The sequence below is a fragment of the Bacillus sp. 220_BSPC genome (assembly GCF_001054655.1).
Classification (GTDB): Bacteria; Bacillota; Bacilli; order Bacillales; family DSM-1321; genus Peribacillus; species Peribacillus frigoritolerans.
On sequence record NZ_JVPL01000148.1, the window covers coordinates 1 to 49385 of the forward strand.

The 49385-nt window shown below is 37.3% G+C and carries 56 protein-coding genes and 1 pseudogene; 43 read left to right on the plus strand and 14 right to left on the minus strand.

The annotated features are described in order from the left end of the window. From ADA55_RS09380 to ADA55_RS09420, 8 genes are all read left to right on the plus strand, one after another. Positions 1-256, plus strand: a 256-nt coding sequence (locus ADA55_RS09380) for a YitT family protein (RefSeq protein WP_048682490.1), incomplete at its 5' end; no start/stop codon positions are given. A gap of 210 nt (positions 257-466) precedes the next feature. After that, positions 467-808: a hypothetical protein gene (locus ADA55_RS09385; protein WP_181151581.1), complete on the plus strand. Its 342-nt coding sequence runs from the start codon at positions 467-469 to the stop codon at positions 806-808. Positions 809-862: 54 nt separating this feature from the next. Next, positions 863-1051 (plus strand): hypothetical protein, encoded by a 189-nt coding sequence (locus ADA55_RS09390; protein ID WP_048682493.1) that lies wholly within the window; start codon positions 863-865, stop codon positions 1049-1051. 195 nt (positions 1052-1246) lie between these two features. Then, on the plus strand, positions 1247-1447 hold the full coding sequence (locus tag ADA55_RS09395; protein WP_048682497.1) for a helix-turn-helix domain-containing protein: 201 nt from the start codon (positions 1247-1249) through the stop codon (positions 1445-1447). After that, positions 1435-1758 carry a hypothetical protein gene (locus ADA55_RS09400; RefSeq protein ID WP_048682500.1) on the plus strand — a complete coding sequence of 108 codons (324 nt, stop codon included), beginning with the start codon at positions 1435-1437 and terminating at the stop codon, positions 1756-1758. The genes ADA55_RS09395 and ADA55_RS09400 overlap by 13 nt, the downstream gene beginning before the upstream one ends. Positions 1759-2133: 375 nt before the next feature. Further along, entirely contained in the window at positions 2134-2610 is a 477-nt protein-coding gene (locus tag ADA55_RS09405; protein WP_048682504.1) for a hypothetical protein, read from the plus strand. After that, on the plus strand, positions 2576-3184 hold the full coding sequence (locus ADA55_RS09410) for a hypothetical protein (RefSeq protein WP_048682507.1): 609 nt from the start codon (positions 2576-2578) through the stop codon (positions 3182-3184). The genes ADA55_RS09405 and ADA55_RS09410 overlap by 35 nt, the downstream gene beginning before the upstream one ends. Positions 3185-4326: 1142 nt before the next feature. Further along, positions 4327-4512, plus strand: a complete 186-nt coding sequence (locus tag ADA55_RS09420) for a hypothetical protein (RefSeq protein WP_048682513.1) — start codon at positions 4327-4329, stop codon at positions 4510-4512. A gap of 12 nt (positions 4513-4524) precedes the next feature. On the opposite strand, the gene ADA55_RS09425 is transcribed toward ADA55_RS09420, so the two are convergent. Then, positions 4525-5181, minus strand: coding sequence for a MerR family transcriptional regulator (locus ADA55_RS09425; RefSeq protein ID WP_048682517.1), 657 nt, complete (start codon positions 5179-5181; stop codon positions 4525-4527). Between the two features lie 441 nt (positions 5182-5622). On the opposite strand from ADA55_RS09425, the gene ADA55_RS09430 reads away from it, so the two are divergent. The 5 genes from ADA55_RS09430 (at position 5623) to ADA55_RS09450 (ending at position 9092) form a co-directional block, all read left to right on the plus strand. Further along, positions 5623-6099, plus strand: coding sequence for a hypothetical protein (locus ADA55_RS09430; protein WP_048682521.1), 477 nt, complete (start codon positions 5623-5625; stop codon positions 6097-6099). 227 nt (positions 6100-6326) lie between these two features. Next, complete coding sequence (locus ADA55_RS09435) at positions 6327-6692, plus strand: ankyrin repeat domain-containing protein (RefSeq protein ID WP_053087381.1); 366 nt, start codon at positions 6327-6329, stop codon at positions 6690-6692. Between the two features lie 367 nt (positions 6693-7059). Then, positions 7060-7503 carry a hypothetical protein gene (locus tag ADA55_RS09440; RefSeq protein ID WP_048682525.1) on the plus strand — a complete coding sequence of 148 codons (444 nt, stop codon included), beginning with the start codon at positions 7060-7062 and terminating at the stop codon, positions 7501-7503. 240 nt (positions 7504-7743) lie between these two features. Further along, on the plus strand, positions 7744-7887 hold the full coding sequence (locus ADA55_RS29285; RefSeq protein ID WP_153246113.1) for a hypothetical protein: 144 nt from the start codon (positions 7744-7746) through the stop codon (positions 7885-7887). 686 nt (positions 7888-8573) lie between these two features. Beyond that, positions 8574-9092, plus strand: coding sequence for a DUF4367 domain-containing protein (locus tag ADA55_RS09450; protein WP_053087382.1), 519 nt, complete (start codon positions 8574-8576; stop codon positions 9090-9092). Between the two features lie 85 nt (positions 9093-9177). Here ADA55_RS09450 and ADA55_RS09455 read toward each other — a convergent pair whose 3' ends face one another. Next, positions 9178-9585 (minus strand): hypothetical protein, encoded by a 408-nt coding sequence (locus ADA55_RS09455; RefSeq protein WP_048682532.1) that lies wholly within the window; start codon positions 9583-9585, stop codon positions 9178-9180. 958 nt (positions 9586-10543) lie between these two features. Between ADA55_RS09455 and ADA55_RS09460 the strand changes: the two genes are divergently transcribed. After that, a complete protein-coding gene (locus ADA55_RS09460) occupies positions 10544-11029 on the plus strand; it encodes a hypothetical protein (protein WP_048682536.1) in 486 nt (161 codons plus the stop codon). A gap of 25 nt (positions 11030-11054) precedes the next feature. On the opposite strand, the gene ADA55_RS09465 is transcribed toward ADA55_RS09460, so the two are convergent. From ADA55_RS09465 to ADA55_RS09480, 4 genes are all read right to left on the minus strand, one after another. After that, a complete protein-coding gene (locus tag ADA55_RS09465; protein ID WP_048682538.1) occupies positions 11055-11654 on the minus strand; it encodes a hypothetical protein in 600 nt (199 codons plus the stop codon). Between the two features lie 73 nt (positions 11655-11727). Next, positions 11728-11925 (minus strand): hypothetical protein, encoded by a 198-nt coding sequence (locus ADA55_RS09470; RefSeq protein ID WP_048682545.1) that lies wholly within the window; start codon positions 11923-11925, stop codon positions 11728-11730. A 448-nt stretch (positions 11926-12373) separates the two neighbouring features. Further along, positions 12374-12649, minus strand: coding sequence for a hypothetical protein (locus ADA55_RS09475; protein WP_048682548.1), 276 nt, complete (start codon positions 12647-12649; stop codon positions 12374-12376). Between the two features lie 36 nt (positions 12650-12685). Further along, positions 12686-13009, minus strand: coding sequence for a hypothetical protein (locus ADA55_RS09480; protein WP_048682552.1), 324 nt, complete (start codon positions 13007-13009; stop codon positions 12686-12688). A gap of 503 nt (positions 13010-13512) precedes the next feature. Between ADA55_RS09480 and ADA55_RS09490 the strand changes: the two genes are divergently transcribed. After that, positions 13513-13722, plus strand: coding sequence for a hypothetical protein (locus ADA55_RS09490; protein WP_048682560.1), 210 nt, complete (start codon positions 13513-13515; stop codon positions 13720-13722). Positions 13723-13926: 204 nt separating this feature from the next. On the opposite strand, the gene ADA55_RS09495 is transcribed toward ADA55_RS09490, so the two are convergent. Together ADA55_RS09495 and ADA55_RS29290 are read right to left on the minus strand one after the other, a co-directional pair. Further along, the gene (locus ADA55_RS09495) at positions 13927-14148 is read right to left on the minus strand and encodes a hypothetical protein (RefSeq protein WP_048682563.1); all 222 of its coding nucleotides are present in this window, start codon (positions 14146-14148) and stop codon (positions 13927-13929) included. Positions 14149-14321: 173 nt separating this feature from the next. Then, positions 14322-14711: a hypothetical protein gene (locus tag ADA55_RS29290; RefSeq protein ID WP_142398518.1), complete on the minus strand. Its 390-nt coding sequence runs from the start codon at positions 14709-14711 to the stop codon at positions 14322-14324. Positions 14712-14860: 149 nt separating this feature from the next. Here ADA55_RS29290 and ADA55_RS09505 point away from each other — a divergent pair, with 149 nt between their 5' ends. Continuing rightward, entirely contained in the window at positions 14861-15397 is a 537-nt protein-coding gene (locus ADA55_RS09505; RefSeq protein WP_048682569.1) for a DUF3967 domain-containing protein, read from the plus strand. A gap of 106 nt (positions 15398-15503) precedes the next feature. Next, positions 15504-15779, plus strand: coding sequence for a DUF5839 family protein (locus ADA55_RS09510; protein ID WP_226990441.1), 276 nt, complete (start codon positions 15504-15506; stop codon positions 15777-15779). A gap of 390 nt (positions 15780-16169) precedes the next feature. Here the strand turns inward: ADA55_RS09510 and ADA55_RS09515 are convergent, their stop codons facing one another. Both ADA55_RS09515 and ADA55_RS09520 read right to left on the minus strand, forming a co-directional pair. Continuing rightward, complete coding sequence (locus ADA55_RS09515; protein ID WP_048682577.1) at positions 16170-16535, minus strand: hypothetical protein; 366 nt, start codon at positions 16533-16535, stop codon at positions 16170-16172. A gap of 6 nt (positions 16536-16541) precedes the next feature. Further along, positions 16542-17714: a membrane protein gene (locus ADA55_RS09520; RefSeq protein ID WP_048682580.1), complete on the minus strand. Its 1173-nt coding sequence runs from the start codon at positions 17712-17714 to the stop codon at positions 16542-16544. Positions 17715-17953: 239 nt separating this feature from the next. Between ADA55_RS09520 and ADA55_RS09525 the strand changes: the two genes are divergently transcribed. From ADA55_RS09525 to ADA55_RS09605, 18 genes are all read left to right on the plus strand, one after another. After that, entirely contained in the window at positions 17954-18520 is a 567-nt protein-coding gene (locus ADA55_RS09525) for a hypothetical protein (protein ID WP_048682583.1), read from the plus strand. A 407-nt stretch (positions 18521-18927) separates the two neighbouring features. Further along, positions 18928-20856, plus strand: a complete 1929-nt coding sequence (locus ADA55_RS09530) for a primase C-terminal domain-containing protein (protein WP_048682586.1) — start codon at positions 18928-18930, stop codon at positions 20854-20856. Positions 20857-21459: 603 nt separating this feature from the next. Then, positions 21460-24300 (plus strand): hypothetical protein, encoded by a 2841-nt coding sequence (locus ADA55_RS09535; RefSeq protein WP_048682589.1) that lies wholly within the window; start codon positions 21460-21462, stop codon positions 24298-24300. An 11-nt stretch (positions 24301-24311) separates the two neighbouring features. After that, positions 24312-25208 carry a replication-relaxation family protein gene (locus tag ADA55_RS09540; RefSeq protein WP_048682592.1) on the plus strand — a complete coding sequence of 299 codons (897 nt, stop codon included), beginning with the start codon at positions 24312-24314 and terminating at the stop codon, positions 25206-25208. Between the two features lie 36 nt (positions 25209-25244). Beyond that, on the plus strand, positions 25245-25403 hold the full coding sequence (locus tag ADA55_RS29295) for a hypothetical protein (RefSeq protein WP_153246114.1): 159 nt from the start codon (positions 25245-25247) through the stop codon (positions 25401-25403). A gap of 12 nt (positions 25404-25415) precedes the next feature. Beyond that, positions 25416-25631: a hypothetical protein gene (locus tag ADA55_RS09545; RefSeq protein WP_048682594.1), complete on the plus strand. Its 216-nt coding sequence runs from the start codon at positions 25416-25418 to the stop codon at positions 25629-25631. 12 nt (positions 25632-25643) lie between these two features. Then, on the plus strand, positions 25644-26807 hold the full coding sequence (locus tag ADA55_RS09550; RefSeq protein ID WP_048682597.1) for a conjugal transfer protein: 1164 nt from the start codon (positions 25644-25646) through the stop codon (positions 26805-26807). An 18-nt stretch (positions 26808-26825) separates the two neighbouring features. Further along, positions 26826-27095 (plus strand): hypothetical protein, encoded by a 270-nt coding sequence (locus ADA55_RS09555; RefSeq protein WP_048682601.1) that lies wholly within the window; start codon positions 26826-26828, stop codon positions 27093-27095. A 71-nt stretch (positions 27096-27166) separates the two neighbouring features. Then, positions 27167-27604: a PrgI family protein gene (locus tag ADA55_RS09560; protein WP_048682604.1), complete on the plus strand. Its 438-nt coding sequence runs from the start codon at positions 27167-27169 to the stop codon at positions 27602-27604. Continuing rightward, positions 27601-30147: an ATP-binding protein gene (locus tag ADA55_RS09565; protein WP_048682609.1), complete on the plus strand. Its 2547-nt coding sequence runs from the start codon at positions 27601-27603 to the stop codon at positions 30145-30147. Before ADA55_RS09560 ends, ADA55_RS09565 begins: the two co-directional genes overlap by 4 nt. Positions 30148-30195: 48 nt before the next feature. After that, positions 30196-30744 (plus strand): hypothetical protein, encoded by a 549-nt coding sequence (locus tag ADA55_RS09570; protein WP_048682612.1) that lies wholly within the window; start codon positions 30196-30198, stop codon positions 30742-30744. A 14-nt stretch (positions 30745-30758) separates the two neighbouring features. After that, complete coding sequence (locus ADA55_RS09575; RefSeq protein ID WP_048682614.1) at positions 30759-33005, plus strand: CD3337/EF1877 family mobilome membrane protein; 2247 nt, start codon at positions 30759-30761, stop codon at positions 33003-33005. Positions 33006-33011: 6 nt separating this feature from the next. Continuing rightward, positions 33012-33626, plus strand: coding sequence for a hypothetical protein (locus ADA55_RS09580; RefSeq protein WP_048682617.1), 615 nt, complete (start codon positions 33012-33014; stop codon positions 33624-33626). After that, complete coding sequence (locus tag ADA55_RS31140) at positions 33607-34731, plus strand: NlpC/P60 family protein (RefSeq protein WP_275452467.1); 1125 nt, start codon at positions 33607-33609, stop codon at positions 34729-34731. Before ADA55_RS09580 ends, ADA55_RS31140 begins: the two co-directional genes overlap by 20 nt. An 18-nt stretch (positions 34732-34749) precedes the next feature. Continuing rightward, positions 34750-35232, plus strand: coding sequence for a hypothetical protein (locus tag ADA55_RS09590; RefSeq protein ID WP_048682620.1), 483 nt, complete (start codon positions 34750-34752; stop codon positions 35230-35232). A gap of 129 nt (positions 35233-35361) precedes the next feature. Further along, positions 35362-35841, plus strand: a complete 480-nt coding sequence (locus ADA55_RS09595; RefSeq protein WP_048682623.1) for a metal-dependent hydrolase — start codon at positions 35362-35364, stop codon at positions 35839-35841. A 52-nt stretch (positions 35842-35893) separates the two neighbouring features. Continuing rightward, positions 35894-36172, plus strand: coding sequence for an AbrB/MazE/SpoVT family DNA-binding domain-containing protein (locus ADA55_RS09600; protein WP_048682626.1), 279 nt, complete (start codon positions 35894-35896; stop codon positions 36170-36172). Positions 36173-36186: 14 nt separating this feature from the next. Beyond that, positions 36187-37215, plus strand: coding sequence for a hypothetical protein (locus ADA55_RS09605; RefSeq protein WP_048682629.1), 1029 nt, complete (start codon positions 36187-36189; stop codon positions 37213-37215). Between the two features lie 239 nt (positions 37216-37454). On the opposite strand, the gene ADA55_RS09610 is transcribed toward ADA55_RS09605, so the two are convergent. Then, positions 37455-37709, minus strand: coding sequence for a hypothetical protein (locus tag ADA55_RS09610; RefSeq protein WP_048682632.1), 255 nt, complete (start codon positions 37707-37709; stop codon positions 37455-37457). Positions 37710-38008: 299 nt separating this feature from the next. Here ADA55_RS09610 and ADA55_RS09615 point away from each other — a divergent pair. From ADA55_RS09615 to ADA55_RS09635, 5 genes and pseudogenes are all read left to right on the plus strand, one after another. After that, positions 38009-38970: pseudogene (locus tag ADA55_RS09615) on the plus strand (proline dehydrogenase family protein). Between the two features lie 72 nt (positions 38971-39042). Then, positions 39043-39477 carry a GNAT family N-acetyltransferase gene (locus tag ADA55_RS09620; protein WP_048682635.1) on the plus strand — a complete coding sequence of 145 codons (435 nt, stop codon included), beginning with the start codon at positions 39043-39045 and terminating at the stop codon, positions 39475-39477. A 235-nt stretch (positions 39478-39712) separates the two neighbouring features. Continuing rightward, on the plus strand, positions 39713-41125 hold the full coding sequence (locus tag ADA55_RS27740; protein ID WP_053087383.1) for an AAA family ATPase: 1413 nt from the start codon (positions 39713-39715) through the stop codon (positions 41123-41125). 93 nt (positions 41126-41218) lie between these two features. Next, complete coding sequence (locus ADA55_RS09630) at positions 41219-44257, plus strand: Tn3 family transposase (RefSeq protein ID WP_048682638.1); 3039 nt, start codon at positions 41219-41221, stop codon at positions 44255-44257. Between the two features lie 13 nt (positions 44258-44270). Next, the gene (locus tag ADA55_RS09635; RefSeq protein WP_048682643.1) at positions 44271-44456 is read left to right on the plus strand and encodes a hypothetical protein; all 186 of its coding nucleotides are present in this window, start codon (positions 44271-44273) and stop codon (positions 44454-44456) included. A 295-nt stretch (positions 44457-44751) separates the two neighbouring features. Here ADA55_RS09635 and ADA55_RS09645 read toward each other — a convergent pair whose 3' ends face one another. Continuing rightward, positions 44752-45423 (minus strand): hypothetical protein, encoded by a 672-nt coding sequence (locus ADA55_RS09645; RefSeq protein WP_048682648.1) that lies wholly within the window; start codon positions 45421-45423, stop codon positions 44752-44754. Positions 45424-45709: 286 nt separating this feature from the next. On the opposite strand from ADA55_RS09645, the gene ADA55_RS09650 reads away from it, so the two are divergent. From ADA55_RS09650 to ADA55_RS09660, 3 genes are all read left to right on the plus strand, one after another. Further along, positions 45710-46891 carry a phosphotransferase gene (locus ADA55_RS09650; protein WP_048682651.1) on the plus strand — a complete coding sequence of 394 codons (1182 nt, stop codon included), beginning with the start codon at positions 45710-45712 and terminating at the stop codon, positions 46889-46891. 224 nt (positions 46892-47115) lie between these two features. Continuing rightward, complete coding sequence (locus ADA55_RS09655; protein WP_048682655.1) at positions 47116-47679, plus strand: recombinase family protein; 564 nt, start codon at positions 47116-47118, stop codon at positions 47677-47679. Between the two features lie 210 nt (positions 47680-47889). After that, positions 47890-48096: a hypothetical protein gene (locus ADA55_RS09660; protein ID WP_048682657.1), complete on the plus strand. Its 207-nt coding sequence runs from the start codon at positions 47890-47892 to the stop codon at positions 48094-48096. A gap of 148 nt (positions 48097-48244) precedes the next feature. Here the strand turns inward: ADA55_RS09660 and ADA55_RS30415 are convergent, their stop codons facing one another. Next, positions 48245-49105: an aKG-HExxH-type peptide beta-hydroxylase gene (locus tag ADA55_RS30415; protein WP_226990442.1), complete on the minus strand. Its 861-nt coding sequence runs from the start codon at positions 49103-49105 to the stop codon at positions 48245-48247. Between the two features lie 76 nt (positions 49106-49181). After that, on the minus strand, positions 49182-49385 hold a 204-nt coding region (locus tag ADA55_RS30420; RefSeq protein ID WP_204375326.1), incomplete at its 5' end, for a hypothetical protein.

A 49385-nucleotide genomic window follows, 5' to 3' on the forward strand; every position in this document is an offset into this window, starting at 1 on the left:
AGGAGGGGGATTGATTGGAATTGGAGTAGGGATCATGCTTCGATATGAGGTAAGTACCGGAGGAACCGATTTGTTAGCCCAATTTATATCGAAAGCTATGTCCGTAAATATAGGGGTCGTTATTTTCATAATAGATGGTCTAATTGTAACGTCGGCGTTTAAAATGTTAGAGTTAAAAGCTTTTCTTTTTTCTGGATTAACAATTTGTATGATTGGAATCATTACATCTATAATGGCAAGGCCATCGAATAGGTAAGGAATGGAACCATTTTGAATGATTTCATTTCAATACACCTTCGACCGGTTGATTTTACTATTTTAATAAATAACTTATTTCATAAGGCGATTGATAACTTGACTTGAAGTTTATGGTCCTTCAATTGGTATACAAGCTGTCTACCTTGCTAAGTATGTTTTCATGGTTTGTGGCAGAATAGGATTTGTCTTTTTATTAAGAAGCATAGAGATGAGCCTTGTAAAAATGTTTACTTTTATCGGGAAGGTAATTCTGCTTTTTGGTCTAGTGATTTTGGCCCTGCGGTGTATGGGAAAGACTGTACTGGCTCAGTTGACCCCGCCTGATTTGGCGGCTATTGTGTTTGTTGTCACGTTGTCCGTCAGTCCTATCAAGACCAACGAAATTGGACAGACTATTGCAGGAATCATTACCATTGTCTTAATGTATCTGTTGTTTTCTAAATTAAGTCTTTTTCGCTGGTTAAATCAAATGTTCATTGGCCATCCAAGCATTTTAATCAAACATGGGAAAATTTCCAAAAAAGACTTGCGAAAAACTCGCTTTTCTTAGTAAAGTCAATAGGTGGCAAGTGTTCAAAAAGGGTGTTCAATGGGGGGGATCAAAATGAAATACATAGTTAAAGCATTTGATTCAGATGGGAAAGAGCATGGATTTTTGAGTACGGGAATGGAGGAAGAAGGAAACGAGGTTTCCTTTGATAATAAAAAAGCAGCTGAAGCATTTATCGAAGGAATTAAAATTAGTTTGCCTAGTACTTTTCAATATAAAATCATTCCGGAACCTCGGCCGTAATAAAGAAGAAATTCAGGATGAATGGAAAAATATGCTTGATAAAGAAATAGACATTGTGGTCTTGAATATGCCGATTCTGGACACTCGGAAATATAAGGAGCTTGAAGGGATCGGCCAGCTTGTTTCTGACTGCCAAGTGAAGGTATTGCGCTTGCGAAACAAAAGGGAATTTATAAAGGTGGCTCAAAAAATATCATGCAGGTGCAACCGGTCAAGCAAAAAATTATCTATGATGAAGTTATCCGGCTACTAAAATCTGGTCAAAGTATCCTGGGGATTCAAGAGAAAACCAAGTTAGCAAGAAACACAATTTATTCGATTAAAAAGGATGAAAAACCAAACAAAGAAGCAAAAAGTCGAAATGATGGAAATGGAGTGATAGGATGGAATTTGTGAAAAGTACGTTTCACTGTAATCGATGCGGTCGTGTTCATGAAGAGAAAGAGGTCTCTGATTTTTTAGGGAATTTATTTCATAACATGCAAGTCTACTTTGGTTATGCGAGTCCTTTTGATGAGGATATTGTGAAGTTTAGTATTTGTGAGCTCTGTTTATTTGAATTTTTCAGGAGTTTTAAACATCGGCCAATTGTAGATGAGCAAGATCTAGTCGATTGTTTTGACGTCTGTAGAACACAAGAGAGTCCTTATGTTGGAAGAGCTCATATTGAAACTTATAAGCGATTGGAAAGTCTAGAAAAAAAATAAGAATGATCAGTGGAAAAGAGCACCCTTATTTCAGGTGCTTTTTTGAATGTTGTTATGGAATTATAGCATTCTGACTCTAAGATACTACTTCATTTTATTTGTGAGGCTTCTTATTGGGTACTGCCCCCAACTCTTTAGCAGCCTTTTTACCAGCCTTTGCAATCTTTAATGCTAGTTCTTTATCTAACTTTTGTTTGGCCATTATTCAATCTCTCCTATACATGGTTTTGTAGTACCATTATGGCCTTTATGATTTTGATTTATACGTGGTCTACTCCTCCCCCCTACCTCATACATTAAATTGAGTAGAATTATGGGATTGTGATTCTCGGAAATTACTAATTTATTTATAAAACAGAAGCGGGGGGAAGGAAGATGAAACACAAACCGATTGCTCCATTATTGATAGATCCAAACAAGGAACCCTTAAAAAAACCTTCAAATGTTCATTCTAAAAGCTCTTCTGGTGATCGAAAAACAAGATTTGATAAATCTGCTCCCATGAAATTTCCTGTGACTGAAGATGAAAATAGGCAATTCAGGCGGTTGTATCAGTCTTTAAAAAACGAATTACAAGCAGAAAGTATCACACAATTTTTCACAATGCTTGTCAGGTTTGGATTAAGACATCCTGAAATATTAGGGAAACCCTCTACATACAAGAACACGGAAACACATAAAACGGTTAAACCAAATCAAATTGAAAAAGGGTTGTTGACTAGTCTCTCTATTGAATGGAATGTATCCGAAAGGAAAACTCTTCACGGGGTCGTATTCTCTGTATTACGTTATATCGAGAAAGGGGGGCATTTAACGCGTGAGAAAGTACAGCCGTTTAGACCTAATAAATAATGGTGTTATCGATCATGCCGGTAGTCTCATACACCGATTGTTTGAGTCAAAGCATGCTCGGTTGAATATAAAGGTTCCTCTTTACGATTTAAAGCGCGCACAGGTTTTCGTAGGGACCATTAACGAGATTATTGAGGATGAAGTAGATAATATTTTTACTTTAGAGGAATTAATTTATATGTTCTATTTAGATTTCCTTCGTCAAATTGATCGAGGAATGAATCTTGACACATTGGCTAAATGGATTAGAAGTATTCAAAAAGATGAGATCGATTCAGACCTTGAAATTAACCATTACCTTCAGGAGAAAAAAGAATTAAATATAGAGGATTTAAAACAGCATTTCAAAAAAAGAAATACAAAGAAAGAGGAATATACGTATATAAGTGTAAAAATAGAAAAGCAACATGTACTTAGAGGGGAAGTACTTCTTCATGATTTGCACGAGCTTTATCCTGACCTTCATTTGGATGTGGAAGAATTTTTAACTTTACGATTCAAAGACATTATGAGTCAGATTAAATCCGGTGATTATCAAATATTAAGAAACATTGTAGAACTTCTTACTAATTGATGTGTGATGTATAGTGCAGCACAACAACCCGAATCCAAGAAGGAATTCGTACAGAATTTTCAAATTTGTACGTTTGAAAATTTTAGGTATTAGAACAGTGATGTGTTCAGAAAAGGACACTTTTGGAACAAATAATTGCGTTTATGAAATTATCAACAGGTTGGCTTTGGATAAAGTTGTTTTTAGTAGTGGGAAATGTAAGTTTATGGAACTTTGGCTATTGATTAATATGGCTTTTACAATTGATGGTTATTCAAGAAACAAACTTATAGCTCACAGTACGACTAAATCATGACATAAAAAAAGTAACTATTCTCGGAAAAATAGTTACACAATGAAAATGGAGATTTTATTAAGGTTTATGAGCAATGATTTTCTTTTGATCCAGTTGTTTTATCACCGCTGCGAGACTTCAGCGACTATTTTATCTAATCGTTCATTAAACTTTTTATCTCGTTCTTTTTCATATTTAGATTTTTTTTAAGACGCTCCATTAAAACGCGGATCAATTCGGATTGCTTTTCTATGGTTTTGTTTTGTTGGTCCATTCTATCCGTTACAGCTCGTTCAAGACGCGTTATATCAGAGGGTATAAGTGTATCGGTAGGGAATACAGAATTACTTTCATATATTACTACAATTGACTTTGCGGCAGATTCAAGGGTTATGCCAGGGCGGTTCCGTTGCTTTATAAGTTTTTTGAACATCATAATGTTTGAATCGGTATAAGTACGGTTCCCTTTTTCGTCTTTCTTGAAGTTATAGCCGTTTTGTTCCATACTTGGTTACGGTTTGTCTTTCTATACCTATATAATCTGTGACTTCCCCAGGAGAATAAAGCCTTTCTATTTGATCTATACTGTTTATACGTTATAAATACCATTTCTTTTAATTACAATTAGGATTATAACATTCTACAGCAACCGTTTTTTCCTCCTTCATTGGTTCATTAACTAATGCTCTCTATAGAAGATAATGGACAGACACAAACGCGACAAAATTCGTAAGGCAAGGGTAAAGAGTGGGGATTTTTGGAGTAATTTTCTCTGAAAAATACTACCTGGCCCTTTCCTGGAGAATAGCAATTTTTGTTTTGTAACGAGAACCGGGGGTTTCTTTAAACCATTTAAGGGAGAGTTTATATGAGTTTAGAAAAATATTGCTTGTATTGTCAGAGAAGATTCCCACAGGTTGAATGGCTAAAACCTCTTTATAGTTGGACCAATGTGGATCTTGAAGGATATTTTTGTGAGCAGCATTATTATCAAGTTAAAGCTTTCAATGACCGTCAAAAGAAAGCGTATGAGGAATATAATAAAACAAAATAAGGGCGTCATTGTTCACTTTCCGAAAAGTCGAGCAATGAAGCCTTTTTTTTCTGTTTTTTCTGCTTCTCTTTCTGCTTTAATAGTTTCTATTTCCTCCACAGCAGCAGCCACTTCTTTTTTAGTGGATTCCACTTCTTCCTTGGCCATTAATAAAAGCTGTTCGTCTTTCTGTTCCAGCTTCTTTACCACAGCAGCGGATACTTCAGCGACTATTTTGTCTAACCGTTCATTAAACCTTTTATCTCGTTCTTCTTCGTATTTAGATTTTTCGTTTAAACGTTCCACTAAAACACGGATCAATTCGGATTGTTTTTCTATGGTTTTGTCTTGCTGGTCCATTCTATCTGTAATATCTTGTTCAAAACGCGTTATGTCAGAGGTTAGGGTTGTATCGGAAGGAATTATACCTTTACTTTTATATATTGTTACAATTGACTTTGCGGCCCCTTCAAGGGTTATGCCAGGGCGGTTCCGTTGCTTTATAAGTTCTTTGAACATCATAATGTTTGAATCGGTATAATTTCTATTTCCTTTTTCGTCTTTATGGAAGGTATAGCCGTTTTGTTCCAGCAGCCGCGCATACTTGGTTACGGTTTGCCTTTCTATACCTAGATAATCCGCGACTTCTCCAGGAGAATAAAGCCTTTCTATTTGTTCCGTATCGTCCATAACGTTAAAAATCCCCCTTTCACTTTAAATTACAATTAGAATTATAACATTCTATTGAAAGAGATTCTTTTCCTTCTTCTTATTATGAAAAGAAACGTCCGAAAATGGCAAGTTACGCGGCATACATGGTAAGGTGCGCGAAAACGTTAAGTCGTTCTTATTATCTATTAGGCGTCCGAAAACAGTAATTTGTGCGACATATATGGTAGTTCGGGCGACATAATAAGTAAGGAGATGATTTGGATGTATTTCAAGTACAAACAAAAATAGGAATTAGTATTATGTTAACTAGATTTGTATAGAGTATTCATTTGATACTTGAGGATATTGGAATAAAGAGAGAGGTTAGTCAAAAAGGAATTGTATGTGAATTGGTTGAAATAATTAACAAAGGCAGAGAAAAACATCGTCTTTATAAATGGGGAAAAAGGGGGATGAATATTGAAATGGTTTACTTCTTGTATTCTTTTATTTTTGTTTGTTTTAGTGGGCTGTTCGAATGAGACAGAAACAGTAAAACAAGAGGATTGGAAAGTAAGTCCGACGTTGACCAGAGAAATCGTTGTTACTGATAAAGGAGATAAAGGTGAATTTGTTTTTAGCATAGAAAATAACGGAAAATTAGGAGTACAACAACCTGATCCTGATAATTCATTTATTGTGGGTAAACCTAATAAATACTTTTGGATGTTTTGGGGAGATAAAGAAACATTAACAAAGCCAATAATGATTGTTGGTATAAGTAAAAAATCAGGAGAATCACTAAACGTTTTTGAAATTCCTCAAGGACAATCATCATTAGCACCACTTTATGGAGCCGATCATACAATGCCCTCTTCGATAAAGCTGCCAGAAACAGGTTTGTGGCGATTAGAAGTTCATTTTGGTGAGGAATTGGAAGCATCATTGTTAACGTAAAGGAAAAATAGAGTCTGTTGAACTAACGAACAAGCAGCGAAAAGGATCTTCCAGCTGATTCTATAACGATGTTTATGTAACCTAGATTTGTATAGAGTATTCATAAGATATTTTGGGGTTTTGTTCAATTGAATATTCGAAATTTTAAATAATTGTATAAAGAAAAAGGCAATTTTGTTAGGGAAAAGAAATTGTATAAATACAAAAATTTTAATGGAGGATTTAATATGAGTGCAAATGTGAGTGAAGTATTTCAAGCTATCGAAACAAATGATGCTAATGCATTGAAAAAAGCAATTATTTCTTACCCAGCCTTAGTGAATGCTGAAAATGAGCAAGGATTAACTCCTCTTGGATTTGCGTCGCATTTTGGTAATAAGGATTGTGTACTAGTCCTATTAAATTACAATGCAGATTTTAATGCCGTTTCACATTCTAAGATAGAATATATCCCTTCAAATACAGCTCTTCATGCAGCAAGTGCAGGAAAACGGAATTTAGAAGTCATTGAACTACTTTTAAATAATAAAGCTAAAACGAATATATTTGATAGCAACGGTCACACAGCTCTACCATACTGCTGCATTTCATGACAATAACACAGAACTGATTAGTCTTCTTATTACAAATCTAATTTACACAATGATTCTTATTGGCACTGAAAAAAGGATTTTCCAATGAAGATCCTTTTAGCTACTTGTTCAATTAAAGCGTCCATTCGTGAAACAAGGGAAATTTTATTAAGGTATTAGGCTGGTTCAACATACTGTCGTAATTGTTCAGCTACTTGATTGTTTCCTTGTTCTATTGCTAATTCCATTGCAGTTTTTCCGCCATCAACCTTTGCATGAACAGAAGCTCCATGTTATAGAGTATTCATGTCTAAAGGCCATGTTTAGGATGAATTAACTTTTAAAATAAAGGAAAACTAAAATATCCAAAAAAAACGAGGTGATTCTAATGAAAAAGTTAATTATATTATCTTTTGTAACAATGATTGTGTTTTCCACTAGTGTAACTGCTAATGCAAAAGAAGCTATTCCAGAAAGAGTAGACGGGTATTTCACAACACAGGACATTTTATCGGCTATTATTGAACCGAAATTAAACAAGATTGTTAAAGATCAATACGGGAGAGAAATGCTTGTTACCCCTATGAAGGTAAACGAGGTTTATTTTATGGATAAACTTAAATCCACTAAAGGTAAGGATACATATGAAGGTTGGATAGAACTAGATATGTTTATCATGGTCGGTGAACGAAAAACGGATGAGAATTTTAAGATGGACAGAGTTGTATTAAAAATAGACGCACCAAATATCGGTGGAACAGCACCTCATTTAATTAGCGATGAAATAGAAGGTATTCAAGTTGAGTTAGCTAAGTATTATAAACATAAATAGCATAAAAAGGATCTTCCTGTCGGGAAGATCCTTTTTCAATGCCAATAACATCTGATTATGTTTTAACTATAGTCCCTTACAAACGTGGTTTAGGTTGCCTTAAAGGCAAGTAGTATATCTTTTAGTTTTTCCCCCTTGTTTTACTAAAGGGGTACGCGACAAGTTCTGTTATAAGCGCTTTGTAGCGTGAAATACAGGAAGTTTACTTGATTAACTTCAACTTTACAACGGAGGATAGGTATGATGGAACTATGTTTCCTGAAACTATCCCATCAATACTCCTGCGTGCGTCATGATTGTCAGGTCATGGGGTATGAAGCACAGGTGGATTCGGTTGAACGAAGGCTGAAGCCATTCCTATGGAAAAGGTATGCTGATGGATAGACCGCATGGATGAAAAACTAGACAAGGTGAGAATGTTCCACCAGAAGGGACTGACGAACTTCCGAACGTACGGGTCTAAAGTAGAACATAGGAAAAGCCAATGTACCATCCATCGATGGGGTGAGTGGTGTTGAGTAAAAATGCGCCCTCTGAAATACGCTATACCGAACAATGGCGGTATCCAGCTACTAAATCACAAGAAAAGAATTCATTTTGATCAATCTTTATTTCAAAGCTACATCTGCTTCAAAAAAAACGGCGTCTAAAAGTTATATATTTTCAACAAATGCGTCTTATAAGGTGTGTCAGGAAAATGGAAAGGCTAAAAAGTTGCATCTTCTAAATATGAAAATAACTAATACATTATATAAACTGGAGATTGTACTAAAAGATAGAAAGGGTGAAAAGTAAGTATAAAGAAAAACAGCCTAATGACTGTTTTTTATGAAATTTTTAAGAAATGAACCAATACAGAGAAGAAGCATGAATATAGTGTGAACCTCAACTTAGATGATAGTTGTTTCCTCCTTATTTGCTTACTGTGATTTTACATTAAAAAGACATAGCCCAGGTAACAAAAAGTATTGTTCCATTGCCATTATTATTTGCTTTTAAACGATTTGTTGAATATAAAATAATAATTATAAGAATCCTAAGGTATATAAAATTAGTCCAGGAGGAGTTTAATGCGAATATCAAAAAAGAAATATTTTTTTGTCTTATTTTCATCTTTAATTATAGCTTTAACTTGCTTAACACAAATTACAGATGCTCAATTTTCAACTAAAGAGAATATTGCTAAGTTAAACAAAATTAAAAAATCAACTGATTTTAATCTTTTATTGCCTTCTGAAGACATATCAAAAGAATGGGTATTGGAAATTAAAAACCCTGAAAATGAGTCTAATAAAGTAAATTTTGTTCATTTGAATTATCTAGATAAAACAGATACGTTTTTAAAAGTTTCTATAACCGAAACTAAAGCAAAAAATGATTTCAAAGAATTAGATGATTATGGCGAAACTGTAAAGATTAAAGATATGTTGGGTGTTTTTCATGCCTTAACACCAACTGAAAAGGAAAAAGATGTACAAGGTGGAACTTTAAGTTGGATACAGGATGGAACAGTAATTACAATTTTCAGTTCAAGACTATCTAAGGAAAAGCTAATTGAAATCGCTTCTTCAATGGAAAAACCTAAATAAATAAAAAAGATGTATAGAGCCACATTTGAAGTGGCCTATACATCTTTTTTATTTATAGTCACAAATTTTCAAGTTTAGATATTACTTACCAAATACTACCTCCGTTGCTAACAACATAATACCAACCCTCTGTATCATTATTAGTCTCAGATCTCCATGTCAGAGTATAATCACCTGCTGGTATACTAGTCATGCTAAGTGTAGAGTTAAAATCACCGTTCACATATTGGGTCCTCACTACCTTACCAGTATTAGCATTTTCTAAAGTCCATTTTGTATATGCTTTTTGACCACTATGTATACCCTGTTGGAAGAGGCGTATGGATATAGTCCCACCCTGATGGTTCTCAATAGTGCAGCCAGACCAATCTCCAATGCTGTCTGGTCTGACTGGCCATGTCTTACTGACGGCTGCATCAGCGGAAATAGGAATAAAAGATAGCCCCATTAGCAAGACAAAAAACACAACGACATTCCTTTTTAATACTTTCATAAGACCATCTCCTCTAATCTATTAATATATTTCCAATTGTAACATAATATACCAATTTGTAAAATTATTTAAATATCAGTAACATTTTTGTAATATCAAATTTTACGTACACCTTTTTTTACAAATGTCTAAAAGTTAAAAGTTTTAGACGATTCTGTTTAGTAGCAAGGGGGATACCCCACCAGAACCGCAAAATAAGTAAAGAATAAGTACTAAAATTGCAAAAATGACGAAAAAACCGCATAATATTAATATAAATAAAAAGGCTTAAAGTGTCCCTCAACACTTCAAGCCATAAAATTAAACTGCTAAGTTGATGATAGAGATAATAACAGTTAAAAGAGCGCAGACCGCAATTACTGTATCTTTGTCCATTTAATCACCACCATTCGTGATAATGGTCTATGTACTAGATAAGTGCATAGGCCTTTTTTCTATAAATTAATTATAAGGTACAAAAAACGCTAATATCAAAGTGATAACTAAAATTATATTATTCTTTTTGGCATTTGTATCATATTGCGTCGTCAACTTTTAGAATATTATTCTCAAACAGTGGTAAAGGCGGAGTTCTGTTATTAGGATTGTAATATACTTTCATTGTTGTCCTTTTTAAAAATTTTATACATAAATTTGCTCATTTTGTTATTGATTAGGCAACCTATAGTAAGGCTAACAATTTTAAGTTTTGGATGTTTCTATCCACAATAAGAAGAAGGAAAAGATTCATTTTAGATATAATGTTATAATCCTAATTGTAATTCAAAGAGGAAAGGTTTTTTTTCCGTTATGGACGATACGGAAAAAATAGAAAGGCTTTATTCTCCGGGGGAAGTAGCTGATTATCTAGTATAGAAAGACAAACCGTAACCAAGTATGCGCGGCTCCTGGAACAAAACGGCTATACCTTCCATAAAGACGAAAAAGGAAACCGTAATTATACCGAACAAACATTATGATGTTCAAAGAACTTATAAAGCAGCGAAACCGCCCTGGCATAACCCTTGAAGCGGCTGAAAAGTCGATTGTAGCAATATATAAAAGTAAAGGTATAATTCCTTCCGATACAACCCTAACCTCTGACATAACGCGTTTTGAACAAGATATAACGGCTAGAATGGACCAGCAAGACAAAATCATAGAAAAACAATCCGAACTGATCCGCGTTTTAATGGAACGTCTAAACGAAAAATCAAAATATGAAGAAGAACGAGATAACAGGTTTAATGAACGATTAGATAAAATAGTCGCTGAAGTATCTGCTGCCGTGGTAAAAAAGCTGGAAAAGAAAGAAGAACAGCTTTTATTAATGGCAAAGGAAGAAGTGGAATCCACTAAAAAAGAAGTGGCTGCTGCTAAAGAGGAAATAGAAACTATTAAAGCAGAAAGAGAGGCGGAAAAAACAGAAAAAAAAGGCTTCATTGCTCGGCTTTTCGGAAAGTGAACAAAGGAGCCCTTATAGCTTAAAGTCAAAATGGTTGTTTAGCATCATCTTTTATAAGTAAACCAAAACAAATAGTACGAGTTCCTTGTTTTCTGCTAGCGATATGAGTTGTGATATAAAGACGATACCCTTTTAGGTCTTGTAATGCCGATAACTTTTTGATGGTGGGAGTGTTGAGTATAATAAATTCAAGTGTTGTATCTCTCGTCGGTTTTCCAAGAGTATAGAGATCTTGTTGTACATATAGCCTAGGCGTTAATTGTAATTTTTTTAATAGATCCTCTCTCTGAAAAGTTGTCAGTGTTATTAAAGAAAAATTAGCACGTGGACTTCTTTGTTGAACACTTTTCAACCAATGATTTTTGGTAAAGAACCTTTCAATCACTGCTTCGTTCTTTTTAAATTCGTATAGGATATTAACTTCTTTTTGGAGGTAATCATCTGCGATGTCTATTTTATCTTGAAAAATCCTCACTTTCTCATCGTGAATTTTTTGATTTTGTTGATGCTTTTCAGTATGAATCTTATTGATTTCACGGTCTTTTTTCTTCTGTTTTGCTCGTTGATCTACATACTTAGATACCTCTTTATAAAAGATTTTTGAAAACATCTTTTCGAAACCCATCAAAACATCTCCTTTCTAAAACGCATTTTACACAAAAAAATTCCTTAAAAATACTAACTAACCAGAACGCATTTTAGTGAAGGTCTTGTTTATTTTTTTTGTAATCTTCATAGGCTTTCTTTTGACGGTCATTGAAAGCTTTTACCTGGTAATGGTGCTGCTCACAATAATATCCTTCCAGCTCACCATTAGTCCAATTATGAAGAGGTTTTAGCCATTCAATCTGTGGGAATCTTCTCTGACAATACAAACAATAATTTTCTTTACTCATATAAGCCCCCTTAAAAGAAAAAACCTCCAATTAAAGTTACAAAATGAAATAGCTATTCTCCAGGCAAGGGCCAGGTAGTATTTTTTAGAGAAAATCACTCCAAAAATCTCCATCCTTTACCCTTGTCTTACGAGTTTTGTCGAGTTTGTGTCTATCGCCAAGCCGAACATACCCAAAACGAGGATTAAGATATCCGGCTTGCTCTGCCAATCGTACCAAGCAACGATTGCAGGCCCCGTATTAAGCTTAAAGGCTAGTACGGGGTTTTATTTTGCCATGAATAGAATTCGGGTTCCCGGTACAGTATTTAGTACACCTAAATGTCTCCGCCCCTGTGGGTTTGCAGGGGAATACTTATTGTACATGCCAAGTTACAGTAGTAAACATATTCAGGAAGGCCCGCCCCTGTATTAGCTGTAAATAAGCTGGTGCAGGGGTTATTTTTTATTTACCCTTTGAAACCAGGAGGTAGCTGCGGAATCTCCGGCACTTTTCCAAAGAATATGAACTCATCAAGCATTTCTTCAATGATTAGCCGGACGGAAACCGGATCTGCCAAGTGATTGCCGTCTAAGGGACAATACATAATGTCGCCGACTGCGTTGCCTTTATTAGCCGCCAATTCCTCTAGAATACATTGTACAAGCATCTTTTCACCAATTAGTACCCCATCGAAGTAATTTAACCAACCAGAAATACCGTTCTTTGTACCGTGAACCAACATACTGAAACCTCCTAGAATAATAAAGTTGGTACGGGGTTATTTTGTGTTTAGCTTCCCGTTTTTCTTAGCATAATACTCCCTAGCACGTTCACGTACCTGTTCCCCATGTTTCTTATAGTACCTTTTGGTGTACACAGGTCTTTTCTCATTGTACCTTTTCCCATATTCAACAAGACATGGTCTACATTTGCTACGCGTACCGCCTAAACCTGCCTTTAAATTAGGGAAGTGTTCCAACTCCAGCATTTCACCACAACCACTGCATCGCTTTGAGATAATTTCACCATTAGCCTCGATGTATTCAGTGCCTCTTCTATTTTTCTTTATGACTTGATTAACTTTCACATCTATTTCATCCACGCTGACACTCTCTCCCTCCCTGATCTCGCCAATCCCAAATCTTTTCCTCTTATCATACCAACAATCTTTCCATTATTTAGCTGATAATGCTTGACTTAGGTTTTGAGGGTTTTCATACTCGGGCTTCGAGGACAGGAATACGGCTGGTAGACAGACTAACCCCTGTGAAAATTATGAGGTTGAAAGTCTGTCTATCATACTATCAAACTCGTTGTGATTGAGTTCAGGTATCCGTATGTTCAGACGTTGTATAGACGTTTTAGCGTTATGGACGATACGGAACAAATAGAAAGGCTTTCGGGCATAACCCTTAAAGCGGCTGCAAAGTCTATTGTAGCAATATATAAAAGTAAAGGTATAATTCCTTCCGATACAAGACTACCCTCTGACATAACGCGTTTTGAACAAGATATAACGGCTAGAATGGACCAGCAAGACAAAACCATAGAAAAATAATCCGAACTGATCCGCGTTTTAGTTGAACGTTTACGAAAAGTCTAAATATGAGGAAGAACGAGATAAAAGGTTTAACTGACCGTTTAGATAAAATGGTCTCTGAAGTATCCGCTGCCGTGGTAAAGAAGCTGGAACAGAAAGACGAACAGCTTTTATTAATGGCCAAGGAAAATATGGAATCCACTAAAAAAGAAGTGGCTGCTGCTAAGGAGGAAATAGAAGCTATTAAATCAGAAATAGAAGCAGAAAAAAACTAAAAAAAGGATTCATTGCTCGGATTTTCGGTAAGTGAAGACACAAACTGTGCAGCACAACAACCCGAATTCAATAAGGAATTCGGGCCAAATCTTCAAGGGTTCTTTGAACATAACTTTCCCTTATTGGGTCCTGCCAGCAAAAGCGAATAACATACGTTACAGCCTTCACACCCCAAAAGAAGGGGAAAGGTTTGTTTTAACAACTTAATTACTTTCCTCTTGATCGCCTTGTTCGTTAAAAAAATGCAATGCGATATACTGTGACCATAAGCCATACCCAAAATAAAAAAGCATGGACTTCCAGCCTTCCGACTCAGGAAAACCTACATTTGGATAAAACATAAGATGAAAACCTATCAACACTCCATTAAAAAGCGAAAGTGTGGAAGCTGCTACAAAAATCCCTTTGACTATTCTCTTATTCATCCAATACCACCTTTTTATATCCTAGGGGGACAGCCATATGAAACAGGTCATCCCCAAAACGATAAATGCTACAAGAAGTCCAAAATTGCGTTTTGAGTGTGGATAAAATTTAAATTTGATAGCGATGTTGTGGTACCCGCATTAAGTAAAAGTTAATCGCCTCCAGCGACACGTTATTTTGAAGAAGAACCACTACTATTGGAAGAACTAGAAGAACTAGAAGAACTAGAAGAACTAGAAGAATTGGCTGATACTGCAACCGCACCAGCACCACTTGAACTACTTGAACTACTTGAAGAACCATTAGAACTACTGCCTGAACCAATATTAGAAGAACTGGAACCATTGGTTGCTGTTGAATCCTCACCTGTACCACTTGAACTTGACTCAGATGAAACTTCAGAACTACCTGAACCTATATCATGAGAGTTTGTTTTCTGTTTATCATCTATTTTACAGAACCACCAACACAATAAAATATTAAAGCCTATTCCAGTTACTAATAGAAATACAATTCCAAATTCAGTATTTAAGAATTTCTGATAAAAAGCTGTATCATACATTTCATCACCCATTTTAGTATGTGTAAAACATGTATTTTAAATAAATGTAAAAATATGGTATGAATGCTACTGTTGGATTAGTAGTTTAACGGAAAAGGTTTTTTGGCTCATCTGACGAATTATTACTATAAAGAAAAGAGGTGAACGCGGTGAAAAACGCTGAAGAATTTGGTTATTTTGCGAAGGACGTTGCAGCAGATATTGAAATTACAACCTCAACATTAAGGAGATGGTCAATCGAATTAGAAAAAGAGGGATATACCTTTCAACGTAATGTCAAAGACCAACGTATTTACTATGAGCGCGATTTTAAGGCGTTCAGGGAGTTAAAGAAAATGCTAGGAAATCAGGTTCCGTTCGTAGACGCTGTAAAAGCTGTTTCATCAACGGATTTATCAAAGAAAAATGCCTTAAAGTCGCCTAACGTTTATACGGATGAATTGCATTTATCAAGGCGTGAATTAGAAGAGATTGTGACCCAATCTGTAAAAGAGGCCATAAAAAGGGATCGAGAAAACATGTTTCAACTGTTTGAGAAGAAACTTGATAATACGATTGAGCGCCGGGATAACTTTTTAATGGCAGAAATCCAGAAAGTCCGAGAGGAAAAAAAGCAATTGATTGAAGAAGTAGCAGCTGCAAAAGAGCAAGAAAAAAAGCCTTTTTGGAAAAGGCTTTTCACATAAATCTATATCATATTAGTTTAACTTATAATAAAATGATTTTTTATATGAGTATCGAAAGTAGAAATAGGGTAACTAAAAATGATTATGTGAAATAAGGGGGATAATGATGGAAAATAATACGATAGCTGCTTTTCATGTTTTGAGCAAAAAGGACGGAATTATAAAATTATATACCAAGAAAATGTACAATTGGCATATACCTAAATTTTTGAGAAAAGAGCCAATTCAACAAGGAGATATTGTTTTAGTTCGTACTGCAAATGGTGTAGCACGTGTGTTAGTGATGCAGGCATTTCGAGAAGAATTTGAGGAGACACAAAAGCGATATAAAAGAGTGATCAAAGTAATAGAAAGAGCACCCAAAAAAGAACCTGTTAGTTAAGTAATGAACGTGATTTTAAGAAGTTCAGAGAGTTGAAGAAGTTGTTAGGGGATCATGTCCCGTTTGTAAACGCTATAAAAGTAGTTGTATCAACGGATCTATCAAAGAAAAACACTTCGCAAACCCAAGCGTTCAGACAGATGAATTGCGTTTGACAAGGCGTGAATTAAAAGAGATTGTGAGCCAAGCTGTTGAGGTAGCCGTGGAAGAAGATCGGGAAAAAATGTTTCGAGTATTTGAGAAGAAAATTAAATAACGCAATTGAACGCAGAGACAACTTTCTAATGGAAGAAATCCGAAAAGGCAGTGGGAAAAAACTTATTGAAGAAGTAGCAGCTGCAAAAGGGCAAGAGAAAAGCCCTTTTGAAAAAGGCTTTTCAATTAAAGGGATTAAAAATCTATATCATATTCCTCATCGATGGATCCAGTTACTTCCTCGGTGGCTAGATCACCTTCTTTTATATCCTGCTTTTCTTGAAATTGAATGGCTTGCTGCTCGTTGGCCACAGCAAAAATTTTTTGATCGATTTTTTTGCTGAGCTCTTTAAATTCTCTTTCCATTTGTGCTTTCATTTCTTTCATTAAATCATACATCGTTTTTTTGTCTTTATCTTCGTTCATATCCCGTTCAATCAACTCAAAAGCATAAGATCGAAAAGACTTATCCGGCATTTGCTTTAGGCGTTTTTCAACGTAATTATACATTTCATCGGACATCTGACTTGTCCGACAATTGAAAACCGGTTTTCGTTCCATCTGTTCTTACCTAGACCCAACGGATTGGGATTGATTTCTTTTTGCTTCTTCAGCACGGCTAAGAATTTCTAGGCCGAATAAATTTACTTTTCGTGCTTCAGGGTGAACGATGTGATTTGTTTCCGCGATCTCACGGCCGTAACGTTCTTCAGCTACTTCTTGAATGGCTTCCTCGATCACAGGAGCCACACCGCCAATATAGACGTATTTATAAACGCTGTCTTTTGGAGCTGGAAACGCACTTTCGCTTTGAGTGATTTTAATGGTTGCATATTCTTTCAATGATTTTTTTATCGTATCCGTTAGATCATATGTTTTACCTGTGTTTCCGTCACGGCGCTCAAGCTTTGATTTATTGATATTCGTATAAATGAATTTTTCAAGCGCTCTTACTTCTTCGAAGTGCTCAATTAACTTACTTTTACGTAAGTCCTCTAAATGGCTAAGGAATGGAACATTCGTGAAGTAATCGAAAGAATCACGGTTTTTTGGAGCCTTTAAGCCGGCGGGTAATAGTACTAGGTCGTCCGTTCCTCCGCCTAAATCTACTAATACGACATCATAATTTTTGAATTGTTCAGCTTCCTTGTTATCTTCGAGATCGAAATTCTTTTTAATTGCCCACCTTGCAACTTCAGACTCAACTCGACATTTAGATGCCTTCACTTCTATTTTGATTTCTTTTTCCATTCCGAAAGTGAGAATTTTTACTTGATGTTCTCCGGAAAAGCGCGAGGCCATGTTTTCTTGCATTTCACTGAATTTGTTTAATTTCTTCAGAAGCCAAATTGGCAGCATCGTTTGAAAATATTCGATCGTTACTTCGTTATCACTTTTTTCACCTTTAATAGCTTGGTAATAAGCTGTTGCTGCAAGGAATGTAACTAAAGGGATGTGAGATTCAACTTTATTATGTAATTTCTTGATGTGGTTGTTTCCTAAGACTTCTTTTTCTGCAATTTCACCAACTAAGAAAAAACGTTCTTTTCCCTCGATTGTAGTAGAGATTAAAAGTCTTTCTAAAAGCTCTTCTGGATCATCGATATTAGATGTGAAATACCCAGCTGCCTTTTCTTCTGAAAGCTCGACTACATTTGTAGGGATTTCAAAATAATATCCATCGATTAGATTCATATACATGCTGTTTCCAAAGTCTACGTTAAAACGTGAGATATTCATTGTAACCTCTCCTTTAGTGTATACGGTTTTTATTATATTATCATCTAAAAACCTAATTTTCAAGTTTGTGTATACAGTAAAAAATCCTCATTTTAAAGGAACTGTAATATGTTATTATCTATTATGTATACATTATTAATAAGTGAATACACTGATATAGAATGACGCCAAAAAATAGTGGGAAATATAATAGTCATGCTATACTAAGTGACAAGTTTGATGTAAAGGAGTTAATTTTTATGCCGCATTTAATTTCGCTTACGGGAAAGCCGACCGGTAAGTTACGGAAGAGTCGAGTAGGGTTTTCGTTTGACTTAGAAGAAGCTGGGGCTGCGGATGCACCAAAAGGCTTACCTAAAAGTAAAAAAATTACCTATACGGTATTTATGAATCAAAAACAGTTTAATAAATTAGGAGTCACACAAGGAGAATTTCACCAACACAGGTATGTGGTTGATGGAGAGCCTTATTTGGATTTTTCAATCGAGGATTGTCCTGGGGAAATAGGGGTAATTACCTTTACAATCAACTTAATTCCCGAAAAACTGAAGAAAGATCAAATTTATCCTGAAGGAACAGTTGCTATAATACCGATGAATGCTATTAAAATTCCTCAGGAGTTTAAGCAGAATCCACCTAAAGAGGAGAAAATAGAACAAATCATTGCTTTTTATAAGGAGCACCAAATGATAGATAAACCAATTCTAGTCACTAGAAATGGATTTAAACTTGTTGATGGTTATACTCGGTACATGACTTTACGAAAATTAACTCAACAAAAAGCACCAGTTTCTTTTGAGGTATAAAAGTGAGTCGAAGAAGTGGTTTTTAAATTTAATCTTGTCGAATGTTTGGATTTCCTATATCATTAGAGATGAAAACTTTACCAATTCAATTAAGTAAACGTTAACATACATATTTTTAGGCAAATAAAAACAGAACAGCGTTATTGACGCTGTTCTGTCTGAACTTCAAGCTTACCGAATTAAGCTCGAAGTCATGCCTGTTGTTTACAAGTTGCACATTTTATAGTGCATTAATGTAAACAGTATACCATCAGTATTGCCTTTTTTTCAAGGGGAAATACTGGTTACAGGCATGATTTTCTATGATTATATGGCATTTTTTTGCTACATAGAATCCTAGATTTCGAGATTAGCTGGTGGGCTTGAAGCCCACCAGCTTTTTTTATTTCTAGGAGGTGTATCATGCAATGAACGCATTAACAAGCATTTATAGGGATCAGCTATCCGAAGCACCAAAAAAGAAAAAGGATAAGAGCCAAACGGGTTACAGCAGCCATTTAGGATGGGTGTTTGTTTGCAATCGTTTCAATGAAAAACCGAAAGCCATACGTACATACCACTCTTTATACAGCGTGGCAGAAGCTTATACATATTTCACTCCTAACACGTTCTATCGCAATGATAGTCGGGAACAAGCCACTTTACGATGGGTCAATGCTTTGTCTGTTGATATTGACGTAAAGAACGGACAAAATGAACGCTTAACCGTACCGGAGGTATTGGATCAGGTGACAGCTGCGGGCTTAGAAACCCCTTCTTTAATCGTTCAAACTCCTTCTGGTGGTTTTCATGTTCATTGGTTCCTGGAAGCGCCTAAACGCGCATTCAAGCCAGTTATCAAGCATTATGAACGCGTTCAACGCCTGATCGCTACGGCCATAAAGGGGGATGTTCAAGCAGTAGGAGCTGAACGCTGGTTCCGTATGCCGACTGAACAAAATACGGTTTTCCAATCCGAAGCTCGTATTTCTTTTGATAGTCTATGTGACTGGTACTCTATTCAAGTGGAAGAGCAAGAGGAAGAAAGAAAGGCTATTTGCGTGAATGCGTCTAGCCTTCTTTCTCATCCGGCCATTCGGCACCTTCTGAACGGCGTAGAGGAAGGACAACGAGACAACACTTGCTATACGCTTGCTTTGGCTTTTAAAGTCGCAGGATATGACGAGATGGACACTGAAGGGCAGCTGCAAGACTGGAATACTAAAAATACGCCATCTTTGTGTCAAATTGACATTAAACGTAAGGTAAAGAGCGCGTTTAAACCAGGTGCACCGGCTGCGCCTAGTTCCTATTGGATTTGTACGCTTTCCGGAATGCCATTTGCGTATCAAACTTGGGAAGAAGCTAAGCCCCGTACGGAACGAAAATACAGTCATTACAGCGAATGGGAAGAGGATGTGATTGCTCACATCCAGTTTCGTGGTGGCTCTATTTCCGGTTCTCAACGGGATTTAGCTGAAGAAATCAGATCCTCGGCCAACAAAAAACAAACCATTTCCTATTCCACATTTAAACGGGTTATTGATCGCCTCGTAAATAGCGGTCAGATCGCTAAAATCGTTGAAGGGAAAGGCCGAGGTCAAGTTACGACCCTAACTATTCAGGAGCAATCAAACGTTGTAGAAATGACTTCTGTAGCTTCTGTTGAGGCGGTGGAAGACACCCCTAAAGAAAATGGGCTCAATTCAAATACATTTATAGATCAGGTGGTGGGTGGGGCCGCACTCTCTTCTGTTGGTGCTGGTGTTATTTTAAAGAACAGTCCCACAAAGACTATAGTTACGTATTCTTCTTCTCCTTTACTTGCGCCTATTCCTACTAATGTTCCTGATCGCTTTGTTAGTGCGTTATGGAATAGAGGTTTTAAGGATGGACGGTTTATCTTTGGTGCCTGGGGGAAAGTGCAACTGGCGTTTAAGGCTTATTCTATCCCTTACAAGGCGATTGCTGGTTCTGTTGACTATATGCAGCTTGTGAGTGAGGCTGTCGAGCTTACTGCGGTTAAAAAGGGTTCTAACCTAGATGGGGATTTCAATGATTCAGACAGCTTTTTCAAGTATTTATATGGCACGGTAAAAGGGCTTCTTGCTAACTATCGAGCTGAAGAACTGGCTTGTTTTGTTGAAAGTATTGAGGGCTTGTACATGGCCGAATTGCTTTCAATTGGATGCGATTTAGAAGAACAGCTACAGGAAAAGCAGGTCGTAGATCGAGGGTTACTTGAGGAAAAATTGTTTGAATTGGAGCGTGAGGAATCGGCAGTTAGACGCCGTGAAGTTGCTCGTAAAAGACGGGAAAAAGGGTTGACTCCTTTACTGTTTGATTGGGTTGAATAAGCAGGAATAAAGGGTTGAGTTCTATCCTGTTTTAGATTTTTCAGGCATAAAAAGTGCCAAAATCAATTAATGATTTTGGCCCAAAACTACAACCTGTTCAATCTCCACGATCTCATTTTACATTATAATTAATCTATAATATTAGGTGATGTTTAATGTATTATTTAATGCATAATATAGCCTATTATATATGCTAATTTTATCAACTAAAAGCAGTATAAAAGTAGCGTCTTTGGTGTTTTATGGTAAACATACCATGAAATTAGGTTTAACACCTTGATACATATGCTTTTCTTGTATATAATGGAAATAGGGGAAATTTTTAAGATTCTCTTACTGAGGATACTCCATATTAAACACTTTTAATAGGAGTTCCGATGTAAGCAGACGGCTCTTGATGCTCCAAGTTCGTCCAAAATCGATTATCCCCCCGGTGGCCCCCCCCCCCGGCCAAACTGGCGGAAATCGCGCTTGAATGTTCAACACCTATTACCCTCTTTTTTAATCAGCTTAGACGCTCTTACATCCCAGACTTACGTTCCTTGACAACTTGATCTCTCTCTCTTGCCTTCTGCTTTTCTGTCGAGTAGAGGAGGCGATCTATTGCAACCGAAAGAAAATAAAAAATCTAGCGACAATCTGTTTAATGATTTTATCGATATGATGCTGGATCACCCGAAGCGATCTTTTGTTTTTTTGCTTTTGGTTGGAACAGCAACTGGTGTATGGAAAAAGGAATGGGTCCTTTCCCTGCTCCCATTTTCAGAGCAGGATGTGCAGCGTTGGATTGAATTGGCACAGACTGCGTTTTTAATGGCTTTGATTACTTTTCTCGTTTTATGGGGCGTTCGCTATTTGTTTTATATTTTGAGGATTCAGCGGACCTATACGTATATTCAGTTGTTGCCTCATGCGGATGATGGTTCCTCCAAAGAGGATTTATCCAATTTAATGCGGCGTATTCACGGATCCAAACGAAAATGGTTTGAGCGGCTTTTTAAAGGGCGGGAATGGTTTTCTTTTATGATCTATCGCAATACCGAGAATGAAGGCACGAAGTATTGTTTTTATCTTGGTGCTGAACGCGATTATTTGGAAACTTTAAAGTTTACGTTTAAGACCGTGTATCCCCGTCTTGAATTTTTTCCTGTGGAAGAGCTTTCTATTCCAAGTAAAAAAGCGGTTGGTGGTCGGTTAAAACTAAAGAGTAATAGTTTGAAAAAGTCCTTGCCTTTATCCCGGTATAAAGGCGATCAGCTGCCAGCGGTTCTTTCCATGATGGAGCGGGATACCTGGCTACAAGTTGGATTCAGTCCGAATGATGGCTGGAATCTCCGAAAAGCGATTGAAGAACTTGAAAGTGACATTAAAAGTGATGGGAAGGCTAGCGAGCGTTCGACCTTTGAACAACAAGAGTTAAAGAGCTTAAAGCATCGCTACTCCGGAAATGAGGTGGCTTTTGACTGTACAGTGTCGATGGCTTCTGAGTACCATCCTGGCGTACGGGTGATAAAAAGTGTAGGGAATACCATCGCCTCCATCGTCAATGACATTAATCAGCTGCGATATAAAAAATTGCGGCGATCCGTGCAATGGTTCCCAACTTCTTTTCCTTATCGGATGGTGTGGACTGGTTCGGAGTTGGCCAATCTCATTCATTTGCCGAATTTTAAAAATGACACGATGCATAATCTTTCTAACCTGGTGATCCATGCTGAAAGAGGGACAGAATTACTTCCAGAAAATGTTTTGAGCAGTGAGGGAGGTATTTCGATTGGTCATCTTTATCATCCTTTCGTGAAAGACCGTGAGGTTTGTGTACGTCCGGATTCATTAGGAAAACACTTTGTTGCTACTGGTTTAAATGGATCCGGAAAATCGTCTCTGGTCAATAAACTACTGATGAGTTTTTTTAAAGAGTTTTTAACGAAAGACCTTTCACCGGGCGTTTCATTTATTGATCCAGCAGGCGAAACGATTGTGACCCTTTTAAATCAGTTAATGAAGGCGGAAGCAGATGGCCATACGGTGAATTGGGATAAGGTCCATTGGATAGCCTTACGAAATACTGAATATCCTCCGGCGATGAACCTTTTGCAGAAGCTTCCAGGAGAAACGAATCAAACGGTGACCGATTCGGTTATGCGGATCATTCGGGAAAACTTTCAAATTGCTCCACAGGCAGAACGCCTACTCCGGAATTGTGTTCATTCCCTTGTGATGGATCCGGGAGAAACGCATACGATTCTTGGTGTTAAGCAGCTTATCAATGATTATGTATTCCGGGAACGTGTCATTTCTCGATTAAAGACGGTTCCAGAAGCTTTCGACCTTGTGGAGTTTTGGCGTAATGAAGCACCTGATTTAATCGAAATCAGTAAAATCCCTTTATTTAACCGGCTTGATACCTTTACCTCTAATCCTTTATTGCGGCGGATGTTTGGCCAAAAAGATTTTGGTTTTCCGGTGCGGAAGTGGCTTGATGAAGGTCATATTGTTTTATATGATTTCAGGGGTTTAGATGCTCAAGTCACATCCTTAATTGGAGGGTTTTTAACGTACTTGTATTATCGGGTCGCAGACACACGAGACGAAAACGGGGATCCGTTGCTGCATCAGTTTGTGATTGATGAAGCACCAAGGCTTCCTTCTTCGATTCTTCCTTTTATCATTCGGGAATCTCGGAAAAAGGGATTAAGTCTCGGGACCTTAACGCAATCTTTAACGCAGCTGACCCCTGATTTTCGGGATGCTCTTAAAGAAGCCCAAGGGAATTTCTTTGTTTGTAAACAAGGGAAGGAAGGCGCGAAAGAAGCAGCTGAGACGTTTAAAGTGACTGTAGGCGGCAAAGATGTGCCGATGTATACCGAAGCCCGGTTTAAGAGTCTTCCAACCTTGGTCGCGGCTATTCGTACCGAAGATACGATTAACGGTGTGAGTCAAACGGTCCAATGCCTGGTAGAAGCACCTCCACTGGATTTATACTTTCCGGATGGTCAGAAAGTTGATTTTGAAAATAAACCGGCACGAGCCGAAGCGAAACGACTGACTCATGAGAAAGCAAAAGAGCTTTCTTCCAAAAATGGATTTCATGAATCGGAAGTGGATCTATTGATTCAAGCGTATTTGAAAGGTGAAGAATATGTGCCGAATGAAGGCGGCAAGGTAAAGCGGGTGCGAAAAGCACCGATTACCCAACAGCCGAAAACACCTGTTCACCTCATGAAAACAAAACTGGTGGCAGCGGCAGCCGAAAAAGTGAGTGAAGAAGAGCAAGGAAAACAAGTTTCACCTGTTTTACAAGAAGTACCTGAACAAAAACAAGCGGCAGAGAAGCAAGAAGAGAGAGAAGAGATGACTATGGCAGCGTCGGGTAACCGGAATTATACAAAAGGTTCCATCTTACAACGACTTCAGCAGAAGGAAAAGGAGGATCATGAGTAAGGGGTGATCGGATGAAAAACATACAACCTGCCAACCTCCCCGATATAAAAACAGATAAGGGGAATCAAGTAAAGATGAAATATTTAGTTTTGACCGAACATGACAAAGATTTATTAGTGAAGTTGCATGATTTTATTTATTTAGACTCTGATTTTATTCAAGAGTACGTCATCACGGTATATGCGAGTAAATCAACCCTTTTGCAGCGTTTGAGGGCGCTGGAAGAAGCGGGATATATCAAGAGTTTCAATGTCCCTGTAGAAGGTGTTAATCGGGCTATAAACGTCTATACGCTGAGCCCGTTTGGAGTAGAAATTGTAGAACAGATTCAAGGTTTTGTGAAATGGAATAATCGGTGGTCTAGTCGGGTTCTTCCTTGGTATCAACACCAACTGATGTTAAACCGTGTGGTTATGAAATTTTCGATTCAAGCAGAAGAAGCGGGTCTTCTCGTCAAGGAGTGGATTCCTGAAGCACGTGCCACTTGGACCTATACCAAGAGTAAAACCGACGTCATTAAGCCGGACGGCATCTTGGTTATCGGAGCTGAAGGAAGTCGGGATAACATTGGGCTTTTTATAGAATTAGAACGTAGTGTGGCCAAACGGCAAAACACGATTCAAAAGGTAATCCGGTATAACGATTTTTTAAATCGCGATCAGCGATTGTTTGATGATTATGATATGTATGTGGGTTTTGAAGCGCCCATATCTGATTGGCGGGTTCTTTTTATCGGCGGAAACGAAGCGAACACGAGAAAGACCATTCATGATATTTTAAGCATTAAAAATATGGAGATTGAAGCGCCTGTTTTAGTAGCTAGTTTAAAAGATGTAGAAAGTCAGGCGTTCGGTGAAATTTATCACCACGTGCTAGATGAAAAACCACTTCAAAAGAAAATGCTTTAGGAGCGATTGGCTTTATTTTCAAAGGAGGTTGAAAACGTGGATGAAAAGGGATTTTTTCTAGGGGATATTAAAACTTCTAATACGATAGTTGTTCCTTCAATTAAAAAGAAAAACGAAAATAGTCTTGTTACTGGGAAAGTCGGTATGGGAAGAAAATGGGGAAGAAAATGGAAAAGTAAAGGGATAAGGCGCTAGGGAGGTTGCATCATGTTGCGTTCTCTGTTTAGAGGGCTCATATACATTGCCGGGATTTTGTTTTTAGGGAGTTTTATCCTTCAAACGTTCCCGGAAACCAGAGGGGTTTTAGGGGCTGCAAAAGATCAGGTCTCTTTTTTTTACTCTCTATCACTGGACAAATATGGGTTCATAGGAACATTTGTTATTATTTTGGCCGTAATCTTCCTGGTATCAGGAAAAAAGTAGAGGTGATGAACCATGAATAAATGGGGAAATAAACGCAAGGCAAAGCCGTCCACCGACAAAAAACAGTCAAAAGAATGGATTCAAGGATTTAAAGATCAAATGGAAAAACGCAAACTATACTCACCCAATAAATTGAAGAAAGATGAACAAGAGAAAGCCTATCAAATTAAAAAGGAAAAACGAGTAGCTCTGAAAAAACCAGTAGCTCAACGAATCGCGAATGCTTCCTTTCTGGTTCTCTTTCTTTTATTGATACTTGGGGCGTTCAATGCGTTTCGGCATAACGGTGAGATTTCCAGTTTAGAAGATCAAGTGTCGGCCGTTTCTTCTGGAGAAACGAAAAATCAGGAAAATTATGCGAGCCGGCCAGGCGTGAATTACTTTGTTGAAAACTTCATGAAAACGTATATGACTGTTAGACCTGGGGAAGAAGAGCAAACCAAACGCCAAGAGGAATTAACACGGTTTTTAGCAAACGGCCTTGATAAAGATGCGGGGATTGATTACAACGCCTTAAAAGGGGAGCAAATCTATACGAGTAGCCGTATCCTTGAGGCGGAAGAAGTGGACCAGAATCAAACCGATGTATATATGGATGTCAACTTTACCTTTATCTCTAAACAGGATAAGAAGGTGAAGGAAAAGAAGAAAGGCAAGGACGGAAAAGAAAAGGTCGTTGAAAAGACTGTTACGGAAACAAAAGAAACGGCAGGGAAAGCGTATTATGTGGTCCGGATTTATAGTGATGAAAAAGGCTATACGGTGATGGATTTGCCGCAGCCGTTCATTCCGAAACAACATGAACAAAAATCGGTTGAAAGTGCCTATGCGAATCAAACAAAAGATGAACATGCGGCTGGGAATGTTCGTTCCTTTTTAGAATCATTTTTTAAAGCCTATGTTTCCAAAGACCGCAGCAAGGATATGAAATTTTTCTTTGAACATTCCGAGGATGCACAATCGCTGAATGGAGCTTATCAATTTGTTTTGGTGGATGATGTGGACGTGTATCCAGGAAAAGGGAAGGATCAATGGATTGCCCGCAGCCATGTGAAGCTGAAAAACCCAGTTACTGGTGTGCAAAGTAGCCATGGATATGAATTTGTGTTGAGGCAAGAAGGATCTGACAAATTTGAAATTTTGTCCATGGAAAACTTAACGAATAACGTGGAATAACGAAATGGAGGAAACATCATGCAAACAGTATTTGATCTTTTACTACTTGGAAACGTGAATCTCGAAGGGATTTCAAACGAAGGAAACAGCAATGTTTTAGGGGTTATTCAGACGATCTACATTTGGGGTCTTCTGGCGATCTTAGTCATGTTGATTATCTTTAAAAAGTTCCGTGCGGCGTTGGGTGTTTTGGTCATGGGTGCGATTTTAGGAGTGTTTATATACGGTCCAGATAATATCGTGAGTTTGGGAGAGAGTGTATTAAAATTCCTGGGAATCATGAGCTAATTCAAGTTTGGTAGGTAACAAAATGAATTTACAGGAGGGAAATTAATGAAAGGAACCGAAGGGGTGTTTATATGGCGAAGATAAAAGGCAGATGCACAACCGCGGTGTTTAACATTCCTAATGTCATTCGTGGACTTGCGGGGGGAAAGGAAGGGATTTCACTTCCCTTTTCGGCTACAGTGACACAAGTCATGTTAATTCTAGTCTTTTTCCTGGTGAGTTTGCCCGTACAATCTCTTATGGCCGTCGTATTGCCGATTATGCCAGCTCTTGCAAGGGTGATGATTATTTGTGTCATTATTCCTTGCTTTCTCGGTTATATGATTGGGATAAAAAGAGAGGAAGAAATGAACATCGTTCGATATTGGTATGTGAAAATGAAGACCAAATATGAGCCGGCTGAACTGATTCGATTTGAGGAAGTGGAACAATCCAAAACGATTCATTTTCAACAAAAAATTCGCATGAAACGGCATGTTCCTATCAGTAAAAGAGGTGAAACAGAATGAAAGTAGAAAGTGATATCTTAGCTGTTATTGGGAATGTGATTCATACAAAAGATAAACGAAAACAAGCCTGGTTTGAATTCAAAGGGTTCCATACAAGCTTTGATTCTGAGGCCCAATTAACGAAGCATTTCGAAGATTTGAAACGGTTGTTTAAGGACCTGAAAAAGGAGCTCCATTGTCTTGTGGTTCCGGTTCGTCAATCATTAGACGATGTTCGCCAGGATTATATAAAAGAGTTTCGCGGCAATTTAAAACATGTGGGTAAAGAGCATACGAATTCGATTTTTAATTTCTTGAAGTCCAGTTCGGAGCTTGGGGCCGAAGAAAACAAGGTGAAGTATTATATTGGCGTTGAACTTGACCGTAGTACGATCATGGAGCAAAGTGCTGAGGAGATGACGTATTCAGAGATTTTTTCCATGTTGGGTGAAACTTTTCAACGTTGGATCAACAAGGCAAAGGGGCAAGAGTCGATTTACTTAAGCCGTGACATGTTGGAATCAGCCACCCGCAGCGCAAGGAGCGTTGAAAATACATTGAATGGATTTTCGATGAATTACACGCCATTATCTTGCGATGAAATGGCCACGATTCTTCCTTGGGTCTTTAACTTTGGGATTCGTCACCTTCCGAATCATGAAGGCTGGAGCGATCGGTTTACACCGGTCTATGGCAAAGGCGGGGAGATTGTTGCACGTGTTCAAACGGAAGAGGATGTGCTGACCCTTCAAATGACCGGGATTGAGAATCCGAAAAGCCGCCGCCATTTAGTGCTTCACCAAACCGATGATAACGGCGTGAATCACGAAACCAAGATTGCTTTTCTTCATATGACCAGCATGCCGGCGGAAATTCACTTTCCTGAAGTAAGATGGCTGGAACCATTGCGAAGCATGGATTTTGGCGTAGGTGTCAGCATGAAAATGAGTTATCAGGATGTAGACAGACGTTTAGGGAAGTTAAGACGAAAAAAATCAAACTTAGAGGATCAGGCCAACCACCTCCAGCAATTTGGAGAAAGCGCCAGTTCCAATGTTTATGATGGTATTTCCATCGCCGACGAAACGATTGCCGAAGTAGAAAAATCGAGGGAAGCGAGTTTTTTAATGAGTGCTATTTTCATTGTGAGTGCTTCCACTTATGAAGAATTAGACAAACGAATTAAAGATTTGATTGAAGTATATGCCAGCATCGGGATTAAGCTTCAAAATACGTATGGATTGCAGCTGCGAAGTTTAATGGAATGTCTACCGGGTTCCCGGAGATATGTGACAGAATTTCTGCAAGACGTGGACATTAATGCCGTTACATCGAGTTTTTTCGGAAACCTTCAGGAGCTTGGCGATGATGTCGGGGCTTATCTAGCAAGAACGACAACGGGTGAACCGGTCTTTATGAAGCCAGGACGCGCTGCGGCAGCTAAAAACATGAATCAGTCGCTTGTTACGACTTTCTCCGGGAAGACTGGAACCGGAAAATCGATGGGAGCCAATCAGTATCTATATGAAAGTGCCTTGTACGGTGCAAAAATATTGCTGTTGGACCCTAAGAGTGAGAGAAAGGACCTGTGCCATTGGGATGAGAAATTAACGGAACTTGGTACGGAACTAAACTTTATTTCTTTTACCACGCAGGATGAAGATGCAGGGAAGCTTGATCCGTTTCTCATTTTCGAAAATCGTCAGGATGCCAGCGATGTTTCAAGGGAGATTATCAATTATTTATTAAACATTAGTATTCGGAAAGACAGTGCAAAAAGTGCGCTTGTAACATCTGCTGTGCGCCGTGTGGCGGAACGCAAGGAGCCCTCTATTCGTTTTGTGAAAGAAGAGCTCAGGAACTTGGTTCATGAAGATCAGGAATTATCTGAGGAACATCGTCAGATGGCTAAGGATTTAGCAAACATTCTGGAACAGTTTGAAAGTGTATCGTTAGCCCGTCTATTTTTCGCAAAAAGAGCCAATAACAACAATCGGTTAGACTATACCAAACAATTTAACATCTTACAGGTGAACAATTTGAGCTTACCAGCAAAAGACGCTGATCCTGATGAATATTCCGAACAAAATATTATATCCGTGGCGATTTTATTTGGCCTCACGGCTTACATGATGAAATTCATGCGGATGTTCCAAGATGATTTGACCGTTATTGCGGTTGATGAAGCCTGGAACTTCTTCCAAAATCCAGCTGGTGAACGTCTGATGGGTAAATTATTCCGTGAAGGAAGAGTCTTACTTTCGCCAGTTGTGATCATGACACAAAATATTAAGGATATCCCGCAGGATTTACGCGGACAGATTGGAAATGCCTATTGCTTCCGGGCCGAGGATAAAGAAGAAATTCATACTATTCAGGAATTAATGGGGCTGGGAGATACGGAAGGTGTTGAAAATCTGATGCCGACTCTTCCAGCAGGTTATGCTTTATATCGTGACTTAGATCATCGAACCGGCGTGATACAGTTTAGAGTGCTTCAGGATCATTTATATGATGCCTTTGATACCTCTCGGAATCTTAGTGAAATGATGGTGAATGCATAATACATTGGAGAAGGAATTTCCTTCTCCCATTTGAAAGGATGCAGTGAAATGAAAAAAATGAGTAGTTTGGTTGTTGTATTGGGATTGTTGCTGTCAGGATGTGGTGGGAATGAAGAAGCTACCAGCAAGCCCAAAACATGTGAAGAAGTAGATCCGTGTAAAACAGCGTTAAAGTATGTGACATTTGAAAATCAAGGGGCTAATGACAAGCTTTATACACTGGAATTGGATGGTGAAAAAGGGAGGTCTTTTGGGAGTTTACAAGAAGCTAAAGATTCAATTCCAGAAGATTATGAGAGTGTCAAAGATAAAAAAATCGAGAAGTATGCCATTTTAGAATACGAGGTTATTACCGGAAAAGAGTTTACGTACAAAATTGAATTTAAAGATTTAAGAACAAATGAAAATGAAGCTACTAATGTAAAAGTTGTAAAACAAGACGGTCAATATCTAGTTGAAAATTATTATAGATTTGTAGGGAAATCGGATGTTGAAAAATCGAACGGTGAAGTGTCTCCACCGACCAAATACTACTCAAAAGGATTGAGTCAGGCAGAAAAAGATGAATTGGAGCCAGAGCCTGTTGAGATTAATTAGAAAGGGTGGGGGAAATGGTAAAAAAATATGGACGGCTGTTGTTGCTTGTTTTTAGTTTGTTTTTGTTGCCTATGCCGACTGTCTCAGCTGCCCCTAATGTGATGGATGAATTCACACCTGAAAGCGACCTTCCAGAGACGTCAGCGCCAGTGGTTCGCTACAATGAATTTCCAATCGATCATTATCAAATGGATGTTTATATGAAAAATAAAAAGAAGGAAGAAGGCTTTTGGTCTTCAATGAATCCTTTTCAGGTTGACGACAAAATCATGGACAGCATTTCAACCTTTCAGCACCAAACTCTAAACGGAATTTGGTACGGTTATATAGTTTTGGTGAATGCGGGTATTTATGTGATGGAACAGGCCTTTACCTTTGATCTTATCGGGTCTATGCTTGGCCATGTAGCAACATTTATCAGTGAAATTGGTGGACCGTATGGTATGGGTCAGTTCATGTCCTTTATCCTGATTTTGACGGCAGGATGGCTCGTTTATGTGTTTGTGAAACGGCAATTTCGCCATGCTTTCGGTGGACTCATTATCGCAGCGGTCTTATCCGGTGTTTTTACACTTTATATTCAGAATAGTGAAACACTGCTTGGGTGGATGAATGATACTCGAAATCAACTTTCAAACAGTGTGTTGAATGCTTCTACTTATAACCTGGACACATCAGGAGAAGAACAAATTAAGACTGATAATGAGAAGTATGATGGTGATATTACAGATGATAATACGGTTCGATACGGTTTGTCTCGTATTCGTAATTTAATGCATGATTTACTGATTGTGAAACCATACTTATTACTTGAATTTGGTAGCACGAATTTAGCTGTTATAGGAGGCGCACAAAACCAGAATGACTATACACAAGCGAATATTCAGGCTGGTAAGGATAAAGTGAAAATATTACTGAAAGCAAAGCTTGGAAGCGCCGAAAGAGAAAAGTTTATCAAAGATAACAAAGCCAACTCTATGTTCGCCGTAGACAAAATGAGCCAACGAATTGTCTTAGCACTTTTGGTTTTTATTCCGGCTATTGCTATTTTAGGCATGACAGGCTTTATGGCCGTCCTGGTTCAGGTCTATGGAATTGCCTTCTTAATTACGGCATCTATCGGCGTATTTATCTTAATGCTGAGTATTTTCCCTGCTTTACGGTCTTTTGCATTTCAGTGGGTTGGAAGATTGTTAAGATTCTTACTTATGAGCGTAGCGTTTACCTTTGGCTTGGTGTTAATGTTTAGTTTTGTAAACATCATTTATAAGGTGGCCGAAAAAAACAATTGGAATTATGTACAGATTATCATTGCTGTGCTCATTGTCGTAGCTACAATGGTCTTCTTAAATAAGCTGCTGTGGGGTTATAAGGTTATGAAACAAAATATGGACCGGATCAAAGCTCATACGCAAAGTCAGGTAGATGCAATTACAGAGCGAAGACGGATTCGTCAAGAGCAGGAAGAGTTTGCTACATCTGGCGGATATCGAAGCCCTGGAATGCAGCCTGTAGCCCGGAGGGGTTACCAGGACCGAGCAACCAGCCGGATTATGGAGGCTATGCAGAGACAACATGCTCAATCTGAACATGGTCCAATTAAGTCAAACGGCAAAAACACGGATCCAGCAATTGCAAGAACCATTCAACAAGCCAATGCTAAAAAGGACGATAAGGGTGGCGTGCTGAAAAAACAACCGCAGTCAGAAGAAAAAGCCGAAAATCCAAATTCGAATCTTGCTGTGATGAATCAGATTCAAAAGCAGCAAGGTAATGAACCAGAACGTATAAAAAAACAGCCTGGCGGTGAAGAGAATACTCAAAATCCGGCTGTAGCTTCTGATCAAGGTTCCGGCCGATCTAATCAGGATGAAATGAAGAAAATCCAAAAGCAACAGGCGCAAGAATTTACCCGTATTAAAAAGCAACCTCAAACGCCTGAACAATTGAAACCAGAACGAGAACCCTCCACAAGTAAAGGGCAGAATCATCAGGAGTTGCAGAAATTAAAACGTGCGGAAGCCAAGGATAAACAGGAACAAGGATCCTTGCAAAGTAAAAACATTATCACCTTCCCAACTCGGCAGGATCAGGTAGCACAAGAACAAGAGGTACAAAGGCAACAGCAGTTTAATGAACATATGAAGGCCCGGAGGGAAAGTGCGGCTGCATCTAATGAAGACGAAATCAAAAATCGCAGCCAGGACCGGCAAATAGAACAAATTCAAAAACAGCAATCTAAACAGGACAACAAGGGGTGATAAAGGGTGAGTGTTCAACAGAAAAAGGTGATAACCATTGCTGTAGCGGTTGTCCTGATGGCTGTATTCGCCTTTGTGTTCTATTTTGATAATAATAAGCCTCCTTCTGCTCAAAAGAAGGAGGTTGCTACAAATAACACGGAAACAAGCGATATGGAGCCCCGTAGAGAGCTGGAAACAGATTCTGAAATAGAAAGTGAAAGTGCCAGAGAATCCGAAATCACCTCAGATCAAACGAAACGCCTTTCTGAAGATGAAGTAACGGAATCACAAAAAATAGCGGTTGAGTTTGTAAAGCACTATGCGGCATTTGATGCTTCCAATCCTACTCAAAATATCGAAAATGCCAAGCCGTTCATGAGCAATGACATGTATCAGGATTATATTAAAAACCCTGAACGAGGGACCCTTACCAGGGTTAAGGTCATTCCCGAATCATTTGATTTAACGAATGTATCAAATGATGATCCGGAATTGATTCAATGGAATGTCATTATGAGAGGTAAAGTCCTTGATAACGAAGGGAACGAAAAGCCGGAGGAAGATTGGTATTTGGTCACGATGCAAAACGTATCCGGTGAATTAAAGGTGGTGGGCGTCCGTGTCAATCTCCCAAATTAAGCCGATTGAAGCGCTGCAAAACACGGGAAGAAAAACAGGTAAATGGATTTTTGTTGGTGTGGCTGCCCTTGCTGCGTTAGGCGTTATATTGGCCATTGTTCTTATGATGGGAGTTTTTTCTGTCCTATTTCCAGAAGAGGAGGCAGTACCAGAGGGTGGGTACAGTAATATTGTTCTTTCTGAGATTGGAAAAAACGAAATCCCGGCGGATTATATTCCGATTTATAAGGCGGCAGCTGAAAAATATGATGTCCCGTGGACACTTATAGCTTCGATTCATCGCATTGAAACAAAATTTTCAACGATAAAAACCATGGTTTCACCAGTCGGGGCCGCCGGTCCGTATCAGTTCATGCCTTGTACTTTTGTAGGCTGGGGACATCCAAGCTGTTCCGGAGTGGGGAAAGGGAATATTTCCGATAATGAACGGAGTGATCCGGCCGTTATTAAAAAGTACGGAGGGTATGGAGTAGACGGAAATGGCGACGGCAAGGCTGATATGTGGAATCTAGAAGATGCAGCATTTTCAGCTGCAAACTATCTTTCGGCCAGTGGAGCTAGTTCAGGAGAATTCCAGAAAGCGATTTTTGCTTATAACAGGGCTGATTGGTATGTGGATGAAGTCATGGAATATATGAATCTATATGCGGCCGGTGGAGCTATTGAAGTAGATATAACACCTGGAGGGTCTGGTGGTGGTCCAGAAGCTGCTGAGAAGGCCATTGCTGCAGGAATGAAGCTGGTCGGTAAAAGCCCGTATAACTGGGGTGGAGGGAGAAACCCGGGGGATATTAGCCGTAAATCTTTTGACTGTTCTTCCTTTGTTCATTGGATGTTTACGCATGGTGGATTGACACTTGGAAACTATCAATCTGTTGTCACGGATTCTCTTGTAAAAATGGGAAAACCGGTCAAAGCTTCTGAGATGAAACGCGGAGATCTTGTGTTTTTTGATACGTATAAAGTAAATGGGCATGTTGGAATTTATTTAGGTGAAGGAAAATTTTTGAATGACAACAGCTCAAAAGGTGTATCGGTGGATAAAATGGATAATCGTTATTGGAAATCAACCTTTAAAGGCGTGGTACGGCGTGTTGCAGGGTGAAAGGAAGGAGATCAAGGTATGAACCTAGAAGAAGAATGTCAAAAAGCGATTCAAGGTCTTAAAAGCATGGCGGAACGACATTGGCTCATGATTTTAGCTGGTTCGGTTCTATTGCTATCCTCCTGGATGTATACGCTCACGTATAGCAATTTCTTATGGCCATTCATGTTTTTCCCAATGTGGTATATTTCAGCTGTAGCGTTTAAGAATCGTGAAGAGGACCGGGCGCGGGCGCGGTCCCAGAAGCAAAGCAGAAGAGAATCTATTCAGTTGTTCACCGTTTATCGTGTGTACACGAATGATTCAGATTTTTCAGATTACATGCACGATGAAACGTATTTTAATTCTCAACTTGTCTATACGGAAAACCGGGCGTTGGATTTGTCTTATGATATGCGTTCACAAATTCCGTTTGTTGAAAGAAAAGGGTATCGATTTTGTTATCATCTTGTCCTGGACCAGGACGATGAGCTTTATTTTGCTGGAAACTATGAGGTCTGATAAAAAGACTGTTGCTGAGGGCGATTCTAAGCGAATTAACTTTTGTTTGTAAGGGTATTACCTTCTCGTTGCAAATAAGAACTTTTTAATAACAAATACAATTCTCATACAGAAAAGGAAAGTGAAGGAATGACAGGAAAAACTCATATTATGGGCGGTGTAGCAATTTGTGTTGCGTTAGCAAGTATCACAAACTATGATCCGATTCTTTTAACAGCAGCTGGAGCAGCCGGGGGATTAATTCCGGATATTTGTCACCGAGGAAGTAAGATTGGGCGTAAGTTTCCCATTCTATCAAAAGTGATTAGTGTTCTTTTTGGCCATAGAACCTTTACACATAGTTTGCTTTTTTTAGTGATTGTTGGTGTACTACTTTCCATGTTCGTTCCTATCCAAGCTGTTCAGGTAGGCGTATTGGTTGGGATGGTCAGTCATTTAATTTTGGATGCTGCCACGAAGAATGGAATTAAGTTGTTATATCCTTCAAAAAAAACTGTACGGCTGCCATTTACAACGACCACCGGTGGAACCGTTGAGTATATTATCTTAATTGGTTTAACTATGATTGTTGTCTATTTTGGTCAAGGTGTATTCACTAATTATCTATAACGAACTAGCCATTGTTTTTAATTTCAAAATTACTCAAAGGGGATGTTGAATAATGAAAAGTACAGGTATGGTTCGTAAAATTGATGATCTAGGTCGTATTGTTATTCCAAAGGAACTTCGTTCTACACTTAACATTAATGTAAAAGATCCAATAGAGATTTTTGTGGAGAGAGATAAAATTATCCTTCGGAAATACGAATCTGCTAGAGCTTGTCAGATTACAGGGGAAATAACAGAGGATAATTTTCTCTTTGCTGACGGAAAGATTGTACTTAGTCGAGAAGGCGTTGATAAGCTTATTCAGGAACTGAAATCCCTAGCTAGTTTTTGAAAGGGGGAATGGATATGAGAAAAAATGAAATTGAGCGCCTTTTCAATGAAGAGATTAGAGACAAAAAGAAAACTGGATCAGGATCCTTCAAAAGAACAGGAAAAGGCGTGAAAAATGGTATTAGGGGAGGTATGCGTTTTCCATATCAAAATCTATCTAGAAAAGAACAGAAAGAATATACCAAACCAGGGGAAGTGAAGGTGTTTAATTTGAATGATGTATTACCAATAAAATCATTGGTCAATAAACCTGAAAAGGAACAAAGGGAATTATTGGAGCGTTGGAGGAATCTCTATACGAATGAGGTCATTTATAAAAAGATGGGAACGTCCCAAAATAGGTATTATAAGTTGCTTAAGAAATTGAATGTAGAAAAAAAGCCAGCCTTTTCAGGGAAATCAAAAGAAAAGAAAAAAGTTGAGCTGAGCCTACTTGGGCAGTTTAAAGAGGATATACCAGATTATCAAACTTTTTTAGGAATTGAACGTGCTCAGCAAATAGAATTAATGGCTCATTATGATAAAAAATACACGGTTGAGCAACTAGCTGAAAAAATGGGTACCCTTGCAAAAACCCTTTATCAATTACGTTATCGTATAAATAAATTCAATGAAAAACAACCTACAAAAGAAAATGAAGAAATAAAATCAGACTCAATATTTGATGTATTTGAAAACCCAGTGACCAATTCAGAAGTTGCTGCGGGAGAAGATCATCATGACCATTCAACTGAAAATGTAGCTGTTCTTAAGCCTAATGTTAAAACCTCTTCTATAAAAAATGACTCCCAGCAAGAACAACTATCCTTAGAACTCGAGGGGAAAAATAATCTAGAACTCAAACAAACCACTACTTATACAATAAATGGTTTGTATTCAGGCACTGAAGTCAGTGAAAAATTGAAAAAAGTGAGTGATCTTCTCTTAGGTGAAGCAAATCAATTTGACATTCAATTGACTATACATGAAATTCCCAATTCCAGTAGGAATCCTGAAATAGATAAAGAAAAAATCCTAAAAGCGTTACTTAAAATGTTATCTTAAAAATGCTGAGAATAATAAAAGGGGGAAGCTATGTTTAAAACATGGAGGAATATTCTATTTATTAGTATTGTTAGTATCTTTGTTGTTATGATAGTTTGCTTTCCGGAAGAAGTAAGAGAAGTTTTTCCGACTATAGGTGGCCCTATAGCGCCTGCGGGGAATTAATACGTTAAAGCCCCCAGGTACTGTAATTTCCATAGTATCTGGGGATTTATCTGTTTATATACGGTTCGGAGACTTTAGTCCATTTCCAAATGATGAACAAGTTCTTTCAATTCTAGGATGTACTCATAATATTTTTCGCCCATGTCATATTCATCAAAGTGTTTCTTGTCTATAGAACAAAGTAAAGACATAACCGCTTTAAATTTTAAATCATGATTCCAACTTGGCATGTTGGTATCGCCTTCAACGGTAACTTTGGTTATTATCTTACCTTTTTCATCCATAGTTGTCATGTCAAAACATGTCTTTTCTAAACATCTATTTTCCATATGTGTCACCCATAATCCATTTTAGTAAAAATATCCCATAACCCACTCTAAACCAACAAGTAACTGCTTGTCCATTAAAAAACACATCATACCCTGTTCGTAAATATACATTTGCGAACGTTCATTGTTCATCTTATATGTTTACGAACGTTTAATGGACGTCTTTAAAATGGTTGATGAACAGAAACATTAAAAGGCTTTGAAAATCGCTTCAGGCTTTCTTTTTTTTGGGGAAAAGAGATAGAATAATAGACAGAAGGATTTTATTTTTAAGTAAAAATTCAATGAGGTGAGGAAAAATGGAAAATCCATCAGTTGAAAAACAATTTGAAGATGCGTTGAAATTCATTGCGCGAAATTTAGAGATAAAGAAGTATATTCAGCAGTCTTCTGAACTTTATCCATTATTTCAGAGATCAGCTAAACGTTTTGTAACAGGCGAATCAAAAGAAGACGGTATATCTGTTGGTGACCAACTTATACATAAGGGATACCGCATTTCTCTTGAATTCATTGGGGAAAACACAGTTAACAGAGAAGAGTGCGTTCAAGCAAAAAATGAGTTTATAGCTTTAATAAAAGAATGCGGAAATCGAGGTTTAAATTCCCGTATTTCCTTTGATTTATCTCATATTGGTTTGTCATAGATCCTGAACTTGCCTTTCAAAACTTGTTAGAAATGGCTGAAGAAGCAGAGAAATATCATTTGTCTCTTATGATTAGCATGGAAGAATCGGGTAAAACGGATCAAATACTATCGATTTATAAAAAAGTTGTAGTCAAATATACAAACGTCGGAGTCACGCTTCAAGCACAATTGCATCGAACGCTTAACGACCTCAAAGATTTACTTAAATACTCCGGTGCGATTCGTATTGTGAAGGGAGCATACCAAGAGCCGCAAGATATTTGTATTCCTCGATCAGAAAGGTTGGATCAACGTTATCTTGAATTAGTGGATTTATGTGTAAAAGCAGGTCATCATGTTTCAATTGCTTCTCATGATGAAGTTATTTATAAACAAATCATCGAAAGTGGTTATTTACAAAATCCATATGTAGAAGCAGAAATGCTATATGGTATTCGTCCTGAACTCTGTAAACAACTTAAAGATGATGGACTCCCTGTTCGTGTTTATTTAACATATGGTAGTGAGTGGTACTTATATCTAGTCCATAGGATAGCTGAATATCCACCAAATATTTATGTCGCCATTACAGACATGATTCGGGGGGCTGAAGACACCTCGGTACTTTATTAAACAAAAGGGCGCGTTGGTTGAAGGAAAGATTGTATTATTCTCATAAGAAAACTAGTAAACGAGGGATATAACATGATAGAAAAAGCTAGTCAAAGTGATTTAGAGGAGATTCTAACAAAATCAGTCGATGCCCTGTTTGAAGGAACTGCTAAGACTTTTAAGCCTTCTGAAGAACGAGCAGAACAGATAGTCCGTGCAACCTTGGAACAAGGAGGATACTATCTTGTACTAAAAGAAGATGGGGATTTAAAGGGCTGGGTACTGATAGGAACCAGTAAAGATTACTTTTCTCAAGAAAGTGTAGGCTTTATTTATGAAATGTATGTTTTACCAATTTGTCGTGGTAAGGGACTCTCAAAGATTTTAATGAAGGCTGCAATTGATGAATTGATTACTAAGGGTCATAACGAAATAAGACTGAATGTACAGGCTAAAAACTTTGCTAAAGAATTATATAAAGAATTTGGGTTTGTAGACCGGCAGATTTCGATGAGCTTAAAGGTTTAACAGTTACCTCCTGAAAAAGTATCCTTCTTCAGCAATAGGGCGCGATTATGGAGTAACATAAATGATGAGTGTTACAAAACTAATATTTTAGGAAACTTTTGAAATTCCCTATTTTATCAACTTATTGGGGTACGGCAACGATTAGTTTCTTTTCATGTCAAAAGAAAATATTTTCCGTATGCAGTGTGGATTTTAAAAAAACATACCAAACGAAATTGAAAGAGGTGTAGATTGAATGAGTCATGAAACGGAGAAAAGTAAACTCTTACATATGATTTTTGAGAACCTCAATCGTTCGTACTATAAACGGATTGAAAGTAAAAAAATTAAGATTAGAAAAAGACGAGGGGAAATCAAAACGGATGAAATGATCGAAAGATACCCTAAACTAAAATACTTCCGGTACCTTTTTCTAGGGTATTTTTCAACAAAAAAAATCTTTAAGCTGGTAGCACTTATCCCCATTGGGATCTTGTTGTTTTCTTTTGTAACGCATCACTTTTCTTTTGAGCCGATTAGCTCTCTTATTTATCTTCTCTTTATTTATGGGGTATTGGCTGCCGGAATCGGTGGGATTATTACTGGATATCAACGAATATTAGCCTTTTTAAGCAAAGGAAGCGAAATTGAAACCTATAAAAGGAACCTGGTTAACCATGTAAATCGTGTGATGGATTTGGTGGAACACTATTCGTTCTTTACGGGATATGATCTTTCTTATGATTCGGTTGATTGGCTGACCATTAAATTTTACAAAAAGAGTAATAGGCAGGATCATGACGTACTTTCCTATTATGTTCAAGCGTATTTAAACACGGGTGTATACGGATGTACAGAAGACCATGACCAATTACGCTTCAATTTACAAATCAATGGGAAAGAAAAATATTCTGCTGCCGAAAGGGGAAAAGAACTAACGTATCTTAAACAACAACTCAATGAATGTAAACAGGTTGAACCTCAAGTGTATTCAGAAGGGGAAGGAAAACCGATGGACGTTTCTTCCAAAGAGGAACACGAACAACTCAAAATCGAGGAAATTAATTCAGAATCGCTATTAGATGAATCTCTCCATGAGTTGGAGAAAATGACGGGATTAGAACCGGTGAAAGAAAAGATCAAGGAATTAACCGATATGATTTCGTTAGAAAAGGAACGAAATAGGATTGGCCAGTCCCTCTCTAATCAAAGTCTACACATGATGTTTACTGGCAATCCCGGTACGGGCAAAACAACCGTTGCACGAATTATGGCGAAGATTTTAAAAGCCATTGGGGTAATATCCAAAGGACATCTTGTTGAAGTGACCCGGCAGGATCTCGTCGGAGAATATGTCGGGCATACAGCTCCTAAAACACGCCGCATTATTGATAAAGCCATTGGTGGAGTGTTATTTATCGATGAAGCGTATTCCTTATCTCGCGGCAGCAACGATGATTTCGGAAAAGAGGCCATTGATGAATTGGTCCGTGGGATGGAGGAACATCGGTCGGATTTAATTGTCATTCTTGCGGGATATACGAAAGAAATGAATGAATTTTTGAAAACCAATAGTGGTTTAAAATCACGAATGCCTAATGCTATTGAGTTTCCCGATTATAGGGGTACGGAAACGATTCGCAGATTGAGGGGCCACTATGGAAAATAACGGAAGATGCAACCGAACCTATCAAAATGATAGGTTTTTATTTTATTATAAATATAGAATTGTAGAAATCTTTAGATAAAGAAGGGATAGAAATTGCCAAGTATTCAGGATACCATTTACCCCAGGTTTAAAAGTAATCTGACAGAGAAGGACTTGGAAGAAGTATATACCCCAAAAATAAATGAAATAGAATGGGCAGAGGCCAAGTCTAAAGGTACCTTACAACAATTAGCATTATTAGTTTTAGCCAAAACCGTACAGAAGCTTGGATTTTTTATACATATTGTCGATGTTCCAGAAGCGATTGTTATACATATTGCGAAAAAGGCACACTTGCCTTTGCCTACCAAAGAAGAGTGGAAAACGTACAGTGAAACGAGAACTGCTAAACGCCATTTTCGCTTTGTTCGGGATTTTCTTCAGCTTCGACCATTTGATCATGAGGCCCATCATATTCTAACCGATACAATGAATAAACTAGCATTTAGCAAAGATGATCCGGCCGACTTAGTCAATGCTGCAATTGAAGAATTAATACGACTACGATACGAATTACCCGTTTATAATACCTTAAAAGATGCAGCAAACGATGTTCGAAATAAATCATATCGTGCCATCTATCATCAGATTGACCATGCACTAAATGATGAACAAAAAAAGAACATAGATCAACTTTTTCAGATACCTGAAGGCGCTACCTACAGTCCTTGGAATGAAATAAAAGAGGACGCGAAAAGAGCCACTTTATCACATCTAAACGATTTAATTGTACGCCGGAATTGCTTAATAGACCATCACATTCCTACCGATTTGCTTCAGGACGTTCCTTACATCAAAGTGAAACAAATGGCAGCTGAAGCCAAAACATTGGGCGCTTTTCGTATGTTAGAAATGGAATCTAAAAAAAGATATGCGCTTACACTTGCCTTTGTATCTATGCAATTGTCTAAAATTTTAGATGATATTGGAGAAATGCTCATTAAAAGAATGATGAGTATCCATAAAAAAGGCCGTCAACGTTTAAAGGATCATAAAGAAAAGACGCAAAAACGCACAGATTCGTTAATATCAACCCTCCATGAATTACTGCTTGCTTATCAAACAGAAGGGAATCCTGAAGATAGAATTCAGGCCATGCAAAAGGTACTCAAAGAACAAGAAGCACAGGTTTTACAAGATTGCGAAAACCATTTAGCTTTTAGTGGAGACAACTACTATTTATTCTTATGGCAATTTTATAAAAGTCACCGTGCTACATTATTTAAAATTCTTAAAACTATTCCACTCCGTTCAACTACACAAGATAAAGCACTGGAAGAGGCGATTTCTTTTCTCCTTACACATCAATATACAAAAAAGGAATTTATACCAGTCGTTCACATCGAAAAGAACGGAAAGTGGCGAAAGGATTGGGAAGTTACTCCTTTATTAGACCTATCTTGGGTTCCAGATTCCTGGTGGCGTTGGATCAGTCCTAAAAAGAAGAAAGAAAAAATGCCTGATGAAATCAATCGCCGACACTTTGAAGTATGTGTCCTTTCGCAGATTATGTTAGAGCTTAAGGCAGGTGACCTATATATAGAAGGAAGCGAAAAATATGCAGACTATCGAAAGCAACTCATTACATGGGAGGACTATGAAAAGAATTTAGCTGATTTTTGCAAGCATGTGAATTTGCCTGTTTCCGGGGTCGATTTTGTTAGAAAGACACAGCAAGATTTTAAACAAGTCACAAGCCAAACAGATCAATCTTTTCCTCGTAATGAACAGGTACGGATTGAAAACGGTGAAGTGGTGATTGGAAAGTTAAAGAAGAAAAAAATCCCCCTTGGTTTAAAGAAGCTTGAAGAATATATAGCCGGAAATTTAGAGCCCATTAATGTACTGGATATGCTAGCTGATACCGAATACTGGTTAAACTGGACTCGTTTTTTTGGTCCCATTTCAGGACATGAGGCGAAATTAGACAAAGCAGTTGAACGATATATAACGAATGCCTTTTGCTATGGTTGTAATTTAGGACCGACACAAACAGCTCGATCAATAGGAAGTTTAGACAGAAAACAAATAGCATGGATTAATCAACGTCATGTAACTATTGAAAACTTAGACAAAGCGATTCAATATATCATTAATGCCTATAACCAATTTGATCTTCCAAAATATTGGGGTGATGGAAAGAGTGCTTCAGCCGACGGAACCAAATGGGATTTATATGAGCAAAATCTTCTATCCGAAAACCATATTCGTTATGGAGGATATGGCGGGATTGGCTATTATCATGTTTCCGATACCTATATTGCTTTATTCAGCAATTTTATTCCTTGTGGAGTATGGGAAGGGATCCATATTTTAGACATTTTGATGAATGATAAAACCGAAATTCAACCTGAAATTCTCCATTCAGATACTCAAGGGCAGAGTACAACAGTATTTGGGCTTTCTTCTTTATTAGGAATTCAGCTGATGCCTAGGATACGTAATTGGAAAGATTTAAAATTATTCCGTCCCTGTAAAGAAGAGGTGTATGAACATATTGATGAACTTTTTTCAGGAGAAATCGATTGGGAGCTCATTGAGACTCATTATCCAGACATGATTAGAGTTGCTATGTCGATCCAGTCAGGTAAAATTACTCCATCTACCATTCTCAATAAACTAGGGACATACAGCAAAAAGAATAAGTTGTATCAGGCGTTTCGCGAGCTTGGAAGAGTAATACGAACTATGTTTTTATTAAAATACATGGCTGACGAGGAACTGAGAGGAACGATTCAAGCAGCTACCAATAAAAGTGAAGCCTTTAATGGGTTTACCAAGTGGCTATTCTTTGGTGGTGACGGGATTATCGCTGAAAATGACCGGGAAAAACAGCGTAAGGTCATTAAATATAATCATCTAGTAGCCAATTGTCTTATCTTTTATAATGTGTTCTCTCTATCTCGTATTCTCCATGACTACATGCAAGACGGAAATGATTATGATGAAGAGCTGATTTCCTATTTAAGCCCCTATGTTACAGCTCATGTCAATCGGTTTGGTAAATACCGTATTGATCTAAACCGTAAACCTCCTAAACTTCCGTTTGAGATGCCTGTAGCAAGAGAAAAAAGTATGCCTTTAACAAAGTGAAGGAGTGACCTTAATGCTAGATATTGATAAAATTCGCTGGATGATGAACCGAAGAGATTCAAGATGGTGGGAAGAAGACTCATGGGAGATTTATACTAAACTTCGTAATGATATGTATGATACGATGGACTTTTTAAAATCCTGTTCAACCCATGAGTTGGAGACTATTGAATGGGAACTTAATGACTTAATGACTTAATGGACGATTTTGACGATGAAAATGGCGAAGGGGAATTTATTGAATTTCTTGAAGATCTAGGAGAAAGGAAATCTGACAGTTTGCTAAATCAGTTTGGGAGTTCAAAAACAATAAAAAAGAAGAAGCTGTTGATTAACAGAAATGTATTTATGGCTTGTTCAGCAAACGGGCAGATTGTGGAAGATTGAACGTAAAGTGGGGAACTATTTTTGATGTAAGTAATGGAATACAATTAAACTAAAGGAGCTTAGTGCAACAAGAAAGCTTGGCATCTCTACCAAGCTTTCTGAAACATTTATACTTCCTTATCAAATCCAAAATGTTCTTCAACTTGCCTAATTAGATGCATTGGATCAGTTCCGAGAGTTTCTCTTTTAAAACATTTAAATCCACTTTCTTGAATAGCATTTTCTAACTCATCTGCTTTATGAAACATCGTACGGAATACATTTTCAAATGCTGCCTCTGAATTTTTTAGTCCTTTTATACATTCGTACATATCTCTTTTATCGGCACGATTAAAATAATCATGGCGTACCACTTTTTCTGATGAAATTAAAAAAACAACTTTGCTGTAATCAGATATTCTTTTTAGTAATTCCACTGAGAAGAAGCCATCCACTATTATTTTTTTACTGCCTGCTCTACCCGAAATTCTTAATAAATCCGTTACCACCATCTCAGTTTGTTCAAGGAAGGTAGCATCTAGCCATTCTGAATATTCTTCTACTGGTCGCATGAAATATTCTTCCCATGACGTAAAATTAGGACGTTTACTCATCGCTGGTTGATATTCAGAGCTTGCTATTTCTTGATATTCACTATGATGTTCGTCCCAATTGTATAAGATAAAGTTATATTTATTTGCAAGGTATCTAGATACTGTAGTTTTTCCACCACAAGCACCACCAGTAACAATATAAATATTCTGGAAATGGTGTTTAATAATGTTATCAGCAATAAGCATATATTTAATCCCCCATTAATTAGTATTTTTATTAAATTAAAGGGGTAAATTGTCAAACATACGTAAACCTCCTTTCAGAGAGTGTTTTTAACTATAAAGTAAATTGTCAAACACAGCTAATCCCTCCTTTACATGGAATACCATATTAATTCTATGCTTTTCTAAAATATTCCTTTACTAAAAAAAGGAATTCATACTTTAATATCTAAAAAAATATGAAAAGGGTTTAACTTAAACTAACCCAGCTAATAGAAGATCAATTGTATTCCATTATAGGGCGCCTTTCTTGAATAAGAAGATGTCTTTTCTTCTAAAAAGGGGACCAATTTTCTATATAGAAATAAGTAAAAGCAAAGTAACCCTTTTTTATAGAAATACAATGAAAATATTAATAAACGGAAGTGATTTCAAAATGATTTCAAAAATAAAAATATCGGAAGAAAATTTAATAAAATATGTTCAATTACATACTGGAATGAAACATATTGTTCTTGGTGATTGGTCATGCACATCACTTGGATGGAAGGCCTCTAATGACGTTACAGGAGGGGTTTACCGTGTTAATGGAGTAGCAAATACTGAAGAAAACTCTATTAAATGGTCGTTTATATTAAAAGTTGTAATCCCTTCCCCTAATTATAACGAACCAAGTCGCTACAACTATTGGAAACGGGAAATTTTAGCTTATAAATCTGGACTACTTGATAAACTTCCTAATATAATACACGCTCCACGTTGTTTCGGTATTGATGAACAAGAGAATCAGGTTTGGTTATGGTTTGAGGAGGTAAGTGATTTTTACCACGGTGATTGGACACATAATCAGTATGAAAAAGTTGCACGGTTACTCGGAAGATTTAATGGAGCTTATTTAGTTGAAAAAGACTTACCAACTGAAAAATGGTTATGCAAGGAATGGTTATCTTCTTGGGTGAGAGAATGTGATAAATTTGATGATGGTACGGCCCTTAAAGAAGAATTTTGGGATGATGAATACATTTCCAGTATGTTTCCACCTGACATGTATAATCGATATTGTAAGTTCCATGAAAAGAGAACACAACTATTAATGAGACTTCGAGAACTACCAAAAGTGTTTACGCATAACGATGCATGGGCTCCTAACCTTTTTCTCCAAGAGAATGAAACCATTGTTGCTATTGACTGGGCTTTTGCAGGTATAACAGGAGTGGGTGAAGAGTTGGGGCGATTTTATGGGCTCTGCTTACATTCTGGTATTGACTATTATGATATGAAACAATTATCAGAAATTCTTTTTGAAAATTACTGTAATGGTCTTTATGAGGCTGGGTGGACTGGGGATAAAAAACTTGTTCGTTTTGGATTTACGACTTCTGCTGGAATTCGTTGTGGCATGATTATTCCAAAAATTATTAGAGATTTTTCTAAGAATAAAGAGAATGGGGAGTTGAGTTCATGGATAGGCTGCAAAATCAATGCAAAATAGCCATTCAATTGCTTAAATTAGCAGAGGAAGCAATTTCTTTATTAGAAGCTCCGTTGCTAAAAACTTAGTAAAATAATTATTTATAGACTGATAGGTTTTTACCGTTCAGTCTATTTTTATCAATAAGGTACACCCTATTGATAATATTTTGGCTCCTTGATAGTATTAGCTTGATAGACTCTCAATAACACCTATCAAAAATACATATTAAAAGAGGACGAAATATGATCTATGGATATGCCCGGGTAAGTACACAAGAACAAAACCTTGATACTCAAATTGAAAAACTTACAAAATTTGGAGTTGACGAAATTGTAAAGGAGAAAATCAGTGGTGTTTCTAAACATAAGCAACAATTGGATGAGCTTCTTTCCAAGATTGCTACTGGTGATACCTTAGTTGTGACTCGGATGGATCGTCTTGGTCGAAACACTGTTCAGTTGCTGCAATTAGTTGAACAGCTTCGTGAAAAGAACATTCATTTTGTGATCCTAAACTTAGGAATTGATACAAGGACACCTACTGGTAAGTTCTTTTTAACAGTAATGGCAGCATTTAGTGAGCTAGATCGTGAAATGATTAAAGAAAAGCAACGTTCAGGAATCAAATTGGCCAAGCAAAAGGGCAAATATCGAGGAAGGGTAAAAAAATATACAGATAAACATCCAGGAATGAATCATGCCATTGAATTACGAAAAACAACAGATAAAACTGTTAAGGAAATCTGTACAATTACAGGAGTCAGTCAGGCGGCGTTTTATCGAAAGTTAAAGGAAATGGAGGAATAGTAGGGATAACTGGAAATTATTTCATATGTGACCCCTCAATCCTCGAATCGTTTCCGTACCCCAAATAGATTTTAGAAGTGGTTACATTCAAGGCGAAATGTCTGCTTATCAAATGATCAGAGAGGAAATCCAGGTTGTTTTTAGAACAGAACTAATCTAGAAAATGTAGTGCTTTTAATACAAAACGTAGCCTAAAATAGGGGAGATTTAATGGATTTTTTAAATTGGTATGACTGGATTCAACCAACTAATCCTTATGCATCAATATTTTTCGGAATTATTTTCACAATTCTAACGGGGTTAATTGCGTGGTTTGATACGAAAAAAATCAGAACATTCGTCTTAATAATAGCTGGAGGATTAAGTTTTACCATCATTGGCGTTATAATCTTAAACTCCGTCGGTTATTATGGCTAATACACTTCATCCTTAATGAACTAACGGGTGCGTTAGCTGAAGATCGGAGCTGTCTTTAAAGGCAGCTCTTTCCTTATGGAACTAAAGGGGCAGGTTAGATTTATGAAAAAAAAGAAAAAGAGAGGGCAACAATGCCTTCTCTTTCTTTTCATTCATGTATTAAGGAGTGAATATCATCATAGTTAAGATGTTCTGTGAAATAGTTCATTCCCTCTAAAATTTCAATCCCACGTTCACCTAAAAATTCATGTTTGGTATTTAATTCTTCAGACGTTCTTTTAATATTCGGAAGGAAAGTTAATGCTTTTTTATCATTTCCTAATTTGTGATACATATACATAATCCCTATAGCTACAACAGCTGAATGGTATGCTTTGTCTATGGATCTTTTTGTTGTTAAAATACTTGATATCGTCATTGCTTCAGGGCTATTTGCTACTTCTTGATTAGGAAAAATTGCATATATCATGTCATCTAAATATAAGCAATGATGAATAAATTCGTGATAAATTGCTTCTGCATAGTCTTCTATTTTCCAGTGCTTTGGTGGATGTAACCAAATTACACCGATAGAACTAGATACAGAGCCCCCAACATATCCTTCTACTTTATAACATGCAATTGCTCCAATGACTTTTCTCATTGTGTTCATGATACTAGGATTTATAGTATTTAAAAGTTCAAAAGCTTCTTCAATATTTTTCATAATCTCTTGTTGTTCGTCAATTGAAAAAAGATGATCTGTAAATTTAACATTCTTATCTTTGAGTAAGTCTTTAATAATTAATCTATTATATAAATCTTCATGATCAAAAGTAACCTCAATTTTATCATTAACAGGTATAAAGTTCCCTTGCATGCTATTTAAAGCATTTATGTAATCTTTTTTATTATAAGCAATCCTATCTTGTTTGAAAAATCTAATTAGTTCTTCCATATTTGCAATAATTTCTTTTGTATTGAAAAAATGCAACTTTTCATTAGGAGTTTGAACAGCTATATTTGTCATTAAATTCACCTCATTATTATAGTAAATAAGTATAGGAGAATAAAATTCTCCTATACTTATTTATAAAAAAAATCTTTTACTTTGCAGAAACATGGTTGTAGTGATCTTGTGATTTGCCTTCAGAGTTGCTCACAAAGTTCTCGATGTTTTTTGAAACATGGTTGTAGTGATCTTGTGATTTACCTTCAGAGTTGCTCACAAAGTTCTCGATGTTTTTTGAAACATGGTTATAGTGATCTTGTGATTTACCTTCAGAGTTGCTCACAAAGTTCTCGATGTT

Bases quoted from the DNA above. Each gene is read 5' to 3' on its own strand.
- ADA55_RS09385 (WP_181151581.1), top strand. From the start codon at position 467: ATGAGCCTTGTAAAAATGTTTACTTTTATCGGGAAGGTAATTCTGCTT.
- ADA55_RS09390 (WP_048682493.1), top strand. From the start codon at position 863: ATGAAATACATAGTTAAAGCATTTGATTCAGATGGGAAAGAGCATGGA.
- ADA55_RS09395 (WP_048682497.1), top strand. From the start codon at position 1,247: ATGCAGGTGCAACCGGTCAAGCAAAAAATTATCTATGATGAAGTTATC.
- ADA55_RS09400 (WP_048682500.1), top strand. From the start codon at position 1,435: ATGGAATTTGTGAAAAGTACGTTTCACTGTAATCGATGCGGTCGTGTT.
- ADA55_RS09405 (WP_048682504.1), top strand. From the start codon at position 2,134: ATGAAACACAAACCGATTGCTCCATTATTGATAGATCCAAACAAGGAA.
- ADA55_RS09420 (WP_048682513.1), top strand. From the start codon at position 4,327: ATGAGTTTAGAAAAATATTGCTTGTATTGTCAGAGAAGATTCCCACAG.
- ADA55_RS09425 (WP_048682517.1), bottom strand. From the start codon at position 5,181: ATGGACGATACGGAACAAATAGAAAGGCTTTATTCTCCTGGAGAAGTC.
- ADA55_RS09435 (WP_053087381.1), top strand. From the start codon at position 6,327: ATGAGTGCAAATGTGAGTGAAGTATTTCAAGCTATCGAAACAAATGAT.
- ADA55_RS09440 (WP_048682525.1), top strand. From the start codon at position 7,060: ATGAAAAAGTTAATTATATTATCTTTTGTAACAATGATTGTGTTTTCC.
- ADA55_RS29285 (WP_153246113.1), top strand. From the start codon at position 7,744: ATGATGGAACTATGTTTCCTGAAACTATCCCATCAATACTCCTGCGTG.
- ADA55_RS09450 (WP_053087382.1), top strand. From the start codon at position 8,574: ATGCGAATATCAAAAAAGAAATATTTTTTTGTCTTATTTTCATCTTTA.
- ADA55_RS09455 (WP_048682532.1), bottom strand. From the start codon at position 9,585: ATGAAAGTATTAAAAAGGAATGTCGTTGTGTTTTTTGTCTTGCTAATG.
- ADA55_RS09460 (WP_048682536.1), top strand. From the start codon at position 10,544: ATGTTCAAAGAACTTATAAAGCAGCGAAACCGCCCTGGCATAACCCTT.
- ADA55_RS09465 (WP_048682538.1), bottom strand. From the start codon at position 11,654: ATGGGTTTCGAAAAGATGTTTTCAAAAATCTTTTATAAAGAGGTATCT.
- ADA55_RS09470 (WP_048682545.1), bottom strand. From the start codon at position 11,925: ATGAGTAAAGAAAATTATTGTTTGTATTGTCAGAGAAGATTCCCACAG.
- ADA55_RS09475 (WP_048682548.1), bottom strand. From the start codon at position 12,649: ATGTTGGTTCACGGTACAAAGAACGGTATTTCTGGTTGGTTAAATTAC.
- ADA55_RS09490 (WP_048682560.1), top strand. From the start codon at position 13,513: ATGAGGAAGAACGAGATAAAAGGTTTAACTGACCGTTTAGATAAAATG.
- ADA55_RS09495 (WP_048682563.1), bottom strand. From the start codon at position 14,148: ATGAATAAGAGAATAGTCAAAGGGATTTTTGTAGCAGCTTCCACACTT.
- ADA55_RS29290 (WP_142398518.1), bottom strand. From the start codon at position 14,711: ATGTATGATACAGCTTTTTATCAGAAATTCTTAAATACTGAATTTGGA.
- ADA55_RS09510 (WP_226990441.1), top strand. From the start codon at position 15,504: ATGGAAAATAATACGATAGCTGCTTTTCATGTTTTGAGCAAAAAGGAC.
- ADA55_RS09515 (WP_048682577.1), bottom strand. From the start codon at position 16,535: ATGGAACGAAAACCGGTTTTCAATTGTCGGACAAGTCAGATGTCCGAT.
- ADA55_RS09520 (WP_048682580.1), bottom strand. From the start codon at position 17,714: ATGAATATCTCACGTTTTAACGTAGACTTTGGAAACAGCATGTATATG.
- ADA55_RS09525 (WP_048682583.1), top strand. From the start codon at position 17,954: ATGCCGCATTTAATTTCGCTTACGGGAAAGCCGACCGGTAAGTTACGG.
- ADA55_RS09530 (WP_048682586.1), top strand. From the start codon at position 18,928: ATGAACGCATTAACAAGCATTTATAGGGATCAGCTATCCGAAGCACCA.
- ADA55_RS09540 (WP_048682592.1), top strand. From the start codon at position 24,312: ATGAAAAACATACAACCTGCCAACCTCCCCGATATAAAAACAGATAAG.
- ADA55_RS09545 (WP_048682594.1), top strand. From the start codon at position 25,416: ATGTTGCGTTCTCTGTTTAGAGGGCTCATATACATTGCCGGGATTTTG.
- ADA55_RS09550 (WP_048682597.1), top strand. From the start codon at position 25,644: ATGAATAAATGGGGAAATAAACGCAAGGCAAAGCCGTCCACCGACAAA.
- ADA55_RS09555 (WP_048682601.1), top strand. From the start codon at position 26,826: ATGCAAACAGTATTTGATCTTTTACTACTTGGAAACGTGAATCTCGAA.
- ADA55_RS09560 (WP_048682604.1), top strand. From the start codon at position 27,167: ATGGCGAAGATAAAAGGCAGATGCACAACCGCGGTGTTTAACATTCCT.
- ADA55_RS09565 (WP_048682609.1), top strand. From the start codon at position 27,601: ATGAAAGTAGAAAGTGATATCTTAGCTGTTATTGGGAATGTGATTCAT.
- ADA55_RS09570 (WP_048682612.1), top strand. From the start codon at position 30,196: ATGAAAAAAATGAGTAGTTTGGTTGTTGTATTGGGATTGTTGCTGTCA.
- ADA55_RS09575 (WP_048682614.1), top strand. From the start codon at position 30,759: ATGGTAAAAAAATATGGACGGCTGTTGTTGCTTGTTTTTAGTTTGTTT.
- ADA55_RS09590 (WP_048682620.1), top strand. From the start codon at position 34,750: ATGAACCTAGAAGAAGAATGTCAAAAAGCGATTCAAGGTCTTAAAAGC.
- ADA55_RS09595 (WP_048682623.1), top strand. From the start codon at position 35,362: ATGACAGGAAAAACTCATATTATGGGCGGTGTAGCAATTTGTGTTGCG.
- ADA55_RS09600 (WP_048682626.1), top strand. From the start codon at position 35,894: ATGAAAAGTACAGGTATGGTTCGTAAAATTGATGATCTAGGTCGTATT.
- ADA55_RS09605 (WP_048682629.1), top strand. From the start codon at position 36,187: ATGAGAAAAAATGAAATTGAGCGCCTTTTCAATGAAGAGATTAGAGAC.
- ADA55_RS09610 (WP_048682632.1), bottom strand. From the start codon at position 37,709: ATGGAAAATAGATGTTTAGAAAAGACATGTTTTGACATGACAACTATG.
- ADA55_RS09620 (WP_048682635.1), top strand. From the start codon at position 39,043: ATGATAGAAAAAGCTAGTCAAAGTGATTTAGAGGAGATTCTAACAAAA.
- ADA55_RS27740 (WP_053087383.1), top strand. From the start codon at position 39,713: ATGAGTCATGAAACGGAGAAAAGTAAACTCTTACATATGATTTTTGAG.
- ADA55_RS09635 (WP_048682643.1), top strand. From the start codon at position 44,271: ATGCTAGATATTGATAAAATTCGCTGGATGATGAACCGAAGAGATTCA.
- ADA55_RS09645 (WP_048682648.1), bottom strand. From the start codon at position 45,423: ATGCTTATTGCTGATAACATTATTAAACACCATTTCCAGAATATTTAT.
- ADA55_RS09655 (WP_048682655.1), top strand. From the start codon at position 47,116: ATGATCTATGGATATGCCCGGGTAAGTACACAAGAACAAAACCTTGAT.
- ADA55_RS09660 (WP_048682657.1), top strand. From the start codon at position 47,890: ATGGATTTTTTAAATTGGTATGACTGGATTCAACCAACTAATCCTTAT.
- ADA55_RS30415 (WP_226990442.1), bottom strand. From the start codon at position 49,105: ATGACAAATATAGCTGTTCAAACTCCTAATGAAAAGTTGCATTTTTTC.